This window comes from Psychrobacter sp. UBA2514, assembly GCF_002341255.1.
Taxonomy (GTDB): Bacteria; Pseudomonadota; Gammaproteobacteria; order Pseudomonadales; family Moraxellaceae; genus Psychrobacter; species Psychrobacter pacificensis.
In genome coordinates, this window is sequence record NZ_DDNS01000018.1 from 100037 (window position 1) to 157707 (window position 57671).

The 57671-nt window shown below is 44.7% G+C and carries 46 protein-coding genes and 1 pseudogene (1 of these 47 cut by a window edge); 23 read left to right on the forward strand and 24 right to left on the reverse strand.

Annotated features, from left to right (window positions below; genetic code table 11):
- Positions 1 to 81: 81 nt before the first annotated feature.
- The 3 genes from B3V51_RS06630 to B3V51_RS06640 form a co-directional block, all read right to left on the reverse strand.
- Positions 82 to 693, reverse strand: a complete 612-nt coding sequence (locus B3V51_RS06630; RefSeq protein WP_071001407.1) for a flavodoxin family protein — start codon at positions 691 to 693, stop codon at positions 82 to 84.
- Positions 694 to 796: 103 nt separating this feature from the next.
- Positions 797 to 1792, reverse strand: a complete 996-nt coding sequence (locus B3V51_RS06635) for a polyphenol oxidase family protein (protein WP_286708144.1) — start codon at positions 1790 to 1792, stop codon at positions 797 to 799.
- Positions 1793 to 1906: 114 nt separating this feature from the next.
- Positions 1907 to 3148, reverse strand: coding sequence for an RluA family pseudouridine synthase (locus B3V51_RS06640; RefSeq protein ID WP_414706369.1), 1242 nt, complete (start codon positions 3146 to 3148; stop codon positions 1907 to 1909).
- A gap of 728 nt (positions 3149 to 3876) precedes the next feature.
- Between B3V51_RS06640 and B3V51_RS06645 the strand changes: the two genes are divergently transcribed.
- The 3 genes from B3V51_RS06645 (at position 3877) to rpoD (ending at position 9878) form a co-directional block, all read left to right on the forward strand.
- Positions 3877 to 5058, forward strand: coding sequence for an outer membrane protein assembly factor BamD (locus tag B3V51_RS06645; RefSeq protein ID WP_286708145.1), 1182 nt, complete (start codon positions 3877 to 3879; stop codon positions 5056 to 5058).
- Positions 5059 to 5197: 139 nt separating this feature from the next.
- Positions 5198 to 7423, forward strand: a complete 2226-nt coding sequence (locus tag B3V51_RS06650; RefSeq protein ID WP_223332925.1) for a DNA primase — start codon at positions 5198 to 5200, stop codon at positions 7421 to 7423.
- A 529-nt stretch (positions 7424 to 7952) separates the two neighbouring features.
- On the forward strand, positions 7953 to 9878 hold the full coding sequence (gene rpoD, locus B3V51_RS06655) for an RNA polymerase sigma factor RpoD (RefSeq protein WP_284719292.1): 1926 nt from the start codon (positions 7953 to 7955) through the stop codon (positions 9876 to 9878).
- 68 nt (positions 9879 to 9946) lie between these two features.
- Here the strand turns inward: rpoD and B3V51_RS06660 are convergent.
- Positions 9947 to 10170, reverse strand: a pseudogene (locus B3V51_RS06660) (sodium-independent anion transporter); the annotation flags it as partial.
- 175 nt (positions 10171 to 10345) lie between these two features.
- Here B3V51_RS06660 and B3V51_RS06665 point away from each other — a divergent pair.
- The 9 genes from B3V51_RS06665 (at position 10346) to yfaE (ending at position 19304) form a co-directional block, all read left to right on the forward strand.
- Positions 10346 to 11272, forward strand: a complete 927-nt coding sequence (locus B3V51_RS06665; protein WP_071001403.1) for a bestrophin family protein — start codon at positions 10346 to 10348, stop codon at positions 11270 to 11272.
- A gap of 276 nt (positions 11273 to 11548) precedes the next feature.
- Positions 11549 to 11839: a YbeD family protein gene (locus tag B3V51_RS06670; RefSeq protein ID WP_058024867.1), complete on the forward strand. Its 291-nt coding sequence runs from the start codon at positions 11549 to 11551 to the stop codon at positions 11837 to 11839.
- Positions 11840 to 12338: 499 nt separating this feature from the next.
- Positions 12339 to 14615 (forward strand): class 1a ribonucleoside-diphosphate reductase subunit alpha, encoded by a 2277-nt coding sequence (nrdA, locus tag B3V51_RS06675; protein ID WP_071001402.1) that lies wholly within the window; start codon positions 12339 to 12341, stop codon positions 14613 to 14615.
- 837 nt (positions 14616 to 15452) lie between these two features.
- A complete protein-coding gene (locus B3V51_RS06680; protein WP_093070956.1) occupies positions 15453 to 16340 on the forward strand; it encodes a hypothetical protein in 888 nt (295 codons plus the stop codon).
- A gap of 401 nt (positions 16341 to 16741) precedes the next feature.
- Positions 16742 to 16993 (forward strand): type II toxin-antitoxin system Phd/YefM family antitoxin, encoded by a 252-nt coding sequence (locus B3V51_RS06685; RefSeq protein WP_071001400.1) that lies wholly within the window; start codon positions 16742 to 16744, stop codon positions 16991 to 16993.
- A complete protein-coding gene (locus B3V51_RS06690; protein WP_071001399.1) occupies positions 16983 to 17270 on the forward strand; it encodes a type II toxin-antitoxin system RelE family toxin in 288 nt (95 codons plus the stop codon). The genes B3V51_RS06685 and B3V51_RS06690 overlap by 11 nt, the downstream gene beginning before the upstream one ends.
- Before the next feature lie 36 nt (positions 17271 to 17306).
- Positions 17307 to 17678, forward strand: a complete 372-nt coding sequence (locus B3V51_RS06695) for a hypothetical protein (protein ID WP_071001398.1) — start codon at positions 17307 to 17309, stop codon at positions 17676 to 17678.
- 86 nt (positions 17679 to 17764) lie between these two features.
- Positions 17765 to 18898 (forward strand): class Ia ribonucleoside-diphosphate reductase subunit beta, encoded by a 1134-nt coding sequence (gene nrdB / locus B3V51_RS06700; RefSeq protein ID WP_071001397.1) that lies wholly within the window; start codon positions 17765 to 17767, stop codon positions 18896 to 18898.
- 136 nt (positions 18899 to 19034) lie between these two features.
- Positions 19035 to 19304 carry a class I ribonucleotide reductase maintenance protein YfaE gene (yfaE, locus tag B3V51_RS06705; protein WP_071001396.1) on the forward strand — a complete coding sequence of 90 codons (270 nt, stop codon included), beginning with the start codon at positions 19035 to 19037 and terminating at the stop codon, positions 19302 to 19304.
- A 126-nt stretch (positions 19305 to 19430) separates the two neighbouring features.
- Here yfaE and B3V51_RS06710 read toward each other — a convergent pair whose 3' ends face one another.
- The gene (locus tag B3V51_RS06710; protein ID WP_071001395.1) at positions 19431 to 20762 is read right to left on the reverse strand and encodes a S1C family serine protease; all 1332 of its coding nucleotides are present in this window, start codon (positions 20760 to 20762) and stop codon (positions 19431 to 19433) included.
- A 391-nt stretch (positions 20763 to 21153) separates the two neighbouring features.
- Between B3V51_RS06710 and B3V51_RS06715 the strand changes: the two genes are divergently transcribed.
- Together B3V51_RS06715 and B3V51_RS06720 are read left to right on the forward strand one after the other, a co-directional pair.
- Complete coding sequence (locus B3V51_RS06715; protein WP_071001394.1) at positions 21154 to 21990, forward strand: Nif3-like dinuclear metal center hexameric protein; 837 nt, start codon at positions 21154 to 21156, stop codon at positions 21988 to 21990.
- Between the two features lie 1008 nt (positions 21991 to 22998).
- A complete protein-coding gene (locus tag B3V51_RS06720) occupies positions 22999 to 24204 on the forward strand; it encodes a transglycosylase SLT domain-containing protein (RefSeq protein ID WP_093070949.1) in 1206 nt (401 codons plus the stop codon).
- A gap of 159 nt (positions 24205 to 24363) precedes the next feature.
- On the opposite strand, the gene B3V51_RS06725 is transcribed toward B3V51_RS06720, so the two are convergent.
- The 3 genes from B3V51_RS06725 to B3V51_RS06735 form a co-directional block, all read right to left on the reverse strand.
- Positions 24364 to 27369 carry a LysM peptidoglycan-binding domain-containing protein gene (locus B3V51_RS06725; RefSeq protein ID WP_212563637.1) on the reverse strand — a complete coding sequence of 1002 codons (3006 nt, stop codon included), beginning with the start codon at positions 27367 to 27369 and terminating at the stop codon, positions 24364 to 24366.
- Between the two features lie 145 nt (positions 27370 to 27514).
- Positions 27515 to 28009, reverse strand: coding sequence for a nuclear transport factor 2 family protein (locus B3V51_RS06730; RefSeq protein ID WP_071001391.1), 495 nt, complete (start codon positions 28007 to 28009; stop codon positions 27515 to 27517).
- A gap of 274 nt (positions 28010 to 28283) precedes the next feature.
- Positions 28284 to 29579 (reverse strand): CNNM domain-containing protein, encoded by a 1296-nt coding sequence (locus B3V51_RS06735; protein WP_083328794.1) that lies wholly within the window; start codon positions 29577 to 29579, stop codon positions 28284 to 28286.
- A gap of 499 nt (positions 29580 to 30078) precedes the next feature.
- On the opposite strand from B3V51_RS06735, the gene yajC reads away from it, so the two are divergent.
- The 6 genes from yajC (at position 30079) to B3V51_RS06765 (ending at position 36831) form a co-directional block, all read left to right on the forward strand.
- The gene (gene yajC, locus B3V51_RS06740) at positions 30079 to 30408 is read left to right on the forward strand and encodes a preprotein translocase subunit YajC (protein WP_071001390.1); all 330 of its coding nucleotides are present in this window, start codon (positions 30079 to 30081) and stop codon (positions 30406 to 30408) included.
- A gap of 407 nt (positions 30409 to 30815) precedes the next feature.
- A complete protein-coding gene (gene secD / locus B3V51_RS06745) occupies positions 30816 to 32693 on the forward strand; it encodes a protein translocase subunit SecD (RefSeq protein WP_093070946.1) in 1878 nt (625 codons plus the stop codon).
- 9 nt (positions 32694 to 32702) lie between these two features.
- Positions 32703 to 33965, forward strand: a complete 1263-nt coding sequence (gene secF, locus B3V51_RS06750) for a protein translocase subunit SecF (RefSeq protein ID WP_286708146.1) — start codon at positions 32703 to 32705, stop codon at positions 33963 to 33965.
- Positions 33966 to 34199: 234 nt separating this feature from the next.
- Positions 34200 to 35609, forward strand: a complete 1410-nt coding sequence (locus tag B3V51_RS06755) for an MATE family efflux transporter (RefSeq protein ID WP_071001387.1) — start codon at positions 34200 to 34202, stop codon at positions 35607 to 35609.
- A 141-nt stretch (positions 35610 to 35750) separates the two neighbouring features.
- A complete protein-coding gene (locus B3V51_RS06760) occupies positions 35751 to 36482 on the forward strand; it encodes an AzlC family ABC transporter permease (protein ID WP_286708147.1) in 732 nt (243 codons plus the stop codon).
- Positions 36472 to 36831 carry an AzlD domain-containing protein gene (locus B3V51_RS06765; RefSeq protein WP_286708148.1) on the forward strand — a complete coding sequence of 120 codons (360 nt, stop codon included), beginning with the start codon at positions 36472 to 36474 and terminating at the stop codon, positions 36829 to 36831. The genes B3V51_RS06760 and B3V51_RS06765 overlap by 11 nt, the downstream gene beginning before the upstream one ends.
- 122 nt (positions 36832 to 36953) lie before the next feature.
- Here B3V51_RS06765 and purF read toward each other — a convergent pair whose 3' ends face one another.
- The 11 genes from purF to B3V51_RS06820 all read right to left on the reverse strand — a co-directional run bounded on the left by purF (position 36954) and on the right by B3V51_RS06820 (position 47818).
- Positions 36954 to 38489 (reverse strand): amidophosphoribosyltransferase, encoded by a 1536-nt coding sequence (gene purF / locus B3V51_RS06770; protein WP_093070936.1) that lies wholly within the window; start codon positions 38487 to 38489, stop codon positions 36954 to 36956.
- Between the two features lie 206 nt (positions 38490 to 38695).
- A complete protein-coding gene (locus B3V51_RS06775; RefSeq protein ID WP_186474698.1) occupies positions 38696 to 39193 on the reverse strand; it encodes a CvpA family protein in 498 nt (165 codons plus the stop codon).
- A 30-nt stretch (positions 39194 to 39223) separates the two neighbouring features.
- Positions 39224 to 40258 (reverse strand): quinone-dependent dihydroorotate dehydrogenase, encoded by a 1035-nt coding sequence (locus tag B3V51_RS06780; RefSeq protein ID WP_284719283.1) that lies wholly within the window; start codon positions 40256 to 40258, stop codon positions 39224 to 39226.
- A gap of 224 nt (positions 40259 to 40482) precedes the next feature.
- Positions 40483 to 40884 (reverse strand): DUF4870 family protein, encoded by a 402-nt coding sequence (locus B3V51_RS06785; protein WP_093070974.1) that lies wholly within the window; start codon positions 40882 to 40884, stop codon positions 40483 to 40485.
- 281 nt (positions 40885 to 41165) lie between these two features.
- Complete coding sequence (gspM, locus tag B3V51_RS06790) at positions 41166 to 41735, reverse strand: type II secretion system protein GspM (protein WP_071001383.1); 570 nt, start codon at positions 41733 to 41735, stop codon at positions 41166 to 41168.
- Positions 41736 to 41768: 33 nt separating this feature from the next.
- Entirely contained in the window at positions 41769 to 43064 is a 1296-nt protein-coding gene (gene gspL / locus B3V51_RS06795) for a type II secretion system protein GspL (protein ID WP_071001382.1), read from the reverse strand.
- Between the two features lie 160 nt (positions 43065 to 43224).
- Positions 43225 to 43683: a SixA phosphatase family protein gene (locus B3V51_RS06800; RefSeq protein ID WP_058024979.1), complete on the reverse strand. Its 459-nt coding sequence runs from the start codon at positions 43681 to 43683 to the stop codon at positions 43225 to 43227.
- A 60-nt stretch (positions 43684 to 43743) separates the two neighbouring features.
- The gene (locus B3V51_RS06805) at positions 43744 to 45060 is read right to left on the reverse strand and encodes an NAD(P)H-dependent glycerol-3-phosphate dehydrogenase (protein ID WP_071001381.1); all 1317 of its coding nucleotides are present in this window, start codon (positions 45058 to 45060) and stop codon (positions 43744 to 43746) included.
- 122 nt (positions 45061 to 45182) lie between these two features.
- The gene (locus B3V51_RS06810) at positions 45183 to 45842 is read right to left on the reverse strand and encodes a nitroreductase family protein (protein ID WP_071001380.1); all 660 of its coding nucleotides are present in this window, start codon (positions 45840 to 45842) and stop codon (positions 45183 to 45185) included.
- Positions 45843 to 45976: 134 nt separating this feature from the next.
- On the reverse strand, positions 45977 to 47077 hold the full coding sequence (zapE, locus tag B3V51_RS06815; RefSeq protein WP_071001379.1) for a cell division protein ZapE: 1101 nt from the start codon (positions 47075 to 47077) through the stop codon (positions 45977 to 45979).
- 90 nt (positions 47078 to 47167) lie between these two features.
- On the reverse strand, positions 47168 to 47818 hold the full coding sequence (locus B3V51_RS06820) for an alpha/beta hydrolase (protein WP_071001378.1): 651 nt from the start codon (positions 47816 to 47818) through the stop codon (positions 47168 to 47170).
- 290 nt (positions 47819 to 48108) lie between these two features.
- Between B3V51_RS06820 and B3V51_RS06825 the strand changes: the two genes are divergently transcribed.
- The 3 genes from B3V51_RS06825 (at position 48109) to xseB (ending at position 50541) form a co-directional block, all read left to right on the forward strand.
- Entirely contained in the window at positions 48109 to 48477 is a 369-nt protein-coding gene (locus B3V51_RS06825; protein ID WP_071001377.1) for a hypothetical protein, read from the forward strand.
- Positions 48478 to 48704: 227 nt separating this feature from the next.
- Positions 48705 to 50237, forward strand: a complete 1533-nt coding sequence (xseA, locus tag B3V51_RS06830) for an exodeoxyribonuclease VII large subunit (protein WP_071003576.1) — start codon at positions 48705 to 48707, stop codon at positions 50235 to 50237.
- A 58-nt stretch (positions 50238 to 50295) separates the two neighbouring features.
- Positions 50296 to 50541: an exodeoxyribonuclease VII small subunit gene (xseB, locus tag B3V51_RS06835; RefSeq protein WP_071001376.1), complete on the forward strand. Its 246-nt coding sequence runs from the start codon at positions 50296 to 50298 to the stop codon at positions 50539 to 50541.
- 1 nt (position 50542) lies between these two features.
- Here the strand turns inward: xseB and pncB are convergent, their stop codons facing one another.
- The 5 genes from pncB to B3V51_RS06860 form a co-directional block, all read right to left on the reverse strand.
- The gene (gene pncB / locus B3V51_RS06840; RefSeq protein ID WP_058024972.1) at positions 50543 to 51769 is read right to left on the reverse strand and encodes a nicotinate phosphoribosyltransferase; all 1227 of its coding nucleotides are present in this window, start codon (positions 51767 to 51769) and stop codon (positions 50543 to 50545) included.
- Positions 51770 to 52064: 295 nt separating this feature from the next.
- Positions 52065 to 53810, reverse strand: coding sequence for a bifunctional peptide-methionine (S)-S-oxide reductase MsrA/peptide-methionine (R)-S-oxide reductase MsrB (gene msrAB, locus B3V51_RS06845; RefSeq protein ID WP_414706371.1), 1746 nt, complete (start codon positions 53808 to 53810; stop codon positions 52065 to 52067).
- 314 nt (positions 53811 to 54124) lie between these two features.
- Positions 54125 to 55018, reverse strand: coding sequence for an ATP-binding cassette domain-containing protein (locus tag B3V51_RS06850; protein WP_071001373.1), 894 nt, complete (start codon positions 55016 to 55018; stop codon positions 54125 to 54127).
- 63 nt (positions 55019 to 55081) lie between these two features.
- Positions 55082 to 57010 (reverse strand): glycine betaine ABC transporter substrate-binding protein, encoded by a 1929-nt coding sequence (locus B3V51_RS06855; protein ID WP_223332959.1) that lies wholly within the window; start codon positions 57008 to 57010, stop codon positions 55082 to 55084.
- 346 nt (positions 57011 to 57356) lie between these two features.
- Positions 57357 to 57671 carry the final stretch of a coniferyl aldehyde dehydrogenase gene (locus tag B3V51_RS06860; protein WP_397467064.1) on the reverse strand. The gene runs 1170 nt beyond the window's last position, so 315 of the gene's 1485 nt are visible here — the last part of the coding sequence; its start codon lies beyond the right edge, outside the window; it ends in the stop codon at positions 57357 to 57359.

The window sequence follows — 57671 nt, forward strand, 5'->3', positions numbered from 1 at the left end:
CTCCATAACATTGACATAAAAAAAGCAGACATCAATAGTGTCTGCTTTTTTACTGGAGTAGCCTGTCACCTACTGTGTTAACTAACGCTTACTATCCGCTGGCTGATGTTTAATGATGGTTTTAGCCAAATGATCACCAAACCAAATAGCGGTATCAATATCTCCTTTCCCTGGCGTTTCTTCAGGTGGTCCGTCAAGAGATTGTGTCATCAAACCTAAGAAGCTAGATAGACGGTTGAGATCGTGCGCCTCATGACCCGTCGGCATAAGCGGCAGACCAATCCAGTTCATGCCGTGCTGCATGGCATACAAAGAAATTTGCTGCAACACGGCAAGTTTATCACCGCTCAGACCGCCTGAGTTGGCAAAAGCTGCGGCCCATTTGCCCTCCCACGTGCGGTTGTACCAACGCTTTGAGGTTTCATCCATAAAGGTTTTGAATTCAGCCGTGACGCTGCCCATATATACCGCGCTACCGAAAACCAATAGATCTGCCTGATCTAAATAATCCCAGTCAATATCATGAATATCAACCGCTTTTGCTTGGGCCTCTGGTAATTGCTGATGCGCGCCTTGTACAATCGCTTCAGCGACACGCTTAGTATGACCATAGTTGCTATGGAAAATAACGGCAATCGATACGTTAGGCGTACTATCAGGAGATATTTTTGAGGATTCGCTAGTTGTATTCATACAGACTCTAATAATGACAATAATGGTTAAATAAAAATAATATAGTGTACGAGTGCAAAACGACTCAGTGCACTCAATAGGTTTGTTAGTTGTGAGCTGACATCTACGTAGCGGCGCGGCGCACAATCACGAGCGCCATTCTTCCCGTTGCAGGCTGCTGCATATGCGTTTGACGACGATAAGAATAGTAATGCCGATCTGCATAGCTACAGCTGATAGGTTCTTTATTATCTATCGACACGCCAGCAGCTGTTAATTGATCAGCGGCCAGTTTTGGTAAGTTTAGCTTAACTTTATGCGTGTGCACTGTAGCGCAATTCGATAGTTTATCAACTGTCTTATGTAAATGCTGAGTATCGCTATGATTTTCAAGACCACTATCTGAGCGCATCACATATAAACTGTCAAAATTATCACTATCTGACGCCGTGAGTAATTGATTATCTAAGCAACCAGCCAATAATTGGTCACGAACTTGATGACTCACTTCATAATTGGCCTGACTGATACACACCCCTATCCAAGCCTGTATAGCCCCTGAATCGGTAAAGCGCTGAGCAGTCTCTCGAATCACGCCGCACGCCAATCCTTGCCAACCTGCATGAATGGCGGCGATTTTACCGCTAGCGGGTTGGTATAAGACAATCGGCACACAATCTGCCGTCATGATCGCCAGTCCACGACCACTTTGCTTGCTGATTATGGCGTCAGCCGCCATTGGTGCCATGCTCAAAGGCGTCGTATCAATATCATGGATCTGTTTACCATGAATCTGACTGACCCAATGTAAGCTGTGAATAGCAGTATGTTGCTCAGTTTGTGATGACTCACTTGCCATCTGTGTATTAATCGCAGTCAACAGACTCATACGATTACCTAATACCTTTGCCGCGTCATCGTTGACATGCAGGCCTAGATTTAGCGCGCCATAATTTGCTTGATGGTTTGCTTGACTGTCAAGCCCTCTTTGCTGGCTTGCCGTAGCAGGTTCGTCAATATTATTCGGCGCAAAAGCAGCCGTTTGGAAAACAGCCACGTCATCCATTTGCGCGAGCATGGTCATTGGAAAATTATCTATTATCGGAAGCTTGTTTGTCACGACTGCCCCATCCTTTTATCTACTGACTGTCTAAAAATTGGCATCACTAAATCACTACTATAAACTTGACAATTGTCGTAAACACCTTTAGACAGCCGCTTTTCTCAATAGCGTTTACTCGTCATCATAGCCGTCGCTTAATACGGCTATTAGCTGTTGCATGTCTTCTGGCAGTGGCGTCGTCACTTCAATATCCTCACCAGTTACCGGATGCACAAACCCAAGAGTATAGGCATGCAATGCTTGGCGCGGGAAGTTGCTGATGGCTTGGCGCTGTGCTTCTGTCAAACCTGCTCGCAGTTGACGACGACCACCATAGACACGGTCCCCGACTAGCGGATGGGTCACATGGCTCAGATGGACACGGATCTGATGGGTACGACCTGTTTCCAGTCCGACATCTAACAGACAATAGTTGTCATTCAGTGGCGTGACATTTAATAGATGGGTTACCGCTTCACGGCCGGCAGTCATGACCGTCATTTTGGTACGCTGAGTACGATGTCGCCCTATCGGCGCATCAATACGGCGATGACGCAGCAAGCTTGCTTGATCGCCTGCTACCACACACTGATAATGACGATAAACAGATTTGTCTTTTAGCTGCTCCATCAGCGCCATTTGAGCCGGTTTGGTTTTACCAATGAGTAGTAATCCAGAGGTGTCTTTGTCAATACGGTGTACCAACCCTGCACGCGGCAAGTGATGCTGCTGCGGATAATGATATAGCAAAGCATTGACCAATGTGCCTGTCTGATTGCCAGCGCCCGGATGAACCACCATACCGACAGGCTTGTTGATGACCAATACATCATCATCTTCATAGACCACATCAATGTCTATATCTTCTGGTTGATCTTCACTATGCTGCTGCAACGTCGTCGATAGATGTAGGGCATCACCTGCTTTGACACGAACCTTTGGTTTTTGCACACTGCCGTTATAAAGTAAGCTACCATCCGTGATCCAACCTTGTAATTGCACGCGCGAAAAGTCTGCAAACACCTGTGAAGCGACTTTATCGATACGTAAGCCAGACTCATCTTCTGTGACAATATGCGTTATATCTACCACCACTGGTACCGCTTGACCTGCTACTGGCGCTTCATCGTCGTCGCCTTCATCCATGTCGCTGTCGTCAAGTGCTTCATCAATATCGCTATCTTCTTCGAGCAAGTCGTCATTATCAAGAGCATCAGTGTGCTCGTCCATTATTTCCTGCTCATCCATCATTTCTTGATTGTCAGGCTCGTCATTATTTAAAACGTTATTTGGCATTGGTGACTCTTGTGCTGATGAATCAGTCTCTAGCGATTGATTCGGTGATAAATGGGTAGTCATGGCATCATTATTCATAGCGGATTGATACCTAGCAAAGTTGCTAACTATGTAAAGTTGCTAACTATATTTTGTTAAGTGACTTCATTCAAAGATAAAATAATAAAAAATTGTCGTTTTTTGACTTCTAGCAAATAATAAAAGCTATGCAGGTAAAAAAAGCGGAGACAATACCGCCCTAGTGTATCATGTCACGCGTCCAAGCCCTATAAAAGTGCATACTATCTGTGAATTTTTGAGCGCTTCTGAGGTGCCAAGCTTTACTGCTTAGCTCTCTAGAACATAACATTGCTGTAATTTACTGTATATTTGTTCCTGCCAGCGATATTCGGTATCGCTCGTGATAGCCGCTCATGGTAAACTGCCTGTAAAGTATAGATAGCGAAAAAATAGACGAAGCAAACGTTATTCTATAAAGTATAGCCATGTTTTGCTGTATGCTATGGCACTGTATTGCTATGCCATATTCAAATACAGTATAAAAATACCATTGGTTTTTATTGACAGTGTTTGCCATTTAAACCGTTTGAATATGATTAAATGCATTTGATCTATTACAGGCTTACTATAAAAGCTCTATGTATCAGACCCAATCTACCAGTACAATACGTCATAACAAAAACTGCATTCGATGAAAAACGTGTTGCTTGTGCATCGCTGAATACTCAGCATCGTTTTTTATCACTAACCTTTTATATAGCATGATAGCACTGCTGCTATCATGCGTCTTGTGTCGGAGAAGAAGTATGCAAGCTGTTGGCAATACGTTTATCAAACTGTCCTCAATCACCTTACTTGCGCTTAGCGTCAATCTAGTAGGTTGCCAGACATTCAAAAACCTCACTGGCGCCAAAGATGTCGACGCGGTAGAAACCGCGGAAAAGTCAGAGCAAGGTTACTATAACGATGCCATCGCTCAAATCGATAAAGGCCGCTATGTTCAAGGTGTTGAAGAACTGACCAATCTGCGTACCTTTTACCCAACTGGGCAATACGCTGAACAGGCATTACTTGATATGATGTACGCGCAGTATCAAAGCGATAAATACGAGATGGCAGCAGCGAGTGCCGAGCAATTCATCCGTCTATACCCTTCTAATCCCCAAGTCAGCTATGCTTACTATGTACGCGGCGTTGCCAATATGGAAGGCTCGTCTGAGAGTTTGAAGCTGTTTAAATTAAACCAAGCGGAGCGTGACACTGCGTATCTACGTATTGCCTTTGCCAATTTCCAAGAACTTATTAGCAAATACCCAAATAGCCCCTATGCACCAGATGCCGCCCAGCGCATGACATTTATCTATAATCAGTTTGCTGAGAGCGAGATGAGCGCAGCCAACTGGTATATCGAGCGTGAAGCTTATGTGGCAGCTGTCAACCGTGCCAAATGGGTCTTCCAGTACTATCCACTGAGTGAGTCAGTACCAGATGCCATTGCTGTCCTAGCCTATAGCCACGAAAAACTTGGTCTAACAGATTTGGCAAATGAGTACAAAACCCTATTGCAAATCAACTATCCAAACATGCTGACGAGTAATGGCAAAGTCAAACTGAGCACCAAACGTGATCGCTCTTGGCTCAATAAGATTACCTTTGGACAGCTTGGTCGCTCAAACACAACTGACAACTCAGTGGCAACGGGCGAATATAATGGCGCGACCAAAACCCAAATGATTGGCAACGCAGCCCAGTTGAGACTAGCAGGGACAAACACAACGCCTGCCAACACTCCAGTCGCCAACAATGCGTCTGCACGTAATGGTATCAGCGTAGGCCTAGGTCTGCCTGAAGCGTCAGCTGAGCGCGTGACCAGCCAATCAAGCACTGGCTCGACTGCACGAGAAGCCAACGTCGATCCACTAAATACCAATCCAACACGTCGCACTACGCTAAATGACGACAGTGTGAGTGATATGGATAATAATTGATTATGTGAGGTCTTTTAGCCTAGCTAACACAGTCTGTATTCATTGATAATAAGGTCAACATTACGTTGGCCTTATTTTTCTAGCAGTACCTTATTACCTCTGCCCCAACATAATCGACCTATGGTAAACTGTTTTTTGTATGAGCATTCCTAACCATATTCTTGAACAACTCAATAGCCAAGCTGACCTGATCAGCATCATTGGCAAACACACTACGCTTAAACGCGCTGGTAGTGAATATAAAGGCTGCTGCCCTTTTCACGGTGAAAAATCCCCATCCTTTTATGTCAATCCACAAAAAAATATCTATCACTGTTTTGGCTGTAGCGTCGGTGGCAATGCCATCAGTTTTTTGCGTGATTACGAGAATCTCACCTTTATCGAAGCAGTCAATGAGCTCTCTAAACAAACAGGCATTGAAGTACCAAAAGAAGAGCAACAGAACGTCAGCTATCAACGCCGTACGCCAAAACCTATTGCACCGCCGCCAGTTCACAATGTACCTAGCCCAACGATAGAGCACAGCAAAGTAAATCAAGACGGTGCAAACCAAGACGGCACAAACCAAGACAGCTATCGAAATAACTATCAAAACAACCGTCAAGCCAGTCATCAAAATAATGTTGACCAAAGCGACCAAAATCACATAGACCAGTCGAGTTATGATGACGCTCAGGGTTACGATAATTTCCCGCCGCTAGATGCTTACGAGTCAGCGCCTTATTCGATGGACTCGTATCCATCAGAGCCGTATTCTTCAAACCATGCGGACGATAGTGGCTATCCGCCAGTGTGGCTGACAGAAACTGACGCAGGCATGGATAGTATTGGTATCGATCAGACGTCTGATCAAGATGGCAACCTGTACGAATTGCTAGAGCAAATTCAGCAGTTCTATCAGCATAATCTACACACTCACCCTCATGCCAAGCAATACTTTTTGTCACGCGGACTCACTGAAGAGACTTTTGAGACTTTTGGTCTTGGCTATGCGCCATTTGGCTGGCAGCATCTTGAGCACCAGTTTCCACAAGATATTGAAGGACTTAAGGCACTAGGGCTCGTGCGCCAATCAGAGTCTGGCCGTGACTACGATCTGCTGCGTGATCGGGTTATTTTTCCTATTCGTGACAACCAAGGTCGCACCATTGGTTTTGGTGGTCGGGCGCTCGACGATGAGGTCAAGCCAAAATACATCAACTCCTCAGACTCGCCCGTCTTTCATAAGCAGCATGTACTCTATGGCTATTATGAGTCGCGCCAGCAGCGTGCTAACGACTGGCTGGTGGTAGAAGGCTATATGGATGTCATTGCTCTCTATCAAGCGGGCATCTATGGCGCGGTCGCCTCGATGGGTACGGCAATCAATGAAAGCCAAATATCGCGGCTATTGACACTCAATCCAACGCTGACTTTGAGTTTTGATGGCGACAGTGCCGGACAAAAAGCCGCTTGGCGTACGCTTGAAGTTGCCTTACCTGTGCTTGCTGATGATAAAGAGTTGCGGTTTTTAACCCTGCCTAACAATCATGATCCTGATACGTTTATCAAAAGTCATGGCAGCGATGCCATGCGCGAGCAAATCAGCCAAGCCATGCCGTTATCACAGTATATTTTTGCGTACTTAAGTGAGCGCTATGACATGAGTCTGGCTGAAGGTAAAGCCAAGCTCATGTCGCAAGTACGCTCATTGACGACCGCTTTGCCAAAAGGCAGTAGCTTTCGCTATTTGCTCAACAATGATGTTTATCAAAAGCTTGGCGGCAGGCGCAGTCAAAATGTCGAGGCCAAAGATGCGCTGCTAGACTTTGATGGTGATATGACCATCAGCCAACAATTGCAGCTGTGCTTTTTGTTTCAGCCGCGCGCACTCATTGATGACCCTATCGAATCGATTTGGCAACAGTCTGGGCTGACAAGATTACAGCTGCCTGCTCACATACAAAAAAAGGCGACAAGCGATGCATTGCGCGCAATCGCATGGGAAGACTTGCAAGATGCGGCTTTATTAAATGTTGTCACAACGATTAAGCGGTGCATGAAGTATTTGCCCACCGATGCCAATGCGGCGGCACATTTTGTATTATCAAATCTGGATCAATCCCATCAAGTGACGCTAAGCAGTAGCTGGGGCGGATTTTATCGGGCACTAACAGCAAGAAATGTATTGAGTCTCGACGACTTGATCGAGGAGCTTGTCAGCTCATTGCTTGAGCGTAATATAAAAAAGAAGATGCAAGAGCTGATAAAAAACCCTGATCATATCAAGCAAGCGATTGTACGTATGCAGGCCCAGCACTTGAGCAATTGGCTGCGCGCGCAGCATGCCGAACGCTCATCACAGATGGTCACCGTGCAGTCTTAATGTTTAATTATCAAATCATGCCCCTTTAAAATTCTAGCCACTGCCCCCACTACTAATGATTATGCCGAGTAGCATGAGTCACTCCTAAATCATTTAGCTGATGGCAAATAAACGGCAAAAAATGGTCGGTAACTATCACTAGCTCGTGCTTGACCACTGCGGTCTGTGTTAAACTGTGTCGCTGTATATTGACAGCACTGCTTGGTTGATGATTGTGAGCATGCATCTTTAAGCACAAATTTTAGGTATTATTTTACATATCTGCTTTTAGATACTATTTTGAGTATTAAATTTTAAGTACTATATTTTTTTAGGTACTGTATTGAAGTCTTTTTAGCTTTTCTAATTTTTAGCTGTTTTTTAGCATTGTTATTGTAGTGTTTTGAGCCTTTATTCATATCAACTCATTTTTGATATTATTGACAACCTCTACGCCATATTTTGATCAATCGATTGATAAGATCAACGCAAAGAGCGAGCGATAGCGAGTCACAATATAAAAATGTCCGATGCAAGTAAGCGAGTATTTATGAACGATAAGTCAGTTTCTAAGTCCACATCTCAACTGGCCACCTTAATCCAAATGGGCAAAGAGCAAGGGTATCTTACCTATGCTGAGGTGAATGACCAGCTGCCCGACTCTATTACCGAAAGCGATCAGATCGAAGATATTGTGCAGATGCTAACCGATGTTGGTATCAAAATCTTTGAGTCTGCCCCTGATGCCGATGACATCTTGATGAACGATGATTCAAGTGATGATGACATGGCAGCAGATGAGGCAGCGGCGGTACTCGCCTCTGTTGAGACTGAGCCTGGTCGTACCACTGACCCTGTCCGTATGTATATGCGTGAGATGGGTACAGTTGATCTTCTTACCCGTGAAGGTGAGATCTCCATTGCTAAGCGTATCGAAGAAGGTATTCGTGATGTACAGCATGCCATGGCTTACTGGCCTGGCACCGTACAGTTCGTCCTTGATGAATACCAAAAAGTACAAGATGGCGAAAAAAAGCTATCTGACGTCATCACTGGTTTCTTAGATCCTGAAACCGAAGAAGATAAAATCGCCGCTCAAGAAGCCAAAGATGCGGTAAAAGAAGAGCGTGAGCGCATCAAAGAAGAAAAAGAAAACCCGCCTATCATCAAAGCTAAAGTGAATGCCAAGGCAGCCGCACTTGATGATGACGAAGATGAAGACGAAGACGACGTGGAAGAAGAAGCTGAAGAAGAAAGCAGCGGTCTTGATCCAGAAGAAGTACGTTTGCGTCTAGAAGAGATCGAGCATCTATTTATCAAAGCCAAGCAAGCGCTGCTTGATTATGGTCGTGGTAGCGTGCAGGCGGATACTGCGTACGCGTTACTTGCTGAACGCTTTATGATGCTAAAGCTCAATAATCGCTTGTCAGACCAAGTCATGGCGATCATGCATGACGTCTACGACGACGTGCGTAAGCAAGAGCGTCAAATCATGCGCTTGGTGATTCGCCGTGGTCGTATGCCGCGTGAAGAGTTCCGTAAGACCTTCCCTAGCAATGAAACCAATGTCGATTGGCTCATTGAGCGTATCAAAGGTAAGCCTGCATTTGCGGGCACGCTAGAAAAAGTCACCGATGACGTTATTTTACTTCAGCGCCGTATTCGTGATTATGAGCAGCAGCTTGATATGAAAATCCACGACATGAAAGATGTGGCACGTCGTATGGCCGTTGGTGAAGCAAAAGCGCGACGCGCGAAAAAAGAAATGGTTGAGGCCAACTTGCGTCTGGTTATCTCTATTGCCAAAAAATACACTAACCGTGGCCTACAGTTCTTGGATCTGATCCAAGAAGGTAATATCGGTTTGATGAAAGCGGTTGATAAGTTTGAGTATCGCCGTGGTTATAAGTTCTCAACGTATGCCACATGGTGGATTCGTCAGGCAATCACGCGCTCTATCGCTGACCAAGCACGTACCATCCGTATCCCTGTGCATATGATTGAGACGATCAACAAGATCAACCGTGTCTCACGTCAGCTGCTACAAGAAATGGGCCGCGAGCCAACGCCTGAGGAATTAGGCGAACGTTTAGAGATGGACGAAGTCAAAGTCCGTAAGGTGCTCAAGATTGCCAAAGAGCCTATCTCTATGGAGACGCCTATCGGTGATGATGAAGATTCACACTTAGGTGACTTCATAGAAGATGGTACGATCTCAAGCCCTGTCGACGATGCAACGTCTGCTGGACTACAAGAAGCCACTCGTGATGTACTCGGTAATCTAACTGAGCGTGAAGCCCGTGTCCTAAAAATGCGTTTCGGTATCGACATGCCAACGGATCATACTTTAGAAGAAGTTGGTAAGCAGTTCGATGTTACCCGTGAGCGTATTCGTCAGATCGAGGCAAAAGCGTTGCGTAAACTGCGTCATCCCTCACGTTCTGAGCATTTACGTTCTTTCCTTGAAAATGACTAATATTCAATGAAGCTAAATAAAAAAAGCCGAGTTTATCTCGGCTTTTTTGTGTTTGTTAATCTATGTTATCAATGCGCGCCTAAATTTTGCTCAGCATCTGGTTTGTCATGCACACCGAAATTGTCTATCATCGTCTGGCTTGCCTCGTTCAAACCAATAAGCTCTACCTCAGTGCCTTCACGGCGAAATTTGATAATGACTTTATCAATCGCAGCGATTGCTGTTCAATAACTACTTTAGAGACAGACTCTTTAATATCAAAGGATTCAGTCATACGCTCTGCTGACGAAAAGCATAGGCGAGGATTTAACTTTTTGACCATCCCAATTACCGAGCTTAAGTGACCACCCTACTTCTTAGTTTGAATAAATTTATAGTCTTTTGGGCTTTACAGACTTAGATTCTGTATTAGAATCATACGGCACCTGCAATACTACGCTCACAGATTTCATCGCTAGGAAACTGACATGATTGTCCGGCAAACACCCCACCCGTTTAAGATATTTTTCGCCCTTCGCGGTTCAATCATTCCAAAAATCTATCCGCAGCTGCTATTGGTTACCATCCTTAGTACAGCCATTACCATTATTCAACACTGGATTCCTGACTCTTTTCCTTATTATGGTATCACCACTTTTACCTTATTGGGCATCGCATTATCGCTGTTTTTGGGATTTCGAAATAATGCCAGCTATCAGCGTTGGTGGGAAGCACGGATGCTATGGGGCCAGTTGGTATATGATGCTCGCAGCTTAACGCGCCAAGTCTTATCCTTTATAGATGATGACAACGAGCATGGTCGTGAGACTCAGCGCACCATGGTATATCTGACCATTGCTTTTGCACATGCGGTGCGCCACAGGCTGCGTGGTACGCCACCTTGGGCGGACATAGATCCCTTTGTCGCATCCATACATCATAATGGTATGCGCCAAGCAAAAAATGTCCCTGACCATATAATGCGCCTCATGGGTAAGCATCTCGGCGATATTCGGCGTCAAGGACTGGTCTCAGAGCAAGTCATCCAAAACATGGATGAGCGCCTGACCTCTATGACGATTGTCTTGGCAGCCTGCGAGCGTATTCATAACACACCGCTACCTTTTGCTTATATGCTGCTGGTACATCGTACGACCTACTTGTATTGCGTCATGCTGCCTTTTGGCTTGGTCGCCTCGCTTGGTTGGGCAACGCCCTTGGTTTGTGCCGTGATTGCTTATACGTTTTTTGGGTTAGATGCGCTGAGCGAAGAGCTAGAAGAGCCGTTTGGTTTGGCGGCTAATCAGTTACCTCTGACCGCCTTGTCACGCACGATCGAAATAAATCTGCGAGAAGCGCTGGGAGAAACCAATCTGCCGACTGATATTATGCCTATTGATGGTTATTTGCCGTAAATATTGCCGTCATCTAAGCGCCATACAATGAACGAGCGGCAAACGTAACTTGAATAATCCACCGCACGCCACTATAAATAGCAGACAAAGGTACTGTAGGTAAAATCTCTACTCTAACCAGCTGATTTATTCAAAAATATTATCTATAAAAGCGAGGCTCATATCATGAGTGATGATTCAAAAAATAATAACGACAACGTCGACAACAATGTAAATAACCCAACCAGCAATCAGCCATCAGTGAAAGTCACTGATTTGACGCCAAATAAAGGCGTTCTGAAAGGCAAAAAAACAGACATTCAAAACCCAGAGCTTTGGGAGTTCCCGATGAACTACCCACTCAGCATCATTGGTCATGAAGGTGAGCACGAGAGCCTGCTTAATGAAATCAAGCTGATCTTGGGTAGCCAATTCCCTGATTTTGATTTGGCCTCTATTGAAGTGAAACCTTCTAGAACGGGTCGCTTTCATTCAGCACGGGTCAATCTGTACCTAACAGCCGCTGATCAAGTCAATACACTTTATGCCGCGCTTGATAACGCCAAGACGGTCCGCATGGTTTTGTAAATCGTTCAGACAGGTTTAGCGCCTTTTGGTCCAAGTCGTCACTCGCTAGTAATAACATATGGGTGGCGATTTTTTGTGGTTTGATGTACAATCTGCGCCCGCATTATTGCCGCCATGGTGATAGTTATCAGGCGACAATCACTGAGAAAATAAAAAGCAAACGGCCACACTATTTTTACAAAAAATTTATGATCGACCGCATTTGCGTCTAACCCTTATCCCATCGTCCTTTGCCAAAATTTGGACTGCCTACAACCTTGTAGCAACATAGTTTTATCCTAAAATCAATATAGTATTTTCAAAATTTTCCCGCTATATTGTGCCTACCGATTAACAAACACGCTATATGTAGTACTCAGTGATTTTTGCTATCACTATGGGTAGTGGCTGCTTGTTGCCAAAAAACTACTGCTACCATCGACTACAATCGCGTCATAAAGAATGTCTGCCGCTCCTTTGGCGCGCAGCATCACTATAAGCAATCAAAATAGAGGCCAACATGACACATATTGATAAAATCCAAGTAACCAAGCGTGATGGACGTTTAGAGCCTATTAATTTAGACAAAATTCATAAGGTAATAGCGTGGGCGGCGGATGGATTGGACAACGTCTCTGTGTCGCAAGTTGAGCTAAAGTCGCACATCCAGTTTTATGAAGGCATCAAAACCCGTGATATTCACGAAACCATCATCAAATCTGCTGCCGACCTTATCTCTGAGACCACGCCTGATTATCAATATCTCGCCGCGCGCTTGGCGATCTTCCATCTACGTAAGATTGCGTATAACCAGTTTGAGCCGCCGCACCTGTATGACCATGTCAAAACGCTCACCGACGCGGGCAAATATGATAAGCATATCCTAGCGGACTATAGCCGTGCTGAATTTGACGAGTTAGAAGAATATCTGGATCATTGGCGTGATATGAACCTTGCCTATGCTGCTGTCGAGCAAATGGCAGGGAAATACCTAGTACAAGACCGTGTCACGAAGACCGTGTACGAAAGCCCGCAGTTCTTATATATGCTCGTGGGCATGTGTCTATTTGCCAATTACGACAAAGCTGAGCGCTTAAGCTACGTCAAACGCTTTTATGATGCGACCTCAGAATTCAAAATCTCACTACCGACACCGATCATGTCAGGTGTGCGTACGCCATCGCGTCAGTTTAGCTCGTGCGTACTGATCGAATGTGGTGACAGCCTAGACTCAATCAACGCGACCACCAGCGCCATCGTACGCTACGTGTCACAGCGCGCTGGTATCGGCATCAACGCTGGCCGTATCCGTGCCCTTGGTAGCCCGATCCGTGGCGGTGAAGCGCAGCATACTGGCTGTATCCCATTCTACAAACTGTTCCAAACAGCGGTGAAATGCTGCTCACAAGGGGGCGTCCGTGGCGGTGCTGCGACCCTATTTTACCCATTATGGCATTTGGAAGTTGAGTCATTACTGGTACTCAAAAACAACCGCGGCGTCGAAGACAACCGTGTCCGTCATATGGACTACGGCGTACAATTAAACAAAACGATGTACACGCGCCTCATCAAAGGTCAAGACATCTCGCTATTTTCACCAAGTGACACGCCAGGCCTATATGATGCGTTCTTTGAAGACCAAGACAAATTCGAAGCGCTATACACCAAATACGAAAATGATCCTAACATCCGTAGCCGTCAAATCCCAGCTGCTGATTTGTTCAGCCTAATGATGCAAGAGCGCGCCAGTACGGGTCGTATCTATATCCAAAACGTCGATCATTGCAACACCCATAGCCCATTTGATGCGACGGTTGCCCCGATTCGCCAGTCAAACCTATGTATGGAAATCGCGCTACCGACCAAACCACTGGATAACATCAATGACGAAGAAGGCGAAATCGCCCTTTGTACGCTATCAGCGGTCAACTTGGGTAAAGTCGAGAGCGTCAGCGACATCGAAGAGCCAGCCGAGCTAATCGTCCGTGCCCTTGATGCCCTACTCGACTATCAAGACTATCCGGTCAAAGCTGCTGAAAATGGCAGTATGCGCCGACGTACGCTTGGTGTGGGCGTGATTAACTACGCTTACTACTTGGCTAAGAATGGCGCACGCTACTCTGACGACAGCGCACTTGGTCTGACCCATCAGACGTTTGAAGCATTGCAGTTCTATCTCTTAAAAGCCTCAAACAAATTGGCAAAAGAGCAAGGCGCGTGCCCTGCGTTCAATGAGACCACGTACTCACAAGGTATCTTGCCGATTGATACGTACAAAGCCGACTTGGATACAATCTGCCAAGAGCCGCTACATCTCGATTGGGAAACGCTACGTAGGGATATCACGGAACACGGTCTACGCAACTCTACCCTAACCGCCTTGATGCCGTCTGAGACCTCAAGTCAGATCGCCAACGCGACCAACGGTATTGAGCCACCACGTGGTCTGGTCTCTATCAAAGCGTCAAAAGATGGCATCTTAAAGCAAGTCGTGCCTGAGATTGCTACCCTAAAAGATCAGTACGAGCTACTATGGCAAATGCCAAACAATGACGGTTACCTAAAGCTGGTCGCTATCATGCAAAAATTCGTCGATCAAAGTATCTCTGCCAACACCAACTATGACCCCGTTCGTTATGCTGGTGGCCGTGTACCGATGAAGATATTGCTAAAAGACTTGCTAAACGCTTATAAAATGGGTGTGAAGACGTTGTACTACCATAACACTCGTGATGGTGCGAACGATGCCCAAGCGGATATGGAAGATGATTGTGCTGGCGGTGCTTGTAAGATTTAAAAATTTGGCCATTAGGCTCTCTGATCTAATTTAGAGAGCCTAATAGATAATTTGGTCTAGTAAAAGGAGGTGCAACTAAAATATAGATAGCATAAAACCACTAAAGCTAATTAATAGAGAGGTAATTTAATTATGGCTAAGAACACAGGCCGTAGTACTCGCAGAGGTTCGGTAAAAGCTCGAACTCAAATGAAGCATCCTAGTAACCCTAAGCATTCGCTTAAGAGAGACGCTGCTACAGGTCGATTTATGAGTGGTATGAAAGGTAGTTATAAAGGGGTAGCACAGGAGGTAGATAGTAGAAGATAAAAATGGCATAGAAGAGTAATCAACTATGCCATTGGAGATGCTAAATACGTCAATATTTAGTATCAGGAAGTTGAGACTACCGACGTCCACAAGTGATAGGCCAATAGAATGAATTTCCTTTTTCAGAGCAGACATTCTAATTTAAAACTTACCACTTGTCCAAAAAAACCGTGAAAAGGTAGTCACAAATATTTCTACTCAGGAGTAATGAGTATGGAAGTTTATCGTGATATACATGGCGACTCTGGCGTAAGCGCATTCGAGGTCGGTGATGACTCTATAATTGTGCGTTTTACGAAAGGTGGTATGTATCTATATAACTATTCCAAAACTGGCACTTATCATGTCAACAATATGATAAGACTAGCTAGAACAGGAAATGGTCTTAACGGATACATAAACTTAAACGCTAAACATACTTATGCTAGAAAAATAGCATAGGTGTTTGGTCTGACCTTCATGGTTTAGTGTTAGGGTGCTTCGACACCTTAGCACTATTAAGTATGAGTTGCTAAGAGGGATAAGAATTTGAATATTTCAGTGGGCAAAAAGCATTTTTTGAGAATTAATACTTGGGATGATATTTATAAAATGAGTGGATATACTGACTCATTAGATCCTAAGAAGGAAAAATTAAAGCAAGTTATTAATAAGTATGAACTTCCAAACAAGGGTAGATGCGGTTTATCAAATTGTCGCACACCTCATAATATTGGATGTATTGTTGAAACTGAATCTGGTAGGTTGACTAATTTAGGAAACGACTGTGGCAAGAAGTATTTTGGAGAAAACTTTACGTCTTTGAGCAATAAACTTAGCAAAGAGATTGATTACGCAAACAAAATCGAGAATATAAAGTTAGCTAAATTGAATATTGCTGAAAATTATAGAAAGTTAAATGAAATAGAAGCTGATTGGAAGAAGATTGAGAGAGTTTATAGAGCTATAAAGTCCGAAGGTCTTGATGGGCTATACGACAAGCTAGAACAAATGAAATATAGTAAGAGCTCCATTATTGCAATACAGCGTAGAGCTACAGAATCGGAGATTGAGCTTGAAGAGGTTAGAACAGGAAAAGACGTTCAAAATCCTTTCTATATGTCTGACAACTTAGGTGATTTAAAAGGTCTAAACTATCTTACTGATAGAATCAAAATTAAAGCCATCATTCTAAACAATAAAATAACTCTTAATCGTTTGAATGATTTTGATGAGGACAAGACAACTCTCAAAGAACTTAGCAAAATGATCAAAGAGAATGAAAAATTAAACGATAGTGTTCGTGAAGCACATAGTATTATTGCGGATGGCTTTAAGTTATTTAGTGCAGATAATATGAGACAATTTACGCCTTTGATAAGTAGTAAAAGGCATAGAAAGTTAAAAAGATTTTTAAATTGTTGTTTTGAAAGCTAATAAGCCTAGGTCAAGCGAATCTTTCTTAGTTGTAGGGTGCGCCCAGCGCACCGATGATATAAAAATTGTGTTTAAAGGTGAGCGAGGCGCACCCTACAAAATATACTCAAATAGCAAGGTCGCTAAGAAAAAAGAAAGACGCCCTAACAAGGTCGTTTAGCCCCGACTATAGCGATATCCTGCTGACGACGATGGCGTTGCAGTCTCTGACTGGACGTAGTATCGAGGCAACAGGAATGCGGTCAGACACGATAGACTGCACGCCAGCGGCTAAGCAGATACAAGCGGTAGGCGGGATTGGCTACCTTAATATTTAAATTTAACACAGTAACAAGTAAGACCTAATTTTCGTGCTAAAATTAGCCCTATATTTAGAGCATAATTTTAATGGAGAATGGGGCATGCAACCGATATTTGCGACACAAACAGCCAGTATTTCAGAGCTAAAAAACAACCCTTCTGCCTTGATCAAACAGTCAGATGGTGAGTCGATTGCGATTTTAAACCACAACAAACCCGTGGCTTACTTGGTTTCCACAGACATGTACGAGCGTATGATGGAAGCGATGGACGATATGGCACTCAGCCAAACCGTAAACGCACGGATGAATGATGGGCAAGCGCCTATCAAGGTTACGCTCGATGACTTATAGTCTTGAGTTTCACCCGTTAGCGTTAAAAGAATGGAAAAAGATAGCGCCAAGCATCCAACAGCAGTTTAAGAAAAAATTACAGCAGCGACTATCCAACCCTCATGTGCCTGCGTCGAAACTTTCTGGACATACAGATACTTATAAAATTAAATTACGCACCATAGGGTATCGTTTGGTATATACCGTTAAAGATGACGTGGTGGTGGTTTATGTATTGGCAGTCGGTAAAAGAGAAAACAACAAGGTATATGACAGTCTGGCGACGCGTCAACCCTAACGAAAACTTAGAAATAACTAAAACGACGGAGGTCATGTGCACTATACCGCAATCATCAAAGACGGTGGTTTGTTTATCCCAAACGTATTTTCAGACCTAAACGATGGTGGCTCGCATATCGTACAAGTCGAGGTTGATATTGCAGCGGTGCGTCAGCAGTTAGAGATGGATGAAGCGCCAAAGGCAGCCGTCGCCAAAAAAAGCGTGGCAAAAGCAGCCAAAAAACCAGCATCGCGCGCGGCTAAAAAAGACGTAAAAACAGCAGCAGAAGCGTCTGATGTGAGTACCCTACGTAAAAGCGCACTGGATGAATTAGAAGCACTCGATGATAGTGAACTGAGCGAAATATTCAAAGCCTATATGAACGATGGCAAAGAGCCCTCACAGATATCGCTAGAGAACCTTTAACCCAAAAAGCCATTGACCAAAATTTATAATATAATCATATCCAATTTATATAATTTCATAACCGTATCAATGATAAAGGCAGTCCCATGACTTACTCGATTTTTTCGCAAACGCCAAACAATGCGCTAACAGAGCCGATGTTCTTTGGTCAGCCCGTCAACGTGGCGCGCTATGACCAACAAAAGCACCCCATCTTTGAGCAATTGATTGAAAAGCAGTTGTCATTCTTTTGGCGTCCAGAAGAAGTCGATGTGTCACGCGACCGTATCGATTTTAGCAATCTGTCCTCGCATGAGCAGCATATATTTTTGAGCAACCTCAAGTATCAGACCCTACTCGACTCTATCCAAGGTCGTAGTCCAAACGTGGTGCTACTGCCGCTAGTGTCTATCCCTGAGCTTGAGACGTGGATTGAGACATGGTCGTTTAGCGAGACGATTCACTCGCGCAGCTATACCCATATCATTCGTAATATCGTCAATGACCCAAATATTATCTTTGATGACATTATGCAAAACGAGCACATCTTAGGCCGCGCCTCTGATATCGCTCAGTACTATGATGAGCTGTATCGCAACTCGCAGCTATATAGCTTATACGGTCCAGGTACGCATAATATAAATGGTGAGGAAGTGACCGTTGATTTACGATCGCTGAAAAAGCAAATGTATCTATGCATCATGGCGGTCAACGTCCTAGAGGCCATTCGTTTTTATGTGTCGTTTGCCTGCTCGTTTGCCTTTGCTGAGCGCAAATTGATGGAAGGCAATGCCAAAATCATCAAACTGATCGCTCGTGACGAAGCGTTGCATTTGACCGGTACGCAGCACATGCTAAATCTCATGCGTAATGGTCGTGACGATCCTGAGATGGTCGAGATTGCCGCAGAGTGTTTTGATGAAAGTATTGAGATCTTCCGCAAGGCTGCCGAGCAAGAAAAAGAATGGGCAGGCTATCTGTTCAAAGATGGCTCGATGATCGGTCTCAACGAAGATATTCTGTGCCAATATATCGAATACATCACCAACTTACGTATGGAAACCGTCGGCTTGCCAGCGGCGTTCCCGAACTCAAAATCAAACCCAATCCCGTGGATCAACACGTGGTTGTCGTCTGACAATGTGCAGGTCGCCCCACAAGAGACCGAGATTAGCTCGTACTTGGTTGGTCAGATTGACTCTGATTTATCAGACAGTGATTTTGACGACTTTGAACTATAAAGGCTCCGAATTATAAGAGCTGAGTTGTAAGAGCTTTGAGCTATAAAGGTTTTAAATTATAAAGGGTTGATCTGTAATCATTTTATCGGTTAATAGTAGGGATAGTAATAGCACAGATATCCCAATAGGATGAGCGATGACTTGGGTAATGACCAGTAAAAAGCAGTTCTATCTACATGATGACGAAAGTCTACTAGATGGACTATTACGCACCGGACACGATGTCAACTATCAATGCCGCGAGGGCTATTGTGGTAGCTGCCGAGTCAAGCGTATTGCTAGCTCGCATACGGTCGATTATCCATTTAACCCGCTTGCCATGATTGAAGAGGATGAAATCCTGCCCTGCTGTTGCCGTGTGCGGGGTGTAATCTATATCAACCATGAGCTGATTGAAAAGCCTTAGCAAAATAGTAGGGACTAAAGACTGGCCTGAACATTAGCTTTTATGCTTTGATAAAATTTAACTCAATAAAAAAGCGCGCTCCTTATCCAAAGGAGCGCGCTTTTTTGTGTAATTTAGCAACACACTTTATTGTGCTACAGAGTCTTGCTCAAACAGTTTCATTAGCTCTTCGCGCATGCGATCACGCTCTGCTTCTGACATCATCGGTGCTTGCTGATCACCTTGGATACTGCCACCCATCCCATCCATACTCTCACCCTGTAGTACGACAGGACGCTCGATGGGCTCTTGCACTGGACGCTCTTCTAGCATTATTTTGACTTGAGCATTTTTGCCGCGGCGTAGTATCTGAGCATCCAACTCAGTGTTCGGCGGCTTACGAGCGACATATTGGATCAAGGTATTGGCATCGGTCATCTCGACACCATCGATGGTTAGGATGATATCGCCAACACGCAAACCACTCTTGGCAGCAGGACTGCCTTCGATGACGTTTAGCACTTCCACGCCCGTTGAGGTCTCAAGCTGCGTTGGGTCACGTAGCTGTGACTGGATTTCGATACCGAGCCAACCACGACTGACGCGGCCGTCTTTGATCAGCGCGTTCATCACTTGCTCGACCAATGATGTAGGAATCGCAAAGCCAATACCCATCGAGCCGCCAGAGCGCGAGAATATCACCGTATTGATACCGACTAGCTCACCACGAGCATCGACCAGCGCGCCACCTGAGTTACCTGGATTGATCGCCGCATCCGTCTGGATGAAGTCTTCGAACTTATTGACGCCCAGTCCAGTACGCCCAGTCGCTGAGATAATCCCTTGCGTCACCGTCTGACCGACCCCAAATGGATTACCAATTGCCAAAGCCAGATCCCCCACGCGAATAGGATCTTCGCGGAAACCAAGCGGCGTCAATCCTGTCATCTCAACCTTAATCACTGCTAGATCACTATCAGGGTCTGTACCGATGATTTTGGCGCGGCTCTTGCGTCCATCGTTAAATGCAACCGTGATCTCATCCGCTTTTTCGATGACATGCGCATTGGTCACGATATAGCCATCTTCTGATACGATCACACCAGAGCCTAGATTGGTATTGCCCTGCTCTTGTGATGGGCCACCATGATATTCAAAAAACCGGCGCAATACGGGATCATCCATATAAGGATGCTCTGTCATCGTTTGTGTGGTGTAGATATTGACGACCGACTGCGACGCGCGCGCAACTGCATTATGATAAGAAGAGATGGGCGCTGGTGTATCCGCAACTGGCTCTGACGCTTGCTGCTCGGCTGGCGGGGTTCTCGGCGGCTCCCACGTGGCCTCCGATGATGACTTCATACTCGTGAACAACCAGATAAACGCTACTAACACCAGCAGCAATAAGACCCAAGGCAACCATTTTAATAAAGAAACCTTGTTACGGGTGTTATTGGTGTTCTGGGATGACGACATATAGAACCTCTATAAATGTAATGCAGACGGACAGTGAGAAATAAGGTGAGAAGACTGCGATTATTCAACCATCATGGCTTGGATTATTCAACCATTATGGCTTGACTAGGTAATTGCTTGATTAGGCAATTAATAGCCAGAGCTAGGCAGACTCACATTTATAAATTATAACCGCAATGCCGTGAAATAGTAACGTATCGTGTACCATTTCAGTTATCCATCTTGTCTACTCTTTTACAGTGCCATGTTAAAATCATCGCTATCAGATATTTGCGATAGATAATGATCAATTATTTATCTTTTATGAGTCTTTGTCTTCAAACAACTTTTTTTAAGCACTATATTTGAATAATACTGCGTTACTGCAAGGCAATAACAATAAGGAAACCTAATGAGCCAAAACACGACTACTGAACCTTCGACCAACAGCATCAGCGCAGAATCATTGACGCAATTTTGTGATGAGTATCTATCTGCTAGTGCGTTCAAAGACTACGCGCCAAATGGCCTACAAGTAGATGGCGGTCGTCCAATACAACGTATCGTCACAGGGGTGACGGCGTGCGAGGCGCTGATTGATGCGGCTATCGCTGACAATGCCGATGCGATTGTGGTGCATCATGGCTACTTTTGGAAAGGCGAACCTGCGCCTATCACAGGTCTGAAAGGTCGACGTATCCGCAAATTGATGCAACATGGCATCTCTATGATTGGCTATCATTTACCGCTCGATGCACACCCCGTGATTGGTAACAATGCCAAACTGGCAGACGTACTAGATATGACCATTACTGGCGCGCTCTACCCCAACGAAACACACCCTGTTGGTAATATCGCCACTTGCACACCGCAGAGTGCTGATAGCCTGATCGCAAAGATTACCCAAGCGCTCGGTCGTACCCCACTACATATTTCGTCTAATTATGAACATCACTCTGATAATAATGCGAAAACGACTGCCAATAGCGAGAGAGTGATCAAACGTGTCGGTATTTGTACAGGCGGCGCCCAAGATATGATCGAACAGGCTGCCATAATGGGCTGTGACGCCTATATCTCTGGTGAAATCTCTGAGCGTACCACGCATATCGCTCGTGAGCTGGGTATCGATTACTTTGCTTGTGGTCATCACGCAACAGAGCGCGGTGGTATTCAAGCGTTAGGAGAGATAGTCGCCCAAGAATATGGACTGCCAGTAACCTTTGTTGATATTAAAAATCCAGCATAAGATAGCCAATATAGTGGCCATCATTAGGGCAGAACTCGAGACGATTAATAAAGAATATAGGCGTTGTTATAGCCATTATCGCAAAACTCATTAATGAGTTTGTGAATATTACGCCCATAATATAGCGACATTTAACCGTTTATATCTCAATTGTTAAGTTTTATCGCTTTTTTCTTAACTCTACTTGAATAATGCAAGCGATATCCGCATATTACCACCTGTAAGAAAGAACGTTTTGTCATGAAACTTCCCATTATTACAGCTTCCGGTTATGGCACTAAAATAATGCTGGCGGTTATTTGAAACTTTATCATGCTTTATGAGCAATGAAATTTTTGAACGTCGCCAGTTAAAACACGATGTATACACTCGATATTTGATTTATACCGTGTTTTTATTTGTAGTGTCGCGATGACAGTTTTGCACCACCTTTTTGATAGCATATTTTATAAGCTATCAAATATGGTTGAGCTGCTTGCCCTCATTGCTGGACAATTAACTTTAGCAGCTAGCCACCTTATTACTAATCACTCAAGGTGTCGTTAGTTATTAAAGTTAGCATCACCAAAGCAGATGAATATATTGGTCTCAATGGCCAATCATTACCTCACCGCTTTGCTTGATGTCGTTGTCTCAATAACTTACTCATGACCTTACCTATGTTTGATATATAGTTGTTTGGCCATTAGCCATATTGCGTTATCGATGAAGGAATCATCTGATTTACATCCTTCGCGTAGTCGTGCGTCCAGATTTTGAAACGACTGTTTTATGCTTTTACTTTAAGCATATGAGTAACACTTCGATAGCGGGCTGACCCACAAATCCACATCGCTAACTCTTAGAGAGAGCATGCTAGTGGCGCTATAATCAAGCAGGATGACTGATACTTATTTTATTCAAGAGTATGATGTCGTCTGAAATGCTGTATTGATATATGCCAAATGATGTGCATGTATTTTTACGCGTTTTTGCGGTAAGAAGGATGGCTAAAATCAGGAGACATCCATGCAACGTATTACTTATCGTGTCAAAGGATCTGCGCAAGGTGCCAAACGTCGTATTTCTCATTTACTACGTCCATCTAAACGCCTACTTAACACCAAAAGTAACATCGTTTCATCTACCCCTACTGCGTCGGGTCGTTTTGCCAGAACCAAGAAGCTGGCACAAGTATCCAGTATCGCTCTGCTCTCTTTGCCTGCACAGAGCCTAACGACAATGAATACAAAGGTATCAGCCTATGCCAATGTCATGCTGCAAAACACTTTGACCATTGCCGCTGTCCCAGGTGATAGTACTTATTTTGCCACTGATGGCTTCCAACATGGCTTTGGTTTTGATCTCGTGCGCACCTATGCAGACGAGCTCGGTGTGGATATCAATCTAAAAGCCTATGCCAATGAAGAGGCTGCACTCAAAGCCTTGAGATCAGGTGACGCTGATATGGCGTTGACCACGGCTAGTACCAAACTAAAAAGCCAGCTCAATCTCTCATCTGTTAATGTCAGCTGTGGCTACGACTCAAGCTTGACTAAAAACGGTCTGCATCCAAAAGTCAGTTGGACGTTCAGCTCACCTAATGATCCACTGTCCAAAAAAGCCAGTTACTTCTTGTGCGATAGCATCAAGCTAAAAAACACACAGAAACTAGCGGCGTTCTACAATCAGAATTTGCTAAAAGACGCTTATAGTCAGGATCATTTCCAAAAAACACTGACAGAAAAACTGCCTGATTATCAGTCTTCGTTTGAAGAGCAAGCGCGCAATTACAATCATGATTGGGAATTGTTGGTTGCTATGGGTTATCAAGAGTCACATCTTGATGCCAATGCGGTATCTCCGACTGGCGTACGCGGCCTTATGATGCTGACCAATAACACTGCAAAGGCTATGGGCGTGTCAGATCGCGTTGATCCTTATCAAAGTATCGGCGGCGGTGCTCGTTATCTAGAGCAAATGAAAGCAGAGTTCGCGGATGTACCCAAGACTGATCGCGTCTGGTTTGCCCTTGCTGCTTACAACATGGGTCCAAATGCGGTGAAAAGCATTCAGCGTAAATTACGCGCCCAAGGCATTGACGACAAGAGCTGGGCGAACGTTTATGCGTATTTGGCGGACAATAAAGCATCAAACAGCCGTTATGGCCAAGCAATGCACTATGTTAGCAACATCAGAAGTTATCTTGAGTCTATCAAAACTCAAACTGTCTAGTTAATAGACTCCATTAGATATCGGATATCGGATATCGGATATCTTAAGATACCTAATTTTTACGTAAAAAAAGCTGCTCTTATATAGAGCAGCTTTTTTATGCGTTACCATTTATGTGGGCGATATTTATATATACATCATTCGATAATACGTTATTGCTTAACGATTGGGTACCGTCAGACGCTGACCACGTTGCAACATAGTATCAGCGGCGATATTATTCATCTCAGCCAATTCTTGGGTTGATACACCATATTTACGAGCTAAACCAATCAAGCTATCGCCTGAGCCAACCGTGTAGCTCACCGTCGCTTTTGGCACTTTTAGGGTTTGTCCACGCTGTAGCTGGGCATTCGTCGCCAAGTCATTGGTCGCTGCCAAATCCTCTACAGAGATACCAAACTGACGAGCTAAGGCAATCAAGCCATCGCCAGATTTGACTTTGTAATTTTCAGTATTTCCTAGCTTTTTACCGCTGCTACTACTCTGACTGCTACTGCTTTGATTACTGTTGCTTTGACTACTATTAGAAGCCGAAGAGCTTGTAGAAGCCGAAGAGCTTGCCACGCTACCGCCCGCAGGAATAGTAATAGTACGACCTAATATCAAGTTAGACGTCGTGCTCAGGTTATTTGCTGAAGCTAAATCGCTCAAGCCGATATTATAGCGTTTGGCGACACCTGTTAGCGTATCACCAGATTTTACTTTATAGCTGACGGCTTTATCATTCAGTTGGCGATCAACTAACTCTTTTGAAACCGGTACTTTAATCGTTTGCCCACGTTGCAGGCGCGCTCTTGCATCAAAGTTACTGTTTACAGCAGCGATCTCTGCTGCACTAACACCCAAGCTATTTGCAATACCGATCAAGGTATCACCTGATTTTACTTTATAACTAGTGGTCGCTACTGATCTTGTATTACTAGCACTACTAGAGCTTGTGGTGCTTGCTGCATCGAAATTAACACTAGCAGGTACTTTTAGTGTTTGACCCACATAAAGTGAGCTTGTGCTATTGATACCGTTCAGGCTAGCTAACGTGTCTGTCGATACGTTAAATTGACGCGCTAATACAATCAGACCGTCACCCGGTTTTACTTTATAGTTCTTAGTCGCAGTGCTTGATTTACTTGGTCTGGTAGATGGTGCCGCAGGTGTTGTGGCGGGCGCTTTTACCTTACCAGGTACTAGCCAGAGCTTTTGTCCTCTGAGCAGATCAGCACGGCTACTGAGGTTATTGTAGCTGGCAAGCTGTGTGACCGATAAACCAAAACGGTTGGCCGTACCAATAAGCGTGTCGCCACCTTGTACAACATAGCTTTCAGGCTGATTGGCGGCTGGGTTACTGGCAGCGCTTAGCGGCTCGATAGTTTTGGCATTGTATAGATACAACGTGCTGCCAGATAGTAAGTTGGCACTAGCATCTATTTGGTTCCACTCTGCGATATCACGCCAATTTACCCCTGCACGGCTTGCGATATTCGATAGCGTATCGCCACGTTTGACCGTATAAGTGGTACGCGTGCCTTGTGGTTTTGGTTTACTAACTGACGTTTTAGCAAAGCTCAGCTTTTTCTCTTCACCGCTTGCTTCTAAGATAGACTGCTGCGTCTGTACGGCTGATAGGTTGATATTACCATCCGCGTTAATAACGTTGGTCTCAGAGGTATTGCTACGGATTTGGTGGGCAATGAAGTCGCGCTCTTCTTTGCTAAGCGGTGGCTCTTGGACAATCGTATTATTCTGAGTAATCTGAGCTGAGGTAGTCGGTAGACTGTTGCTGCTCTTGAGCTCAGCATTGATCTTTTTGGTTTCTGCATTGGTTATTGGCGGCTCAGTACGTACTGAGGCATTACCACTATAGACAGAGCTGCTAGTCGTTTGAGCGGACGGTGAGATATAGCTCGTTGTTTGCTGAGGTACGCTTGCGCTGGCAGCATAATCAGCCAATGCGCTACTGCTGGAGGGCAATGACGATGAAGTATATGGCTTGCTATTGTAGCTTGGTGTCGTTGTAGTTGGGGTGCTTGTATTGCTAAAAGCCAATACATTGCTTGTGCCATTACCACGCAATAGACTCAGTTTGGCATCAGCGTTCAAGCTAACATCGTTAGGAATGATAACGCGCTGTGGACCAGAGGAATCCACACGACCTGAAGTCAATGCCGTGTTGAGTCGCTCTAACTCATCATAACTCACGCCTGTAAGCTGTGATACTTCAGACAAGCTCACACCATAGTTGACCGGCACACTACGGAAATGCTGACGGTTAGCGATAGCTGGTAGATATACGCCATACTGTTCAGGCTTGGCCACGATTTCGGCTACTGCCAAAAAGCGCGGCACATAATTCATGGTTTCAGTTGGTAGTTGTAGTGACCAGTAGTCTGTTGGTAGTCCACGTGCGGCATTGGCATCAATCGCTTTTTGGATACGACCAGGTCCTGCGTTGTAGGCGGCTAGCGCCAGCTCCCAGCTACCAAACTGATTGTGTAGCGCGGTCAAAAAGTCGTAAGCGGCGCGCGTTGATTCGATAACGTCACGGCGACCATCATAGGTGCTGCTCTGATTCAGACCATAGATACGACCTGTACTTGGGATAAACTGCCATAGGCCTGCCGCTGCTGCACTACTGGTACCACTTGGATCGTACGAGCTTTCGATAACTGGTAACAACGCCAGCTCTGTTGGAATGTTACGGCGCTCAGCCTCTCGTACCGTATGGTAAATGTAGCGACTGGCACGCGCCGTCAAACGGTTTAGATAGTCTTGTCTGCTGGTAAACCAACTCTTTTGCCCTTCGATACGCTGATTATAAATCGGCTTACCACCGTTCATACGGTAGCCGGCACGCAAACGATTCCATAGATCACCATACTGCTGAATAGCAAGCTGGTTGCCCTCTACCATCGTCATGTCAGTGGCTTCTAATAGATCTGCCAATTCATCCAAGCTCTCTGCATCCAAAAACGCAGTTGAGTAATCTGCACTGCTCGTAGTCGCCCCTTGATTAGCAGGACGCTTGGTAATGATAGCTGAGCTGTTGGTTGCACCTTTATTTTTTACTGTTGAGGTGTTGCTACACGCACTGATGAGTAAAGTTGATACCGCAAGCGTCAATGGTAACGCAACAAACGAGCGAGATTTTGATAGCACAGTAGACATGATATTGGAAGTTTCCTAACGACAGAAAGTGATAAGACAAAGTTGAGAGATAGTATAGTATGCAACGTAAAGTAAAGACCAGCCTAATATAAAAGACACTAATAATCATTTTTATTAGTATCTAATAGATTGTATTGACCAGTATCTAGTTAATAGCTACTTGTGATACTGCACGTAATAATACAGCGTTACCAGTAGATACCGTCAGCGTTACACGAGATGTCGTAACAAATGATGTTTGCTGACCGTCTTTCGTCCAGCTCTCATTTGTCGTTACATTGGCTTTTGCCTGATCTCCTGTAATAACAATGTTATCTACAGAGATATCGTAGCGATAATTGGACGTATCATTCCAGCTGTTTTGCAGTAGCTTTAGATACGCATCTTTGTCTAGGCTAGTCGATTTTCCCTTTCTAGATAAAGAGATCAATGCATCATCCGATACCAGACGAGCGACCTGATTAATGCTCTTGCTATTTGCGGATGACTTCATCGCTGCTGCGTAGTTTTGCACTAACGCTTCGGTCATCGTAGCGGCTTGCGCATTGATACTAATGGTGCTGGCGACTGCTAATATCGCAGTGACGCTGGCGCCCTTTACCAATAAAGCCAAAAGCCTACTTCCCAATAATTTTTTCATGATAATCCTTAGCGATATTTTTTCGTTTGCGCCGTAGTGACGATCAACGCTCTTTTATCATTTGTGTTGTTGATGTACTTATATAGTAAGTATACTCATATCATATGCCGAGCCTATCATTGAATTCTCACAGGCATGTGACACCCTGTGTAATTATTGCGAATATAAAAGCACAGGATGCTCACAAAAGCCGTTCTTTGAATCGAAGGTTATTATATCCTCTGATTTCAACAACTTTAGTCGTGATAATAGCAATAGCACTCAATCGATAACGCTAAAATTTGTTTTCGCTATTGCTATCTTCATACTGCTCATCATCACTGAGTTTCATACCCAAACGCTCTACGCGTCTGTCCATCATTTGTCGAGCCAATGCCTGCATATCTTCCACGCGATCTATTTCATCGACAATCTCAAGACCTAACAATGTCTCAAAGACATCTTCTAATGTGACCAACCCTTTGACTTCACCATATTCGCCAACGGTAATTGCGATATGAATACGATTTTTTAGCATAAGCTCCAACAGATCAAACAGTTTCATTTTAGAGAATACAAACGTGATGTCTCTTTTGAACTGCGTCAAAGGCTTGTGCGTGGCATGGTTGACTTTTGCCAATAGCATGTCAGTTTTTAAAACAAAACCAGTAATGTTATCTAGATCACCATCATAAATGGGCAATCGAGAAAACGTGAGCTTTGGACGATCAACCAATAACTCAGCCACTGTTTTGTTTTCTTCAAATGCGAGCATCACTGAGCGCGGCGTCATGATGTCTTCAACTTTGATCGCGCCGAATGCTAGTAGATTGCGAATGATGCGCGACTCTAGTGGATCGATTTGACCCGATTCTTCACCGATGCTAGCAAGGGCTGCAAACTCACGACGGCTGAACGTTTGCGGTTCTTTACCGCGTACTAATAACTTCGTCAAACGCTCTGATACCCAAATAAGTGGGTATAAAATCATAATGATACCGCGGACAAAGTACGCCACCATACCACTTAGCTGACGCCAATAGACAGTGCCTAGTGTTTTTGGAATAATCTCAGACAGGAACAAAATAGCCAGTGTCATAATGGCTGAGAACAATCCAAACCATGCGCTACCAAATACAATGGTGGCTTGGGCACCCGCTCCGATAGAACCCAACGTGTGAGCAACGGTATTCAAGGTCAAGATAGCTGCCAGTGATTGATCGATATTGTCGACCTTTAGGCTCTTTAGCATATCCGCTTTTTTGGGATTGGTTTCTTGTACATCTGCAATAAACGATGGCGTCATGCTCAGCAAAACAGACTCAGCCAACGAGCAGGCAAAAGAGACACCAATAGCGAGGACAACAAAAAATATCAATAGTCCCACGTTTAGGGCAGTTGGTGCGGCTGCCACGGCGGTTGGCGATGCAGCGCCCGCCGCCCACACAGAATGCGGCAACATCAGCGCCAACGCACAAAGCACGGCAAAGAAGGTATAACCAAATCGAGAACTAGTCGTCATTCTCGGGGGAGGCTCTGCAGATGCGTCTTCACGATGAGCACGCGGACGACATAAACGAGGTACAAACATAAAAGTGGTGAACAAGTTGGGTAACCTAAAAAGAGAAAAAGGAAGATGATATAACGAGCCAATCATATACATTATCGAGGTGATATCAGATATCTACTGATCAATAGTCATAACGGCTCAATGCTGATTTAGACACCGTCTCAAAGCTAAAATAGTGCTTCGATAAATAGCATACTAAATGCAGGCAGTCATTGCCATTTGATAGTAGCATTGATGATATCTTTTCACAATAAGTCACTATTTTTAAGTTTTTATTTTTTGATGACTTTTATTGTTTGGTATTGCCTCAATATTATTTGGCTCAATGGCATATGATATTGATCATTTTGGCATCATATATTTGATATAGCAAAAATATTATCCTGCTATCCGGTGGCTTATTCTCTGCCATTACATCAACAAAAACACGCTCAGCCTATGATTAACAGTTACCAAGTCTGGGATTTTTTGTTACTATGCGTCTAATTTTATTATTATCTATGAACCACTGAGAGACATTATGAGCTTATTTATTCAAGCTGCCCATGCTGCACCAGAAGCCGCTGGTGCTGGATCGCTATTCGGTCAGATTTTACTTCCTGTTGCTTTTTTTGCCATTTTTTACTTTTTGGTCATTCGCCCGCAGTCTAAGCGTACCAAAGAGCACCGTGCCATGGTGAATGCATTGACGGTTGGCAATGAAATCATCTTTGCTGGTGGTTTGATGGGTCGTATCAAAGCGATAGAAGGCGATTATGCAGTTGTGAGCTTAAATAACAACACGGATGTCAAAGTGCAACGTGCTTCTGTTATTTCAGTATTGCCTGCTGGCACAATCGAAAGCGTTTAATCGAAAACGTTTAATTATTACTGAGCTTTATCGGTAGTAATTTAATGGTCGTATCACCACTGGGTGCAATGACCAAATAATGACCGTATATCATTTACGGTCATTTTTCGCTATTAAGGTAGTCGCTATTAAGGTAGTAAGGTACGGCTGTTATATAAGCTAGCCTAGCCTGTAGATATATTGACTTTGCCTGTTTCACCAATGATATTCTTGGTGACTCGATAAAGATACGTCTGTATTATTTGCTTTACTGTTTTATGTTTTACTATCACCGCGGATGATCGCAATGGAGCCTGATGAATAATGGAGCCTGCTAAATATAGCAGTCAGCCATTGCTGTCGCTAACTTCCCATCTGCTAACTTGTGGCTCACGTCGCCAGTCGTTTATCAACTTAAAGAAGTGATTATGCAATATCCCGCTTGGAAATACTTACTTATTGCCGTCGTGCTCATCATTGCCGGTCTATATGCTGCTCCTAACTTATACCCTGACGAACCTGCCGTGCAGATTACGAGCGCAGCAGCAGGGACTCAACTGTCTGAAGGTATCTTGACCCAGTCTCAAAGCTTACTCGAAGAGGCAGGTCTAGAGAATCATAATGGTACGTTTGAGGGCAACAGTGCACTGGTACGTCTCAACAACCCAGTCGATCAGCTAAAAGCGCAAGAAGTACTACGTCAAAACTTGGGTGAGGACTATGTGGTCGCTCTCAACTTAGCACAAACGACCCCGCAGTGGCTGCGTGATATCGGTGCCAGACCGATGAAACTTGGCCTTGATTTACGCGGTGGTGTACGTTTTGTACTAGAAGTCGATATGGACAAGGCGCTTGAACAGCGCTTGAACAGCGCCAGTCGTGATATGCGACGCGAGTTACGTGCTGAGCGAGTGGCGATTAAAGGTATAAAAACCGAAGACCGCGGCGTTGTACTACATTTTGCTGATACAGATACCCGTAATCGTGCGCAAAACATTTTGCAAGGCTCGATGAGCAATACCTTCAACTTGCAATCTTCAATTGATAACCAAGGTCCTGCATTGGTATTGTCATATAACGACGCAACGCTTGACGAAATCAATAGTTACGCGGTCAATCAAAACTTAACAACGCTACGTAACCGTATTGCCGAGCTGGGTGTGACTGAAGCATTGGTACAATCTCAAGGCTCTAGCCGTATCGTGGTCGAGCTGCCAGGCGTACAAGACACTGCTGAAGCAAAACGTGTCCTTGGACGTACTGCCAACCTTGAGTTCCGTATGGTGGCAGAAGACGCTGATACCTACACAGGCGGTATTCCTCCAGCAGGTACTGAAGCATTCCCATTTGAGACACTCGATGGTCCACCAGTGTTGCTAGATCGCCAAGCGATCGTCACGGGCGATAAAGTGACCAATGCACAGACAGGCGTCGACGAAAACGGCTCGCCAGAAGTGAGCATCACGCTAGACAGTGCTGGTGGTAAGCTCATGCAAAACGCCACTCGCACCGCTGTCGGCAAGCAGATGGCTGTATTGTTCATTGAAAACAAGCAAAGAATCACTTACGAAGAAGATCCAGCGACTGGTGAGACAACTGAAGTACGTACGCCTTATGCTGAAACCAAGGTCATTAACCGTGCCAATATTCAAGCAGTACTGGGTTCATCATTCCGTATTACTGGTCTTGATAGCACAGCTGAGGCCGCTGAGCTTGCGCTACTACTGCGCTCAGGTGCACTTGCCGCACCAATGTACTTTGTAGAAGAACGCACCATTGGCCCATCGCTGGGTCAAGAGAACATTGATAAAGGCTTATTCTCTACGCAGGTCGGCTATTTATTAGTCTTCGTATTTATGATTATTTTCTATCGCCTGTTCGGTGTGATTGCCAACGTGGCCTTGGCGGTGAACGTTATTATCATTATTGCCATTATGTCAATCTTGGGTTCGTCACTGACGCTGCCTGGTATTGCTGGTATCGTCTTGACCATTGGTATGGCGGTTGATGCCAACGTACTGATTTTTGAGCGGATACGAGAAGAGATTGCCAATGGGGTACGGCCAAAATCTGCTATTGTGGCGGGCTTTGATCGGGCATTTAGTAGTATTTTTGATGCCAACATCACAACCTTATTGGTCGCGTTTATCCTATTTGCGATTGGTACGGGTCCGATTAAAGGCTTTGCGGTTACGCTAGCTATTGGTATTGTCAGCTCACTGTTTACCGCTATTTTGGTGACGCGTGCACTGGTACAAATTGCTTATGGTAAGCGTAAATCCATCAAAAGTCTGAGCATCGGTTAGGAGAACATTATGGCGATCAAAAATAACAACCCTTTAGAACAGCAGAATAATCCTGATCGAAATGGCTCGAACGGTGATGCGACTACTGCAAGTACCCGCCGCCGCAAAAAACCACGCCGTGATGGCAAAGGTAGCAATACCAAAACCAATAACCCAACTACCACCAAATCTGGCAAAAGTAGTGGCCGCCGTGGTGGTAAAGGCCAAGCTGGTATAGACAATCAAGCCCTCTCTACTGCTGTTGATCCTAACCTAGCAGCAAGTGACGCGGCTGATGATGCCGCAGCCATGGCTGAGGGCGGTATCAAAGCCGTTGGTAATCAGCGCATCATTCCCTTTATGAAGATAGAAAAGCCAATGGCGCTGCTATCTTTGTTTATGGTGATCGGTAGTATCATTGCGATCGCGGTAAATGGTCTAAATCTAGGTCTTGATTTTACGGGCGGTGTCTCAGCAGACGTGCGTTATGAGCAGCCTGTTGAGCAAGTTGCTGTTGTACAAGCACTGGCAGACAATGGTTTTGATGATGCTGTCGTTCAATATCTCGGTACACGTGAAGAGCTACTGGTACGACTACCGCCCCAGTCTGATAATGTGGATGGGCTGAATACTGACCTAACTCAAGCATTAGCATTGCCTAACAATACCGCTACTATCAGTAACGTCAATATCATTGGTAGCCAAGTGGGTAATGAGGTTTATCTAAACTCCGTTATGGCATTGGTGTTGGCATTGGTTTGTATGCTGGGCTATGTAGCGCTACGATTCCAGTTCAAATTGTCGCTTGGTGCTGTGCTGTCACTATTTCATGATGCAGTGGTGACCATTGGTGTATTTGCGCTATTTGGCTTCCCTTTTGACTTAACGGTATTAGCTGCTGTATTAGCGTTGATTGGTTATTCATTGAACGATACGATTGTGGTTTATGACCGTATCCGCGAAAACTTCCGCCGTGTCCGTGGTATTACCCCAGAGCAGACGATTGACTTGTCTTTGACCGAAACCCTACGCCGTACCATCATGACCATCTCAACAGTCCTATTGGTCGTATTGGCCATGTTGTTCCTAGGCGGTGAAGGGCTATACTGGTTCTCAGTCGCGCTATTTATTGGTCTACTTGCAGGTACTTACTCATCGACCTATATTGCAAGCTCGATTCCATTACGCATGGGTCTATCACGCGATGATTTTATCGTAAAAGTGAAGCCAGAGTTTGAAGAAGAGATTGTCACCTTCAATGATCCAAAAATGTTTGAGCAAGACAACGTCTAGTAAGGTATATTAGAGGACATAGTACACTTATGTAGCGTACGGTTAGCCTTTGTATTATCGCTGATGAAATAGTAATAATGTTTCGACAAGAGCACCTGACTTATGAATAATGAGTCTAGGTGCTTTTGTCTTTATAGCAATTTTGCCTCACTTATCAAATGCGTTGCACTGCTGCTTTGCCAAAACCAAATAATATATTGCCCTCTTTATCGCCTCAGTATAAACGAGCCACCAATGCCAGCCAATACCTCAGCATCCAACGTCATGCCGCCTATCGATACCAGCTATAAGCGTATCATTGCCATTGCCCTACCTGTCCTATTGGCCAATCTCGCCATGCCATTGCAAAGTGTGATCGACACAGCGATTGTCGGTAATATGAATGAGACGGCCAAACTGGCTGGCATGGGTTTGGCAATACAGCTGTTGTCCTTGTTGCTCGTTAGCTTTAACTTTTTACAATACGCCTCCTCTGGTTTATCCGCGCAAGCTTTAGGACAACTGGCCAATCATACTGATAACAATGGGCGCACTGCGACAACAGCGTCACCGTTACTGTCTATTTTACAGCGCGCGTTGTTATTAGCCTTCTTAATCGGCGCAGTTTTGCTACTGGCCAAACCGTGGCTGATCGATGTTGGGTTACAAGTGTTATCAGCCAATCCTGAAAGTGGTCGCGCTGCAAAAATCTATTTGGATGTGCGATTTTGGGGAGTGATCGCTGAGCTGATGAACTTTGCCTTTATAGGTTGGTTTGCAGGGCAAGGCAAGACACGATATATGCTGTATCAGCAGGGATTTATTGCTCTGATCAATATCGTGCTGACTTTATTTTTTGTGTTCATTATGAATATGGGCTTGGTTGGTGTGGCATTGGGTACGACCATTGCGTTTTGGTTAGGTGTGTTACTAGCGTTATCACTAAGCCGCCATCATTTAAAGGTATCATGGACAGCTTTACTCAGAGCAGATAAGCAGCATTTTACAAAAAATAAAATGCTTAGGCTATTTTCTTTAAATAAAGATATTTTTGTCCGTACTCTTATTTTAACGCTCAGTTTTGCTTGGATTACTCGGCTATCGGCTCAAAGTGGCGATGTGATATTGGCCGCCAATGCCATTTTACTACAGGTATTGAGCATCTCAGCTTTTGCACTTGATGGCGTTGCTGTCTCTGCTGAGACGTTAAGTGGGCAAGCTGCTGGTCGGCGTGACTGGCCACGTTTTTTGATGATCATAAAACGCACGGGCATTGTCAGTTATAGCCTAGCAATCCTGCTGAGCGCTATCTGGTGGCTTGCAATGCCAAGTTATCTAGATTTTATGACCAATATTGAATCGGTGTTTGCCCTCGCCTATGAGTACCACCTATATGCCGTATTGTTACCCCTCGTGGGTGTTGGAGCCTACTGGTTAGATGGTATATTTTTTGGTTTGACAGCAGGCAATGTGATTCGTAATGCTGCCCTGATACTAGCTGCTATTTTCTTTCCGTTGAGCTGGCTGCTTTATCAGCAATGGGATATGACCGGTATTTGGCTGAGTGTATGGTGCTTACTGCTATTGAGGCTAATTATCTTAGGCGGATTTTTGTACCGTGCTCATCAATCAGGTAGTTATGAGAGGCTACAGCCAGAGGCTTAAACACTTTTTATTGTACAGCCAATGATCACGCAGTCATTTATCATACAGCCATCACATACCGTTTTGACGCAATACAGTGTTTATTTTTAAGTGTAAAACAATCCGTTTATAAAAACAGTGTAAGAAAATTTAGGATGCCATGTGACCACTCATTCAAACGAACTCAGTCATCAACAAGAACGCACTCACGATTGGGCTGAGGGCTTCAAAAAAAGCTTGCCCGTTGCCATGGGATATCTGCCTGCTGGTATTGCCTTTGGTGTACTGGCACAAGTTGCTGGTATTCCTGTATGGGCAACGGTTATGCTCAGCATTGTGCTCTATGCTGGAGCGGCTCAATATGCTTGTTTGCCAATGCTAAGCGCTGGCCTACCAATCGGTAATATCGCGACCAATATCGCCGCCATTAATTTACGTCACGTGTTTTATGGTATGCCACTATTGCAATATCTACCAAAACATAAACTGGCAAAAACGTATTGCTTATTTGCCCTGACTGACGAGACTTTTTCAGTCATGACCAGTTTGCCAAACGAGGCACGACAAGCACTCATACTCCCTATTAGCTTATTTAACCAAAGCTGGTGGGTGCTCGCGAGTGCCATCGGCGTGATAATTGGAAGTACGCTTAGTGACTTAATTCCACATTTGGATTTTGCCTTGGTTTGTCTGTTTGCAATTTTGGCTTATGAGCAATTCCAAAGTATTAAACGTTATTTCCCCATTGGCATCGCTGTCATTGGCTTGATTGTCGCGTCTTTATTCACTAGCGATTGGTTATTGTTGGTGGCTATCACTATCTGTATGTTGATGATTTTGGTACGTGGATTTTGGATGCAGCGTCATGAAATAGGAGAATCTTATGACCAGTAGTTATCTTATTTTTGCGACGCTTGCGATGGCGGCAGTGACGTTCATCACTCGTGCGTTACCAGCATTAATCCCTAGAAAAGTTTTAGATACGCCTTGGCTACATCGACTGAATGAGAGCTTACCGTTGTCAGTGATGGTGCTACTTATCTTAACCAGTCTGTCATATCAGAACTTGCCAGTGGATATTGCCTTGAGTGATCCTGAGCTACATCTATTGATGGCCCAGGTTTGCGCACTTATACTGGTACTTTTTATTTATCATATTAGCCGCCAGCTCTTGGTCAGCATGGTCGTTGGTATTGCCGCGATCAATGGTTTTGTCTGGATATTTACCAATTTTTTGATCTGACAGCAGCCTATCTTATACCAACATCCAATATTGATTTTACTGGTATTTTTGGCAAAAAAAAGCTGGACTCTTAATAGAATCCAGCTTTTTATTTTCAAGCAATATATTTATTGCTATCTGGCTTAAAGCTCTTCAACACCCATCATATCGACTGGGGTATCAGCCACTATCTGCACGCCTTTTTTACCAGTCTTGGCCGTATCATTACGCTGCTCTTGCAGATGGTCAAGATACGCTTCATTGATCTGGCCAGTAATGTAGCAGCCATTAAATACAGCACAATCAAACCCTTCGACTCTGCTGTGCTTGGTATCCTTGACGGCATCGATCAAATCATCTAGGTCTTGGAAGATCAGACGGTCAGCACCAATGATCTCACGTACTTCCTCGACACTATTGCCTGAAGCAATCAGCTCGGTACGCACTGGCATGTCAATGCCGTATACGTTTGGAAACTTGACTGGTGGCGCGGCACTCGCAAAAAACACTTTATTAGCACCTGCATCACGCGCCATTTGAATGATCTCATGACACGTCGTACCACGAACGATTGAATCATCAACCAATAGCACGTTTTTACCTTTAAACTCTAATGGCACCGCGCTTAGCTTTTGACGAACGGACTTTTTGCGCTGCTGTTGACCTGGCATGATAAACGTACGACCGATATAGCGGTTTTTCATAAACCCTTCACGGTACTTGACGTTCATTTTTAGCGCCAGCTCCATCGCTGAGGTACGTGACGTATCTGGAATCGGGATGACCACGTCAATGTCATGATCTTCGCCCCACTCTGCAAGGATTTTGTCAGCCAATTTTTCACCCATACGTAGGCGTGATTTATAAACTGAGATATTATCCATAATAGAATCTGGACGGGCAAAGTACACATATTCAAAGATACAAGGCGTATATTCTTTTGGCGCTACGCATTGATACGTATGTAGCTTATGGTTCAAATCAATAAAAATAGCTTCGCCTGGTTTTACATCACGAACGATAGTGAAGCCAGAACCTGTCAATGCGACTGATTCAGAGGCGACCATATATTCGGTGCCGCCGTTTTCTGCCATGCGCTTACCAAAGATAAGCGGACGAATACCGTTTGGATCGCGGAACGCTAGTAATCCATGACCAGTAATCAAGGCCACAACGCCATAAGCCCCTTCACAGCGTCTATAAACGGCTTTTACCGCTTCAAAGATGTCATCGGCTGTTGGATGCGTCTTACCTAGATTTTGCATCTCATGTGCGAGTACGTTCAGCAGCACTTCAGAATCTGAATCGGTATTGAGGTGGCGACGATCTTCGATATACAAAGACTTTGCCAAACTCTCAGCATTGGTCAAGTTGCCATTATGCGCAAGCGTGATACCATAAGGTGAGTTAACATAAAATGGCTGGGCTTCAGCGCTACTAGAAGTACCAGCAGTTGGGTAACGAACGTGACCGATACCAAACTTACCGACCAGCTTCATCATGTGACGATTCATAAATACGTCACGTACCATACCGTTTTCTTTACGTAGGTAAAGTCGACCATCTTGCAAAGTAACAATACCTGCTGCATCTTGCCCGCGATGCTGTAGCATCGTTAAACCGTCATAAAGTATCTGATTGACTGGCTCATGAGCTGCAACTCCAATGACTCCACACATATAGCTATATCCTATTTAACTCATACATTAGTACGACAATAACGGCAAAACTGCTGACAGTATGTGGCTAAAATCACGCACTGTCGTCCACCGCTAACCTGATGATTTTGCAAGAAACTTCATGATAATTTTTGATCATCTGTTTTCGATGATCAGTGACACATGTAAACGTTTAGAAGTATAAAAAGAATTAGAACAATAGAAAATTACGACTGATTGACTTGATCCCAAGCCATGCCCAACACATCTGATACCAATGCTTTCCCCATAGGTGCATAAGGTAGCAGCTCAGGGGCAAGGACTGAGGTTTGCCATTGCGGCATTTGTACTAGTAGTGGCGCAGTCACACTTAACACAACCAATACCATGAGTACATTTTTGGCAGCACCAAGCACCCCGCCCGCCATTTTATCGACTACGCCCAGACGCAGTGTCTTGAGCACACCTGAGAATACAAAAGCCACCAAGTGCATAACTGCCAATATCACAATCACCACCAGCAAAAAGGCCAGGGCCATTTGTAGTACGGGACTTTGGACAACACCAGACAACTGAGGCGATACCGATCCTGCGAGCCGAGTCGCAGCGATAAGAGCGATAAACCAGCCTACTAAGCCCACAGCTGTTTTGATCAGGCCAACTTGAAAGCCGCGCCACAAACCAATCAAGACAACAATAGCAATCACAATATCTAGAACGCTCATATCTTGCGCCTCATCAATTTATCCATGCTGCTAGCTTTCCATGGCATCATAATAGCCACCGATTGCTTGAATACAAGACTGTACTAGCCCAGGTCCTCTATATATAAGACCTGTATAGAGCTGTACCATGTCTGCACCTGCTTCGATTTTTTTGACGGCTTTGGCACCGCTATCGATACCGCCCACACCTATCAAAGCAACTTTACCATCTAGCTGATCAGAGAACTGTTGTAAAATCTGGGTACTAATGTGGCTCACCGGACGACCTGACAAGCCGCCCATTTGATCACCATCACGTAGGTCTTCGACACCCACACGGCTCAACGTCGTATTGGTTGCAATCAAACCGTCAATTTCAAAGTCTAATAATTGCTGTGAGATATAGCCAACTTGCAGTGGCTCTAGATCAGGCGCAACCTTGAGCACCAATGGCACATAAAAACCATATTCAGTCGCCAGCTGACTGTGACGGTTTTTAATTGTATCCATCAGCTGGGTCAGGGCCTCACCACTTTGCAAGTCACGTAAGTTTTTGGTGTTTGGTGATGAGATATTGACCGTAATATATGAGGCATGTGGGTACACACGCTCTAAGCAATACACATAATCGTCTGCGGCTTGCTCTACCGGCGTGTCGGCATTTTTACCAATGTTGATACCGATATTGCCTTTGTATTTGCAGCGTTTGACATTATCGATCAGATAATCAACGCCTTCATTGTTAAAGCCCATACGGTTGATGATGGCGTCTGCTTGCTTGATTCTAAACAGTCTTGGTCTATCGTTGCCCGCTTGCGGTCTTGGCGTGACCGTACCTACTTCTATAAAACCAAAACCCAGCTCAGCCAGCGCGTCAATATAGTCACCGTTTTTATCCAAGCCTGCAGCAAGACCCACTGGATTGGAGAACTGTAATCCCATGCAATCCGTAGGCTGCATCGACTGACCATATGCCAAACCTAAAACACGCGCTTTATGTGCTTTATCCAATAAAGATAGCGTCATCTCATGGGCGTGTTCGGGATCCATATTAAACAAAAAAGGACGAAGTAAGGCATAAGACATAGTGATGGCAAACCCTGCTCGAAAGAAATAGTGGATAAAGAATATGAATGAAATCAGGCGGAGCGATTATATCAGCTTAACAGAAACAAGCGCAAAGTTTCACACGGTAAATTTCCACATTTAACCCGCCGTCAGCGCATATAAGCATTTATTAAATAGCCATAATAATTCACTGTCTTTTAAGCTCAGCTGAATCAACAGCGAAAGACAACTAGTATATTATATCAAGGTACTGGGCGACCGTCAGTGAGTGCAATCCAACCACGTATAATTCGATATAAATGCCAGATAAAGGTGAATGTCACAATCAACAGACCAAAGCCAGCCAGTAACGTCGAACCAATAGCAATATTGCCACTATCAGCTAGCATACTCACACCAAAACCACCTAAAGCAAAAACTGTGATGACAATACCAATAATAAACCAAACGATACTGTACCAAAACGTTTTGATTTGCCAATCAAAATGCGTGGATAACCATGTACCATCAGCATCGTGACGCTTGGCATAATTCATCACAATCGGCACGATCCACAGCAGACCAGCGGTAAAATAGCTAATCACATATAAGAAATAAGTGATGTGATTGTAAATGGTTAAAGAACGGCGCTTATCGTTGCTCATACTGTCACTCATTGGTTTGCGTTGTCCTTGCTGGTCAGTAATCTTGTCTGCTGAAAACTATGCTCATCAGTATCGTTATGAAGAAAGTGCTTTACGCTAAATATCTATCGTTAGCAGTGGCTAATAAACATTTAATGGTGACAGATAAAAGGCTTTTCAATGACATCTAACTCAAAATGCCATTTGAAAAACGAGTTACTAATAAATTGGATTGGAACATATCATGTTCTGTTACTCATATTCTACTATTAAGACCATACCTGCCACTAAACAGTATCGAGTTATAAAGTGACAGTGGCTTGCACTTGGATAGATTTATTCGTTAGGTCTTGCTGCATGGATAACTGCGTGAACTGCCAACCTTGCTGCTCTAACTTGCCAAGAGCGGTACTTACGACAGCTTGACTGGGGTGGATAAAGCTTAACTGCACCGAATCACCAGCCGCAACGACCTGAGCATCTGTAATTCCTGTGGTATTTAGCAGCGCACTAATTCGATTGGCAGGCGGCATGTCAGCCTCTCCATTAGCGTTATTGCCAGCACTTAATGCATTACTATCGATATTACCTGCTTGCGCCCGCAACCAAAAATAATCAGCCACTTGTTCCTGATAATCATTTTCGCTCTCTTTTGCCGCTTGATGAATGCTATAACCACCATAACCGCCGATAAACACCAACAAAAATACGGATAATATAGCTAACGCTAGCTGATCGCGTGGTGGTAATGCTTGCCAGCGCGTTGATAGCATATTTTGGTAACTGCTCATACGCTCAGAGAATGCGTGCGCCTTAGTATTGGTTGCAGAGACAGCTGCACTGCGTTTGGTACGGCGCTGTAATTGTTTCATGTTTTGACCTTTTCTTACCAATACACTGATGAATTATGATGCTGCCGGAGTGTTCGCCGTATCGCTGTTTTCCACCACATCCACAGTGACCTGAGCACTAAATTGACCTTGATCATTACTACTCACTTGCGCAAGCTTGGCATTCAAACCTTGCGCTATTAGCGTGCTCGTGAATTGATCCAAACTGCCACGATCAGGTGCAATGAGCGTAAAACTGAGTGCAGATGGCTGCATCACTAGCGTCTGCGCACGCAGTGAAGATTGTTTGATTAAGGGTGATATCTTTGACAGCGCTGCCATGTGTGATGCAGGTGCCTGGCTGTCGCTAAGCAGTTTTGGCTGTAATTGTACTTGGAGCTTGGTTCGAGTGCTGAGGGGCTCATCAGTGAACCAAGATTGATATTGCGCTGCTATTTCAGTCTTGGTGGCAGCTGTTGCCTCATTATACTGGTACCACTGCACCCCATCGGTTGCCATCTGTAGCACTAAGGCCGATAACGCAACCATCATTGCTACCCGTAAATACGGTGATAACTGTGAGTCGGTTGATTTGATAAAGAAGTTCAGCGCATGACGTTCTGGGTTGTCAATGGGCGCTGGTGTCGTGGGCAAGCTCGTTAATAACAGCTGGTGATCAGCGATCAGCGCTTTAGTTTGCGCCATAGAACTGGTAGTCGCTGATGTTGCTGGGATATCATTGATACCCATACTATCCATTTCATTAGTGGCTGAATCACTGGTAGCAAGGCTATTGGCTTCAATAGAAGTCAGCAACATCACTTCGCTTAAATGCGGAAAGCGCTCAAAGATCAACGGCAAATAGCTGACAGCCATACCTTGGCGCAATGATTGGCGCAATAGCAGAGTCTGCTCGTCTTGATATAATGTCACTTGCTGACCTGCACCTTCTTCTGGCGGCAGCAGTAATAGGAAATCTGGCAGTAGTGCCACTATATTCATACCCACGAGTTGAGCACTTTGCTGCCATGCCTCAATATCGCTTTGTGCCAATGCGTACAGCTGCGTCGTATCAGTATGGCTCAACTGACGAATAACCAATTGCTCAACTGGCGTTAGGGAGGTTTCTTCAAACAAATACTGCTTACCACTATTACCCAGCTGCTTGAGCTGAGCATTATTAAGCGCTGTTTCTACTTGCAATACATGACTTGAGGGGAAATATAAACAAATTGCCTTTTGGCCATTCGATTTATGATGACCATAGATAGTTTGTAACTGTTGCCAACCATCAACCGTCTGCCATTGATGTACATCTTCGCGCCAGACAGCTAGCGGACTATGCTGCGCTCGTAACCAAACATGTAACACTAAACGTGTCCTCGATTATTGCTGCGGTTATAAAAGTACTGTGATGAAGCAGTGCTACTATTTAGAAAGGATTGAGTCATTTTATCTGCTGAGCCAGTCGCTTAATTGGCATGATTGCCTCACTCTGAATTCACCCTATCTAAGAAATGGCTAAGTCAGCCTAGTATGGTTGGTCAGGTACAAAACGATCCACTTCAGTGGCCATCCCAGTCATAACAAACTCCATTTCAAACACTCTGGCTTCTGCCAAAGAGAATGACTCAGGATAATCACCAGTCAACAAGCCTGCGATATAAGCAACGATTGACATATGACAAACAACGACCAGACATTCTGCATCAATATTCGCAATATCAATTAAAGCCTCACGGGCATCATCAGAGGGCGTGATATTATCTTGTACTGTTGAAAGTACGTTGGGCATTCGTGACTGGAATGCAGCCAGCGTCTGCTGCGCCCTATCATAAGGACTGACGATAAAACAATCTGGATGATAGTGTGTGGTCACATACTCTGCCGTCTGTGCCGCTTGCTGTTGACCAAAGTCAGTCAGCTGACGCGCACTATCCGGACGCGTCTCATCTTCGGCTTGACCATGACGTACTAATATAATTTTCATAACCTTCCTTGGTGCGCGGAGTTAGCACTGTCTCTCAATAGTACCTTTTAATAAAATATCTTACTTATCAGCATCGCTATTTTTACTTTTGGCGTCGTCTTTGGTATTGTCTTTAGCGCTGTTACTTGAGTTTTTCATATGAGCGGTAAGCGCAGCATTGCTATGATCATGCGCCATCACAAACTCAACATCACTACGGAATCCCGCTTCCATCAAATGTAGTGCCACGCCTAATGCTGCTTTATCTTCATAAATGACCGCATAGAGCGCATGGGTGATAGGCATATAGATGCCCGCTTTAGTGGCTTTTTCGTGGACTTGCTGAATCGTATTGACCCCTTCAGCAGTTTGACCCAGTTTTTTGACGGCAGCATCAATACTCATGCCGCGACCGAGCATATTACCAATACGATAGTTGCGGCTTAACTCTGAGCTACAAGTGGCATATAAATCCCCCACTCCTGACAAACCTAAAAAGGTTAGCGGATTGGCCCCCTCTTCAACACCGAAACGACTCATTTCTGCCAAGGCACGAGTAAGGATCATTGCTTTGGTATTTTCACCCACTTCATAAGCAGCTGCCATACCCATGGCGATGGCATAGATGTTTTTGAGCGCGCCGCCAAGCTCGACACCGCGTACATCGTCACTTGCAAACACCCTAAAAAAAGCACTGTGCAAAGCTGCTTGTACCGCATGACGCAATGGCTCAGACTCACTTGCAATCACCGTGGCAGACGGCATGTTTTTCATGATTTCTATGGCAAGGTTTGGCCCTGACATAACACCGAAATTCACTTCAGGCAACACTTCTTTAATAATGTCGCTCATCATGGCAAAGGTATCTTTCTCCATTCCTTTGGTCAACGATACGATAGACTGCCCACTGATCAAAGGCGCAATGTTTTTTACCGTTTCGCGAAAAGCCAATCCCGGCACGGCGATAAAGATAATATCTTTGTCTTTGACGGTAGCCGCCAAATCATGACTGTATTTCAAACGGTCATCAAGCTTGTAGCCAGGCAGATATTTTTTATTGGTTTGAGTTTTTGCCATCGCTTTTACCGTACGTTTATTACGTACCCACAGCGTAGCATCGCAGCCATTACGCGCAGCCAAGTTTGCCATTGCCGTACCAAAGCTACCACCACCTAAAAACGCCAAACGCAGCTTGGTAGGGTTGCTGTGAATATCTGCCATGTCTTTTGCGACTGCTGACTCAACTGGACTGCGCGTTGATTTTTTACGACCGATGCCTGACTTACTTGCACGCTCTAAGATACTTGCCAACATACCATTTTGTTTTTCAGACGTATTGTTGCCCGCCTCATTGTTAGCGCTGTTGTTATTTTTATTGCTATCGTTAGGACTTGTCATGTTCTTTTATCCATGTTGACTGACTTATTCTCATAGGAGCTACTGTTCCCAGATATCTCCGATACTCGGGCTCGCGGTCTTTTTGAGGTAATAATTTTACCAAGAGACAACACCGAGTCAAATTACGACTCGAAGCGTACTAACGGCTCGATATCAATAGGTTTGCGTTTGGATTCATCTTTTGGACTAGTGCCAGTATAAACAAAAGCGGTCACATAATCATCTGGACCCACATCAAAATAAGCTTTTACCGCAGGCTCATTACATAACAACCCAGTACGCCAAACTGTACTAAATCCCTGAGCTTTGAGTGCCAGTATCAAATTTTGCACAGCAGCACCTGCACTGAGCATTTGCTCAAAAGGTGGCACTTTTTTATGCTCTTGCATTTGCGTCACGACCGTTATGATAACAGGTGCTCGGAGCGGCATGGTATGGGTTTTTTTGATGGTTTTCTCAGACAGCTCTTCGCCATCTTTGAGCGCTTTTTCTTTTGCTGCGGCTACCAAAGCATTACCTAACTCGTGACGTGCCTCTCCTTGGGTCACAATAAAGCGCCATGGACGCAGTTTTTTGTGATCGGGCGCTGTCGCTGCACACCCAATAGCAGACTCGATTTGATCCCGTGTTGGCGCTGGTGTATCCAAATTGCCCATGCTGCGTCTTGAATTAATCCAACCAATCAGCTCTTCACTGCTAGCTGAGACATCATTTGTGGCTACATTTTTAACGGGCAGTTTATTGTCCTGTGGCGCTTGGTTATTTTCATCTGTTGTCGTCATTGCCTGTCCTTACTTATTATTATTTATTTCTTTTTACGAACTACTTTTAAATCTGATACTTGTCATTGAAAATACTAAGCACCGAATGCGAAAAAATATTTAAGCTGTAGCAATGCTGTTTTAAAAAACATCCACTACGCAGCATCTTCGACGCGGTGATCCATGCGTAGATAATCTTCTGATTGCATCTCAAGCAAGCGTGAGCGGGTACGCTCAATCTCAAACGCTAGCTTTTCCCCTTGATACAAGTCCAAAATCGATTGCTCTGCGCGTACCAACAGTTTTACACGGCGATCATAAAACTCATCGACCAGATAAATAAAACGGCGCGTTGGATCACGCAAATCATCATCTAAAGCGGGTACTGAATCAACTAATACCGTGCTGAATTGTTTTGCAAGTTCAATAAAATCAGATGCCGAGCGCGGTGCCATGCACAGATGTCGAAAATCGCAAAACAAGATATCTTCGGTACGCGCGTTGATTGGGATCTCGCGGCCATTGATAATAATCGGGTCATTGCTGATTTTTTGATTATTAGACAAGCTGGCAAAGCGGTTGGCGAGCCAGTGATGGTTGGCTTTGGTCATTGGTGATTCGTACAACTCTGCTTGCTGAAGCACGCGCAGACGATAATCAACACCGGAGTCGATATTCATCACAGTCGTATGGCTCTCAACCTCTGCAATGGCGGGTAGAAAACGGTCGCGGTGCAAACCATCTTTGTATAAACCAGAAGGCTCGATGTTTGAGGTAGCCACCAAAGTGATACCGCGATTAAACAGCATCGTAAACAAATCACCCAAAATCATCGCATCAGAGACGTTAGACACAAAAAACTCATCAAAACAGATAACGACCGCTTCTTTATAAATAATATCGGCGACTTTTTCGAGTGGATCACTTTCGCCTTGAAGCTTATTCAACTCCTGATGAACACGCTGCATAAAATGATGGAAATGCAGACGCATTTTGCGCTCAATGGTCAATGAATCATAAAACATATCCATCATCCACGTCTTGCCGCGACCGACACCGCCCCACATATATAATCCAGTTGGCGCGGCAGGCTTAGATTTTAAAAACCCAAAGAACCCTTTCTTTTGCGGTGCGCTATTGATGAGCTGATGGTAGATCTCATCAAGATAGCTCATGGCCTGAAATTGCTGCTCATCCCGAGTAAACTCATCGGTACTGACGGCTTTCTCGTAACGTTGCAATGGAGATAAACTCATAATACGACTCATCGTTGGATTAAATAAATATCAAAATATTGGAGTGGCTAAGTGCTACCCTAAAACATAAATTAGCGGTTAAGGTTAAAACTACGTATTACTATGCGTTTCTAATAACTTTTTGAGCTCTGATAATCGACCGTGAAAAAAGTGACCAGCACCATCGACAACGCTTACTGCAATTCCTAAACGATCTGCAAATGCCTGCATATTTTCAGGCGCGATTACTTCATCCGCATTGCCATAAATCTCAAAGGTTTTATCAGCGGGTAAATTGATATCAGTACTGTCATTTTTTTCAACTGAGGGTGCGATAAGCGCGATTTTTGACACGTCAAAATCACCCAATCCCCATATATGCGCGGCTTCAAGTACTTGCTCAGCCACGCGGGCAGTGACATAACCACCAAAAGAAAAACCGCCCAGCCATAGCTTTCGGGCATTGGTTTGTTCAGCAATCCATTGTAGCACGGTCATTGCATCGACCACTTCACCTTCCGCATAATCATGCTCGCCTGTCGATTGGCCAACACCGCGAAAATTAAAGCGCACCACATGCATACCATTGTCACGGGCAAAGCGGTACATAGTCGTGACCACTTTATTGTTCATTGTCCCATCGAACAACGGATTGGGATGACACAGCAGCGCAACGGTATCTGTATTTGGGTCGTTAGGATTGTCATTTTGCCATAGTGCGTCGACCTCGAGCACACCAGCAGGAGCAGGAATCAATTGCATAGTATTACTTATTAATAAAAATGAATGGCTCAATTATCCTAGATATGATTTTTATTTCAAGTGATTTGCTGTGTACGGGTGCGACTTGTTTTATGTTAGGCCAAAGTTGATGCCCAGCAGCTGAGTATATGATTTATTTAAGCACGCTTTTTTTGTCATAAATTGGATAGGTAATACTGCTGTAATACCGCACACAATAAGCGTCTAGACAGGTAATATCTAGATGCGCTACATTCATGAAGCTTTGCCTATCGCTAAGACGTTCTGTTTATATACATTAGGAATTATTTATGAATACCTTTAACAAAACTGCCAGTTTAGGTGCAATATTGGCCAGTGCGCTCGTTTTAAGCGCTTGTCAAAGCACGCCATCATCACCAGTGATTCAACGTGCCAACTCTATTTATGAAACCACAGGAATCGCTGATACCAAAGTCAAAGCGCAGCAAAATGCAATTGATAGTGCGCAAAAAACCTGTCGAAGCAAACAAGTCATTATTGTTGATGACAATGTCAAATATAATGGTATCTTAAATGAACGTACTGGCCGTATGGTTGGGCAAGTGGGTTCCGTGGTCGGCTCAATCTTTGGCACGGGCACGCCAGATTTGTCACGCAATGATGATTATGAATACAAGATCAATTTTCGTTGCCAGTAACTCTCTATCAGCAACTCTCTAAATGAGCGACGCCATTTGCGTTTCTCTAGCATCACCTGACATACTGTGATTGATGGAATAGCCAACAAGCCGCGATATGGATGATATATCAATCAAAGCTTGTTGGCTTTGCTTTTTGTGCGCGCCCTTTTGGGTTAAACTATCCGCTATCGTATTCAGCATATCTTCATCAGTCTTTATATTTTCATTATCTTTGGTCTTATATCATGCGCAAACCTAACCTTTCAAATATCAAACAGGCCAAAGTACTCGCACCTGCCAAAGATTTGGCCACTCTAGAGGCCGAGCTCGCTGAGCAAGAAGACCATTTAGAGGATACGGTCCTACGCCTGAGTGATTACTTATCCGCGGTTGAAATGGTCATCAAACAGACCTTTGACCACCGGGTATGGGTCAAAGCTGAAATCCGTAATCTGTCGAGCAAGGGTGGTCACTATTATTTTGAATTGGCAGAAAAAGACGATGATGGCAAAGTGGTCGCCAGCTGCCGCGGCAACCTTTGGCGCTTTAAAGCGGCTCGTGTATTAGCCAAGTTTGAGCGCGCAACGGGTATGCCGCTTGAGCGTGACTTGACCGTACTCCTTAAAGTATCGGCAGGATTCCATCCCCAGTACGGTTTTTCAATCACGATTGAGGATATCGATCCCAGCTATACCCTAGGCGACTTGGCACGGCAGTATGCAGAAATGGTTGATCGCTTAACAGGCGAAGGGCTATTACACCTCAATCAGCAGCTGCCTACCCCTTTTGATATCGAGCATGTGCTGGTCATCGCGCCTGAAAAGGCGGCTGGATTGGGTGACTTTCAAGCAGATGCGGATCGCTTAGCCAGTACAGGTGCTTGTCATTTCCACTACCATAATGCGACTTTTCAAGGCAATCATGCACCCGCTGAGATACGCCAAGCCATCGTTAGTGCTCAGCAGCAGTTTTATGAAATTTATCAGCGTTTGCCTGATTTATTGGTGATTATTCGCGGCGGCGGTGCGGTTGGTGATTTGGCTTATCTTAATGATTATGAGCTGGCAGCGTTGGTGGCTGAGCAGCCTGTGCCTGTCTGGGTGGGTATCGGTCATGAGCGTGACAAAGTCATCTTAGATGAAGTGGCGCACACCAGCTTTGATACGCCCTCAAAAGTGATTGCCGCTATCCATAGTCATTTAGCCCAGCTCGTCACTCAGACGCTACAATATCAAGCGCAAATCAAACAAGCCGCTCAGCGCCAACTCAATACGGCGGAACAACAAAGCACACGCCAGTTGAGCCAAATACAGTCGCAAACTATTGGGCAACTCACCGCTCTGCGAAAAGACAATGATTATGCGTGGCGCAGCATTCAACAAAGCGCACAGCGTCAAGTAAAGCAAGCCGCTAGACTGACGGCTGAGCGATATACACAAACGCAAACCTCGGCACGTCAACAACTGACGAAAGCCGCGACCAATAGCAAAACTCATCAAGAATCGATTATGCAAAACGTGCAGCAGCAAGTCATACAATCACAGCGTGATAGCGAACATCTACGTGATATTGTGCTATTACATCGCCCGTCTCGCGTGCTCAAACAAGGCTATGCCATGCTCACGGATGCCAAAAACAACCAAACGCTCACGACCAGCACCCAACTGTCTCCTGAGCAAACCGTCAATATCATTTTAAAAGATGGCAATGCAAAAGCGCAGATTATCGATGTCAATATCGACAAGAAAGCGACTGAAACCTCAGACATGCCCATTTAATCATATAATAATATCTAACAACTACTTATCTACTTACCTTTAACAATTAGGAAATTTTATGACCACCCCTACTCGCAGACGCAAAAAAGCCGCCCCAAAAACCTTTAAGGCGGCTTACGATATTTTAAAAACCAATGCGGCCGAATTACAGCAACAAGACGAGCCTGATATTGATAATCTGATGACCACGGTTGAAGAGTCTATTGCGGCTTATCGCGTTTGCGAAACCCGTATTAACGCGGTACAGCAAGCATTGGATGCGGCCTTCGCCGAAGAAAAATCTACTAGCAGCACGGACAGTTAGTTTATTCAGGCTCATCAACTTCAAAGACTTGGCGTAGATAGGCAAGATACGTGTCATTATTGATCATGGTCTTGCCTGGGCTATCAGACAGCTTGGCCACTGGCTGACCATTGCACTCTACTAATTTGAGCACGATATTAATCGGTGTGATGCCCATGTCATTGGTCAAATTGGTGCCAATGCCAAAGCTGGTTCTAATACGATCTTTGAAGTATTGATGCAGCTCCCAAGCCTTTTCTAAATCCAGCCCATCACTGAAAGTCAAAATCTTTGTCTTTGGATCTATTTTTAATTTTTCATAATGTGCCACTGCCTTATCACCCCAGATGTAAGGGTCGCCACTATCGTGACGCAGCCCATCAAAGAGCTTGGCAAAATACAAATCAAAGTCGCGCAAGAACGCATCCATACCAACCACGTCTGTCAATGCAATACCCAAATCACCGCGATATTCATGCACCCATGCTTCAAGCGCTGCCTTTTGTGAATCGCGCAGACGTACATCTAATGCCTGAAATGCCTGCATAAACTCATGTGCCATCGTGCCTATCGGTGTCATGCCAAGCTGCTTTGCCAGATATACATTGGATGTGCCGCCCACGATTTTTGGCGCAGCCTTGTGTAGTGTCTCCACCACATGTGCCTGCCAGCGTTTACTAAAGCGGCGACGCGTCCCAAAGTCAGCGACGATAAACGGCGGCGTATTACGATCTTCTTTTTTCTGCTCTGCCGCATATTGATGCAGCAATGCCACTTTTTCATCAAGGCGGCGCTGTCCTTCTACAATCACGCTATCGTCAGATAACGCATTAAAATAAAGCTCATTGACGATAGCCAATACAAACACCTCAAAGAACATCGCCTGTATCATCGGTCCTTCGATGTCGATAGACAAACGGCCTTTCTCATCGATACTGACGGTAATAAACCGGCGTTTTAACTTAAATAGCTCAAGATAATCCACAAAGTCTGAGCGCATAAAGCGCAAACCACGTAGGTAGTCCAGCTCATCTGGCAAAAAGCGCAGTTCACACAGGCTGTCTAGTTGCTGCTCTAGATCTTTTTTGATATTGGCGAGTGGATAAGCGGTGTCTTTATTATTGCGGCAGCGAAAACGGTAGACCCCATGCGTCTGCGGAAATTGATGCAACATGGCTTGTAACATCGTAAATTTGTACAAATCATTATCAAGCAGTGAGGTAATAATGGGTGAATAAGTAGCAGTCATGCTATGGCCTTAAAAGTGCAGAAATGAGAAACAAGTGTCACCGAATCAACCAAGCGACCTTATGTCTGAATAATAAATAACATCTGGATAATAGACGCCCATAAAGTATGCGTCATCCATAAACCATCCAGTATAACGAAGTTTGGTATTGATGTCAGAGTTCGCATGAGATTGCAGCAAAATTCGTACAACTAGCGAAAATGATCATCGAATATCTAACAGTACATGGTACAAAAAAGACGCTAAGAGTGAACTTAACGTCTTTTTTATTTATTCAAAGGTGGCAATAAAACGACTATGATTTCACCAGTTTTACCAATGGTGCATAGCCCGATTGCGGCATCACATCGACTGGGATGAACTGTAGCGCCCCGCCATTGATACAATAACGCAGCCCGCCACGGTCTTTTGGACCATCAGGAAATACATGACCCAGATGTGAATCTGCTACGCGCGAGCGCACCTCAGTACGTACCATATTGAATGCCGTATCTTGATGCTGAGTAATCACTTGCATATCAATAGGCTTGGTAAAGCTTGGCCAGCCGCACCCTGACTGATATTTATCAGTCGACAAAAACAGCGGCTCACCGCTCACCACGTCGACATAAATCCCTGGTGCAAATAAATCGTCATATTCATGACTAAAAGCACGCTCCGTCCCAGCCTCTTGCGTGATATTGTATTGCGCTTTGGTCAAGGTATTCTTTAGCGCATCTTTGTCAAATTTAGCATAGCGCTTGGGATCTAACGTCTCAGCAATAGTCTCAACTGGCGCAAGCTTGGTGCGAGCTGCCCCTTCAGGCTTATCATCAGCAAGACTCAAATCAATATGACAATAGCCATTTGGATTTTTTGCCAGATAATCCTGATGATACATCTCAGCCAAATAAAAATTATCTAAGGGTTCATTTTCGACCACGACTTTTTGCTCATATTTGCTTTGTACACGCTTGAGCGCAGCATCAATCACCGCTTTGTCTTCTTTGTCAGTGTAATACACACCTGAGCGATACTGCACACCGCGATCATTGCCTTGCTTGTTCAGACTCGTTGGATCAACCACTCGGAAATAGTATTTTAAGATGGTATCGAGGTCTGTTTTGTCGGCATCATAGGTAACTTTTACGGTTTCTGCATGACCTGAGCCACGAATGACTTGCTCATAGCTTGGATTGGCTGTATCGCCATTGGCGTAACCTGATACGGCATCGATGACGCCATCAACGCGCTCCATATAAGCTTCAACACCCCAAAAACAGCCCCCTGCAAGGTAGATTGAGCGGGTGTTGATTGGTTTGCCGGTCTCATTGTAGTACACGCCATCTTTTTGCTTGATGGTTTCGATTTTATTGTTATCTGATGCTTGTGCATTGGCAGGTTTAGCGTTACCTGCTTTGAGCTCAGCGAAGCCATTATCTGCATTTTCGGCAAGTGCGTAGGCTTGCTCTACTGATATATTACCTTTTACCAAGTGTACTAGATTGCCATTTTTATCAAGGATAGCCCAGCTTGGATAAACTTGTACACCAAGCTTATTGATAAGTTCACCTGAAGGGTCAGTCAAGACAGGCAAGTTTGGGTGGTCCGCTTGTACGCCTGCATACCAAGTACTAAACTCACCATCCGCTTTTTCATTCAGGTGACCAGGACTGGCGACAGTCATGACATTCAGCCCTGAAAATTTAGGATCAGTGCGCCATGTCTCAGTCTCCTTTAACGTTCCCAAGCATAACGGGCACCAACTCGCCCAAAATTTTACCAAGGTTGGCTTATTAGGATCAATCACTGCCGCACCTGTGTCGCCTAAGCCGCTCGTTAGCTGCGGCAATGCTTGCATTTGTTTGAGCATGTCGGAAGGCAACATGTCACGAGAGCTTGTGACACCAGTATTTTGACTACCTGATTTGGTACTACTGCTTGCGCTGCTTTCTGCATTACTCATCTGGCCACAGGCGACTAATATGCCTGCACTTAGCACTGTTGTCATGCTAAAGGCGCTAACATTTTTTAGCCAGCTTGGTGAGCGAGGTTTCTTAATTTCTTCATGATTACTATTTTTTTGATTGTTTTTATATGACATGACATGTCCTTGTTACGAATGGTGCGAGTTTTGGCAACCATGAGCGATAAATAGCTCAAAATTCTATTATGAGGGAACTCAAGTTAAAGAGATAAGACTTTGAAAAATGGTGGAGAGACAGTGATTCTGATGGTTGAGACGCATTAGTTCATCTTAATAGTATACAACGCTACTGGAGCCTACTTTAATAGTAAGCTGTTGATAGCTACACTTATTTAACAGGATAGTAAGAGTGCTGATAGAGAAGTATCTGACACCCTCATCAATCCCAATTAAGCTTTGGCACGCATAAACTGCTCGACATAATCATCAGCAGGATTGTGTCTTAAGTCGCTTGGTGTTCCTGTCTGTACTAAGCGTCCGCCATTTAAAATACTGATGCGCTGACCAACTTTAATAGCCTCATCGATATCATGGGTGATAAAAACGATGGTTTTGTTCAGGCGCTCTTGTAGTTCTAATAATTGATCTTGCAACTGCGCGCGAATAAGCGGATCAAGCGCAGAGAATGCCTCATCCATCAATAAGATGGGATTGTCCGTTGCTAGCGCACGAGCCAGCCCAACTCGCTGCTGCATACCGCCAGATAACTCATCAGGGTAGCTGTGCTCTAGGTTGGTCAGCCCTACTTCATTGAGCCAATAACGCGCGATCTCATGACGCTCGCTCACACTCATTTTACGGACACGCAGACCATAAGCGACGTTTTGAATCACAGTCATGTGCGGAACTAAGCCGAAATGCTGAAAAACCATGCTGACCGTTTGCTGGCGGTAGTGCTGCAATTGTTTATCATTAAGTTCTAAAATATTGATAGCGTTAGATGAGCTTTCGTCTACTGGCGCAGTGTTTGCCTGAGTATTATCCTTGGCATGCGTTTTGGTATTGACCGTCGTGTTAACCCATATCTCCCCGCTGGTTGGATCAATCAATCGATTGAGATGACGTATCAAGGTCGACTTGCCAGAGCCTGACAACCCCATGATGCAATGTAGCTCGCCTGCCTTGATATTCAAGTTGATATCGTAGAGCCCCACCGAGTAGCCAGTTTGTTCTTTAACTGCAACGCTATCCATACCCTCAGCCAGTAACGCCATTGCAGACTGGGCTTGCGTGCTATTGGCATTATAGATTTTACTGATATTTTTTAGCTGGATATGATTCATCGTGACTCTCGCTATTTGCTTGATTTTTATGCTGGCTTTACTCATTGACTATTGGACAAGTTTCTACCCAATCGGACGCCTGCCTGCTTTGATCGTTTTTTGACGAGCACGCTTTCCTTGACCAAAGGCTTGAGTAATGCGGTCAATGATAATGGCAACGATAACGATCGCCATACCCGCTTGTAAGCCTTGCCCGATATTAAGCGTTTGGATAGATTGCAATACATCTTCACCAAGGCCTGGGGCACCAATCATCGACGCCAGCACCACCATCGCAAGTGACATCATGACCGCCTGATTAATACCTGCCATAATACTGGGCAGTGCTTGTGGCAGCTTGATCCAAATGAGTAGCTGCAAATGCGTACTACCAAAAGAGCGTCCTGCCTCGACCATTTCATGATTCACTTGGGTAACACCCAACGTTGTCAGGCGAATCAGTGGTGGCAGCGCGTAAATAACCGTTGCAAAAAGTGCAGGCACTTTACCAATACCAAACAGCATCAGTACCGGTATGAGATACACAAAGCTTGGCATCGTCTGCATCACATCGAGTACTGGCGTCACAATCTTGCGCAGCAGCTTGCTACCCGACATGGCAATACCGATAGGAATACCAATCACCACCGTGACCAATACTGACACGATGAGTAACGCTAAGGTATCAATCAGCGCGCCCCATAACCCAAAAGCACCAATCAAAAATAGCCCCGCGCCGCATGCCAACGCAAACCAAATCTTGCGTACACCAAACCACGCCAATACAGCCACCAAGGCGATAATCAGCCAAGGCGGAATAATCGTTAATAATCGCTCAATGGGTAAGAGCAAGTACGTAAGTGTCACCGTGCTAATAGTGCGAAATACGTCTCCGTAGTTTTGGACGACGCTTGATAAGGCATTGTTGAGCGGGGTCTCAAGCGACCATGATGGAAAACTGGATGATAATACCGACTGATCCAGAGTAGAAGCAGTATCATCAATCGAGGTGGTACCGTCCAAACTGACACCTAGCTTAGTCGCAAGATTGGTAGCAGCTTCCTCAGACAACCAACCGCGCCAAACGTCTGGGTTATCACGCAAAAACACCAACGCCTGCTCATCGCCACTACGCTTACTCTCACTCATCTCCAAGATAGCGCCGTTCAGCTCATCGGAGGTGAACTGAACACGCTTAAACACCTCTGCAAGCTCAGGATTGGTGTCGATAAATGGGGTCGATGCTGCAATACCAAGAGGCGATACTGGAAAACCAGATACACAATCGGAAGTACCATCAGCGAGTAATAGGTCTTGCCAGCAGGCATCTTTGTGATCTGGGAACTCCAAAGCAGCAAAGTCATACTTTGCCATTAGGCCCGTAGGCTGCCAGTAGTAAAACAATAGCGGCTTGTGCTGTTCAAAAGCAGAGGCGATTTCAGCATCGAGCGCAGCGCCCGTACCGGGATGAGCATTATTAAAAATACTATCAAGCCCCGTATTTTTTAGAAGGCGCGTATTAAAAATCTCACAGGTCCAGCCAGAAGGACAGTTCATAAAGCGAGATTTGCTCGGATCTTCAGGGTCTTTGAATAGATCAGCATATTTGGGCAGGTCTTGATAACGACGTAGCCCTGGGTTTTCTTCTAATACATATTTTGGGACATACCACCCTTGGGTTGCGCCGCCTTTGAGTGTATCGCCAATGACAGCCACTTTGTTCTGCTCGATGGCATTTTCCATGATTGGTGAGCGTCCAATCCACTGCTCACCGATGATCTGAATATCGTTTTGAGACAATGCGGTCTCAAGCGCAGGTCCTGCTCCTGGCACTTCTTCTACCGTACAACCGTAACCCTCTTCAGCAATATATTTAAGCACCCCAGAGGTAAACTGTCCGCTCTCCCACGTCAGTGCGCCAAACTTGATCGGTGACTCACAAGCTGCGGATGCTGATAAAGGCAGCAACAACGCGCTCATACACAGTAAGCTTAATGCAATCCATTGGCGCATGCTTTGTCCTATTTATTGTTTTGTACTGGCATGAAAGAAGTATCACAACCACAGAGCATCACGATGCCATATTGACTCACAACATCTATGAATCATTCACTGTTGTTTAGACTTACTACAAAGTGTAGCGACTTATAGGAGTAATAACAAATGCTTATTTGTCGATTGCTGAGATGGTTAAACCTCATGCCATGCAGATATAAACGCTATCATTGATAACGCTTTTCCCAATGCTAACCTTTGATTTTTTGACAAAAAAATAGCACCTATTTTGATAGATGCTATAGATATAGGTATCGAATGAAGAGAGTTCAAAATCAATTTTTGAATAACTCCCATAGAGCAATTATTTCAAAAACAATGCCATCGCCTTTTTAAACAGTCCACCATAAGGCGGCAATAAGAAATTGAGACCATTTAGCTTGGTCTGTACAAAGATAGGTTTCATATGGCTCAAGCGCTCAAAGCCCGCTTTGCCATGGTATGCGCCTGTACCAGAGTCACCGACCCCACCAAACGGTAAGTCATGCTGGGCGACATGCATGATCACTTCATTGATACATAGACCCCCAGAGACGGTATTGTTACGCACGTTTTCGATGCTGCTATAGTTGTCACTAAAGACATACAGCGCTAATGGACGTGGACGCGCGTTGACGAA

Excerpts from the sequence above, each read along its gene's own strand:
- B3V51_RS06805 (WP_071001381.1), bottom strand. The coding sequence starts at position 45,060 with ATGACAAGTCCTAACGATAGCAATAAAAATAACAACAGCGCTAACAAT.
- B3V51_RS06630 (WP_071001407.1), bottom strand. The coding sequence starts at position 693 with ATGAATACAACTAGCGAATCCTCAAAAATATCTCCTGATAGTACGCCT.
- xseA (WP_071003576.1), top strand. The coding sequence starts at position 48,705 with ATGCGCAAACCTAACCTTTCAAATATCAAACAGGCCAAAGTACTCGCA.
- zapE (WP_071001379.1), bottom strand. The coding sequence starts at position 47,077 with ATGAGTTTATCTCCATTGCAACGTTACGAGAAAGCCGTCAGTACCGAT.
- B3V51_RS06650 (WP_223332925.1), top strand. The coding sequence starts at position 5,198 with ATGAGCATTCCTAACCATATTCTTGAACAACTCAATAGCCAAGCTGAC.
- B3V51_RS06715 (WP_071001394.1), top strand. The coding sequence starts at position 21,154 with ATGAGCCAAAACACGACTACTGAACCTTCGACCAACAGCATCAGCGCA.
- B3V51_RS06780 (WP_284719283.1), bottom strand. The coding sequence starts at position 40,258 with ATGTCTTATGCCTTACTTCGTCCTTTTTTGTTTAATATGGATCCCGAA.
- B3V51_RS06855 (WP_223332959.1), bottom strand. The coding sequence starts at position 57,010 with ATGCGCCAATGGATTGCATTAAGCTTACTGTGTATGAGCGCGTTGTTG.
- secF (WP_286708146.1), top strand. The coding sequence starts at position 32,703 with ATGGCGATCAAAAATAACAACCCTTTAGAACAGCAGAATAATCCTGAT.
- pncB (WP_058024972.1), bottom strand. The coding sequence starts at position 51,769 with ATGACTGCTACTTATTCACCCATTATTACCTCACTGCTTGATAATGAT.
- B3V51_RS06755 (WP_071001387.1), top strand. The coding sequence starts at position 34,200 with ATGCCAGCCAATACCTCAGCATCCAACGTCATGCCGCCTATCGATACC.
- B3V51_RS06690 (WP_071001399.1), top strand. The coding sequence starts at position 16,983 with ATGACTTATAGTCTTGAGTTTCACCCGTTAGCGTTAAAAGAATGGAAA.
- B3V51_RS06685 (WP_071001400.1), top strand. The coding sequence starts at position 16,742 with ATGCAACCGATATTTGCGACACAAACAGCCAGTATTTCAGAGCTAAAA.
- B3V51_RS06640 (WP_414706369.1), bottom strand. The coding sequence starts at position 3,148 with ATGAATAATGATGCCATGACTACCCATTTATCACCGAATCAATCGCTA.
- B3V51_RS06665 (WP_071001403.1), top strand. The coding sequence starts at position 10,346 with ATGATTGTCCGGCAAACACCCCACCCGTTTAAGATATTTTTCGCCCTT.
- xseB (WP_071001376.1), top strand. The coding sequence starts at position 50,296 with ATGACCACCCCTACTCGCAGACGCAAAAAAGCCGCCCCAAAAACCTTT.
- rpoD (WP_284719292.1), top strand. The coding sequence starts at position 7,953 with ATGAACGATAAGTCAGTTTCTAAGTCCACATCTCAACTGGCCACCTTA.
- B3V51_RS06735 (WP_083328794.1), bottom strand. The coding sequence starts at position 29,579 with ATGTTTGTACCTCGTTTATGTCGTCCGCGTGCTCATCGTGAAGACGCA.
- secD (WP_093070946.1), top strand. The coding sequence starts at position 30,816 with ATGCAATATCCCGCTTGGAAATACTTACTTATTGCCGTCGTGCTCATC.
- B3V51_RS06820 (WP_071001378.1), bottom strand. The coding sequence starts at position 47,818 with ATGCAATTGATTCCTGCTCCTGCTGGTGTGCTCGAGGTCGACGCACTA.
- yajC (WP_071001390.1), top strand. The coding sequence starts at position 30,079 with ATGAGCTTATTTATTCAAGCTGCCCATGCTGCACCAGAAGCCGCTGGT.
- B3V51_RS06710 (WP_071001395.1), bottom strand. The coding sequence starts at position 20,762 with ATGTCGTCATCCCAGAACACCAATAACACCCGTAACAAGGTTTCTTTA.
- purF (WP_093070936.1), bottom strand. The coding sequence starts at position 38,489 with ATGTGTGGAGTCATTGGAGTTGCAGCTCATGAGCCAGTCAATCAGATA.
- B3V51_RS06810 (WP_071001380.1), bottom strand. The coding sequence starts at position 45,842 with ATGACGACAACAGATGAAAATAACCAAGCGCCACAGGACAATAAACTG.
- B3V51_RS06800 (WP_058024979.1), bottom strand. The coding sequence starts at position 43,683 with ATGAAAATTATATTAGTACGTCATGGTCAAGCCGAAGATGAGACGCGT.
- B3V51_RS06775 (WP_186474698.1), bottom strand. The coding sequence starts at position 39,193 with ATGAGCGTTCTAGATATTGTGATTGCTATTGTTGTCTTGATTGGTTTG.
- B3V51_RS06730 (WP_071001391.1), bottom strand. The coding sequence starts at position 28,009 with ATGAAAAAATTATTGGGAAGTAGGCTTTTGGCTTTATTGGTAAAGGGC.
- gspM (WP_071001383.1), bottom strand. The coding sequence starts at position 41,735 with ATGAAACAATTACAGCGCCGTACCAAACGCAGTGCAGCTGTCTCTGCA.
- B3V51_RS06785 (WP_093070974.1), bottom strand. The coding sequence starts at position 40,884 with ATGAGCAACGATAAGCGCCGTTCTTTAACCATTTACAATCACATCACT.
- B3V51_RS06645 (WP_286708145.1), top strand. The coding sequence starts at position 3,877 with ATGCAAGCTGTTGGCAATACGTTTATCAAACTGTCCTCAATCACCTTA.
- B3V51_RS06765 (WP_286708148.1), top strand. The coding sequence starts at position 36,472 with ATGACCAGTAGTTATCTTATTTTTGCGACGCTTGCGATGGCGGCAGTG.
- yfaE (WP_071001396.1), top strand. The coding sequence starts at position 19,035 with ATGACTTGGGTAATGACCAGTAAAAAGCAGTTCTATCTACATGATGAC.
- nrdA (WP_071001402.1), top strand. The coding sequence starts at position 12,339 with ATGACACATATTGATAAAATCCAAGTAACCAAGCGTGATGGACGTTTA.
- B3V51_RS06720 (WP_093070949.1), top strand. The coding sequence starts at position 22,999 with ATGCAACGTATTACTTATCGTGTCAAAGGATCTGCGCAAGGTGCCAAA.
- B3V51_RS06850 (WP_071001373.1), bottom strand. The coding sequence starts at position 55,018 with ATGAATCATATCCAGCTAAAAAATATCAGTAAAATCTATAATGCCAAT.
- B3V51_RS06725 (WP_212563637.1), bottom strand. The coding sequence starts at position 27,369 with ATGTCTACTGTGCTATCAAAATCTCGCTCGTTTGTTGCGTTACCATTG.
- B3V51_RS06825 (WP_071001377.1), top strand. The coding sequence starts at position 48,109 with ATGAATACCTTTAACAAAACTGCCAGTTTAGGTGCAATATTGGCCAGT.
- nrdB (WP_071001397.1), top strand. The coding sequence starts at position 17,765 with ATGACTTACTCGATTTTTTCGCAAACGCCAAACAATGCGCTAACAGAG.